At 66.4% G+C, this 57,671-nt stretch carries 35 protein-coding genes and 1 pseudogene (1 of these 36 only partly in view); 19 read left to right on the top strand and 17 right to left on the bottom strand.

The features are described 5' to 3' along the window. Positions 1-2,033, top strand: partial view of an ATP-binding protein gene (locus tag BLV47_RS16000; protein WP_092315158.1) — the 3' portion only. It extends 223 nt beyond the left edge of the window; 2,033 of the gene's 2,256 nt are visible here — the last part of the coding sequence; the start codon falls outside the window, past its left edge; its stop codon occupies positions 2,031-2,033. Between the two features lie 208 nt (positions 2,034-2,241). After that, positions 2,242-3,645: an amino acid permease gene (locus BLV47_RS15995; protein ID WP_092315156.1), complete on the top strand. Its 1,404-nt coding sequence runs from the start codon at positions 2,242-2,244 to the stop codon at positions 3,643-3,645. A gap of 769 nt (positions 3,646-4,414) precedes the next feature. Here BLV47_RS15995 and BLV47_RS15990 read toward each other — a convergent pair. From BLV47_RS15990 to BLV47_RS15945, 10 genes are all read right to left on the bottom strand, one after another. Beyond that, positions 4,415-5,041, bottom strand: a complete 627-nt coding sequence (locus tag BLV47_RS15990; protein WP_092315154.1) for a glutathione S-transferase — start codon at positions 5,039-5,041, stop codon at positions 4,415-4,417. Further along, positions 5,038-8,679: an AAA family ATPase gene (locus BLV47_RS15985; RefSeq protein WP_092315152.1), complete on the bottom strand. Its 3,642-nt coding sequence runs from the start codon at positions 8,677-8,679 to the stop codon at positions 5,038-5,040. Before BLV47_RS15985 ends, BLV47_RS15990 begins: the two co-directional genes overlap by 4 nt. Further along, positions 8,676-9,920, bottom strand: coding sequence for an exonuclease SbcCD subunit D C-terminal domain-containing protein (locus BLV47_RS15980; protein ID WP_092315150.1), 1,245 nt, complete (start codon positions 9,918-9,920; stop codon positions 8,676-8,678). Before BLV47_RS15980 ends, BLV47_RS15985 begins: the two co-directional genes overlap by 4 nt. Positions 9,921-10,174: 254 nt before the next feature. Further along, the gene (locus BLV47_RS15975; RefSeq protein WP_092315148.1) at positions 10,175-11,812 is read right to left on the bottom strand and encodes a BatD family protein; all 1,638 of its coding nucleotides are present in this window, start codon (positions 11,810-11,812) and stop codon (positions 10,175-10,177) included. Then, entirely contained in the window at positions 11,809-13,548 is a 1,740-nt protein-coding gene (locus BLV47_RS15970; protein ID WP_092315146.1) for a vWA domain-containing protein, read from the bottom strand. The genes BLV47_RS15975 and BLV47_RS15970 overlap by 4 nt, the downstream gene beginning before the upstream one ends. Further along, positions 13,545-14,621 carry a vWA domain-containing protein gene (locus tag BLV47_RS15965; protein ID WP_092315144.1) on the bottom strand — a complete coding sequence of 359 codons (1,077 nt, stop codon included), beginning with the start codon at positions 14,619-14,621 and terminating at the stop codon, positions 13,545-13,547. Before BLV47_RS15965 ends, BLV47_RS15970 begins: the two co-directional genes overlap by 4 nt. Beyond that, the gene (locus BLV47_RS15960) at positions 14,614-15,108 is read right to left on the bottom strand and encodes a DUF4381 domain-containing protein (RefSeq protein WP_092315142.1); all 495 of its coding nucleotides are present in this window, start codon (positions 15,106-15,108) and stop codon (positions 14,614-14,616) included. The genes BLV47_RS15965 and BLV47_RS15960 overlap by 8 nt, the downstream gene beginning before the upstream one ends. Then, complete coding sequence (locus BLV47_RS15955; RefSeq protein WP_092315140.1) at positions 15,105-16,046, bottom strand: DUF58 domain-containing protein; 942 nt, start codon at positions 16,044-16,046, stop codon at positions 15,105-15,107. Before BLV47_RS15955 ends, BLV47_RS15960 begins: the two co-directional genes overlap by 4 nt. A 5-nt stretch (positions 16,047-16,051) precedes the next feature. Beyond that, a complete protein-coding gene (locus BLV47_RS15950; RefSeq protein WP_060839545.1) occupies positions 16,052-17,011 on the bottom strand; it encodes an AAA family ATPase in 960 nt (319 codons plus the stop codon). A 696-nt stretch (positions 17,012-17,707) separates the two neighbouring features. Then, on the bottom strand, positions 17,708-18,064 hold the full coding sequence (locus BLV47_RS15945; protein ID WP_092315138.1) for a hypothetical protein: 357 nt from the start codon (positions 18,062-18,064) through the stop codon (positions 17,708-17,710). A gap of 554 nt (positions 18,065-18,618) precedes the next feature. Here BLV47_RS15945 and BLV47_RS15940 point away from each other — a divergent pair. Beyond that, positions 18,619-23,478 carry an NAD-glutamate dehydrogenase gene (locus tag BLV47_RS15940; protein ID WP_092315136.1) on the top strand — a complete coding sequence of 1,620 codons (4,860 nt, stop codon included), beginning with the start codon at positions 18,619-18,621 and terminating at the stop codon, positions 23,476-23,478. Between the two features lie 96 nt (positions 23,479-23,574). Here BLV47_RS15940 and BLV47_RS15935 read toward each other — a convergent pair whose 3' ends face one another. From BLV47_RS15935 to BLV47_RS15925, 3 genes are all read right to left on the bottom strand, one after another. Then, a complete protein-coding gene (locus tag BLV47_RS15935; protein WP_244168888.1) occupies positions 23,575-24,297 on the bottom strand; it encodes an META and DUF4377 domain-containing protein in 723 nt (240 codons plus the stop codon). A 406-nt stretch (positions 24,298-24,703) separates the two neighbouring features. Continuing rightward, positions 24,704-26,068 (bottom strand): ArnT family glycosyltransferase, encoded by a 1,365-nt coding sequence (locus BLV47_RS15930; protein ID WP_092315132.1) that lies wholly within the window; start codon positions 26,066-26,068, stop codon positions 24,704-24,706. Between the two features lie 282 nt (positions 26,069-26,350). Next, complete coding sequence (locus BLV47_RS15925; RefSeq protein ID WP_092315131.1) at positions 26,351-26,665, bottom strand: hypothetical protein; 315 nt, start codon at positions 26,663-26,665, stop codon at positions 26,351-26,353. 205 nt (positions 26,666-26,870) lie between these two features. Here BLV47_RS15925 and BLV47_RS15920 point away from each other — a divergent pair, with 205 nt between their 5' ends. The 3 genes from BLV47_RS15920 to BLV47_RS15910 are packed head-to-tail and all read left to right on the top strand — an operon-like array spanning position 26,871 to position 29,096. Next, positions 26,871-27,566 carry an STN domain-containing protein gene (locus BLV47_RS15920; protein WP_244168887.1) on the top strand — a complete coding sequence of 232 codons (696 nt, stop codon included), beginning with the start codon at positions 26,871-26,873 and terminating at the stop codon, positions 27,564-27,566. Then, on the top strand, positions 27,563-28,108 hold the full coding sequence (locus BLV47_RS15915; protein ID WP_092315127.1) for an RNA polymerase sigma factor: 546 nt from the start codon (positions 27,563-27,565) through the stop codon (positions 28,106-28,108). The genes BLV47_RS15920 and BLV47_RS15915 overlap by 4 nt, the downstream gene beginning before the upstream one ends. Before the next feature lie 37 nt (positions 28,109-28,145). After that, positions 28,146-29,096 carry a FecR family protein gene (locus BLV47_RS15910; RefSeq protein WP_092315125.1) on the top strand — a complete coding sequence of 317 codons (951 nt, stop codon included), beginning with the start codon at positions 28,146-28,148 and terminating at the stop codon, positions 29,094-29,096. A gap of 274 nt (positions 29,097-29,370) precedes the next feature. Here BLV47_RS15910 and gspJ read toward each other — a convergent pair whose 3' ends face one another. Continuing rightward, positions 29,371-29,982, bottom strand: a complete 612-nt coding sequence (gene gspJ, locus BLV47_RS15905) for a type II secretion system minor pseudopilin GspJ (protein ID WP_092315123.1) — start codon at positions 29,980-29,982, stop codon at positions 29,371-29,373. Next, on the bottom strand, positions 29,979-30,440 hold the full coding sequence (gene gspH / locus BLV47_RS15900) for a type II secretion system minor pseudopilin GspH (protein WP_092315121.1): 462 nt from the start codon (positions 30,438-30,440) through the stop codon (positions 29,979-29,981). Before gspH ends, gspJ begins: the two co-directional genes overlap by 4 nt. Before the next feature lie 130 nt (positions 30,441-30,570). Between gspH and BLV47_RS15895 the strand changes: the two genes are divergently transcribed. Then, positions 30,571-30,999: a type II secretion system protein N gene (locus BLV47_RS15895; protein ID WP_092317257.1), complete on the top strand. Its 429-nt coding sequence runs from the start codon at positions 30,571-30,573 to the stop codon at positions 30,997-30,999. A 3-nt stretch (positions 31,000-31,002) separates the two neighbouring features. Here the strand turns inward: BLV47_RS15895 and gspI are convergent, their stop codons facing one another. Beyond that, the gene (gene gspI, locus BLV47_RS15890; protein WP_092315119.1) at positions 31,003-31,389 is read right to left on the bottom strand and encodes a type II secretion system minor pseudopilin GspI; all 387 of its coding nucleotides are present in this window, start codon (positions 31,387-31,389) and stop codon (positions 31,003-31,005) included. A gap of 148 nt (positions 31,390-31,537) precedes the next feature. On the opposite strand from gspI, the gene gspG reads away from it, so the two are divergent. The 12 genes and pseudogenes from gspG (at position 31,538) to BLV47_RS15825 (ending at position 56,395) form a co-directional block, all read left to right on the top strand. Continuing rightward, entirely contained in the window at positions 31,538-31,984 is a 447-nt protein-coding gene (gspG, locus tag BLV47_RS15885) for a type II secretion system major pseudopilin GspG (protein WP_047304124.1), read from the top strand. Between the two features lie 8 nt (positions 31,985-31,992). Beyond that, positions 31,993-32,976, top strand: coding sequence for a type II secretion system minor pseudopilin GspK (gene gspK / locus BLV47_RS15880; protein WP_092315117.1), 984 nt, complete (start codon positions 31,993-31,995; stop codon positions 32,974-32,976). Further along, on the top strand, positions 32,973-34,160 hold the full coding sequence (gspL, locus tag BLV47_RS15875; RefSeq protein ID WP_092315115.1) for a type II secretion system protein GspL: 1,188 nt from the start codon (positions 32,973-32,975) through the stop codon (positions 34,158-34,160). Before gspK ends, gspL begins: the two co-directional genes overlap by 4 nt. Further along, on the top strand, positions 34,153-34,713 hold the full coding sequence (gene gspM / locus BLV47_RS15870) for a type II secretion system protein GspM (protein WP_092315113.1): 561 nt from the start codon (positions 34,153-34,155) through the stop codon (positions 34,711-34,713). The genes gspL and gspM overlap by 8 nt, the downstream gene beginning before the upstream one ends. Beyond that, positions 34,710-37,094, top strand: a complete 2,385-nt coding sequence (gspD, locus tag BLV47_RS15865) for a type II secretion system secretin GspD (RefSeq protein ID WP_092315111.1) — start codon at positions 34,710-34,712, stop codon at positions 37,092-37,094. Before gspM ends, gspD begins: the two co-directional genes overlap by 4 nt. Positions 37,095-38,182: 1,088 nt before the next feature. Further along, positions 38,183-39,604, top strand: coding sequence for a type II secretion system ATPase GspE (gene gspE, locus BLV47_RS15855; RefSeq protein ID WP_092315109.1), 1,422 nt, complete (start codon positions 38,183-38,185; stop codon positions 39,602-39,604). Continuing rightward, positions 39,604-40,815 carry a type II secretion system inner membrane protein GspF gene (gene gspF, locus BLV47_RS15850; RefSeq protein ID WP_092315107.1) on the top strand — a complete coding sequence of 404 codons (1,212 nt, stop codon included), beginning with the start codon at positions 39,604-39,606 and terminating at the stop codon, positions 40,813-40,815. Before gspE ends, gspF begins: the two co-directional genes overlap by 1 nt. Positions 40,816-41,358: 543 nt before the next feature. Further along, positions 41,359-42,537: a substrate-binding domain-containing protein gene (locus BLV47_RS15845; RefSeq protein WP_092315105.1), complete on the top strand. Its 1,179-nt coding sequence runs from the start codon at positions 41,359-41,361 to the stop codon at positions 42,535-42,537. 216 nt (positions 42,538-42,753) lie between these two features. Then, a complete protein-coding gene (locus tag BLV47_RS15840) occupies positions 42,754-55,260 on the top strand; it encodes a filamentous haemagglutinin family protein (RefSeq protein ID WP_092315103.1) in 12,507 nt (4,168 codons plus the stop codon). A 58-nt stretch (positions 55,261-55,318) separates the two neighbouring features. Further along, a pseudogene (locus BLV47_RS15835) lies at positions 55,319-55,495 on the top strand (SAM-dependent methyltransferase); the annotation flags it as partial. Positions 55,496-55,610: 115 nt separating this feature from the next. Beyond that, positions 55,611-56,069 (top strand): hypothetical protein, encoded by a 459-nt coding sequence (locus tag BLV47_RS15830; RefSeq protein ID WP_092315101.1) that lies wholly within the window; start codon positions 55,611-55,613, stop codon positions 56,067-56,069. 26 nt (positions 56,070-56,095) lie between these two features. Beyond that, positions 56,096-56,395 (top strand): hypothetical protein, encoded by a 300-nt coding sequence (locus BLV47_RS15825; protein WP_092315099.1) that lies wholly within the window; start codon positions 56,096-56,098, stop codon positions 56,393-56,395. Here BLV47_RS15825 and BLV47_RS15820 read toward each other — a convergent pair whose 3' ends face one another. Beyond that, on the bottom strand, positions 56,396-57,607 hold the full coding sequence (locus BLV47_RS15820; protein WP_092315097.1) for an MFS transporter: 1,212 nt from the start codon (positions 57,605-57,607) through the stop codon (positions 56,396-56,398). Positions 57,608-57,671: the final 64 nt, after the last annotated feature.

Here is a 57,671-nt window from a genome sequence, read left to right as displayed (position 1 = left end):
TGCAGGGGTTGGTGGACTTCTCCGACGTGGCCCGGGTGCATCTGGTCAGCAGTGATTTCGACTTGCAGCAGGGCAATAGCGAGCTGATCGGGCCGTTGCGGGTCGAGCGCTTTCCCTTGAGCTACCAGCCGCCGTCCGGGCCGCTGCGCCAGCTCGGTGAATTGCAGGTCAGCACCGACTTGGGGGCGGTGTACCGGCGCCTGTACGCCACCGGCTTGGCCAGCCTGCTGTGGATGAGCGTGTTTCTCTGCGGGCTGGCGGTGGCCTTGTCCGGGCTGTTCTACCGCCTGGTGACCCGGCACTTGCAAGTGATGGCCGACTTTGCCCGGCGCGTGGCCGCGGGTGATTTGCAGCAGCCCCTGCACCTGGATAAACGCCAGCGTCCGGGCGGCGATGAAATCGACACCGTGGCCCGCGCCCTGGACGACATGCGCCGGGCGATTCTCGACGATGTGCAGCGCCGCGAAGCCGACCGCCTGGCCCTGCAGGACAAGCGCGACGAATTGCAGAAAATGGTCCAGCGCCGCACCGCCAGCCTCAAGCACGCCAAGGATGAGGCCGAAGCGGCGAACCTGGCCAAGTCGCGCTTTCTGGCGACCATGAGCCACGAACTGCGCACCCCGTTGAATGGCATCCTCGGCATGGCCGAGTTGCTGCGTCAGGCGCCGCTGGAGCAACAGGACCGCCAGCGCTTGCAGGCCTTGCATCAGGCCGGCGAGGGCTTGCTCGGCATCCTCAACGAAGTGCTGTCCTTTGCCCGGTTAGAGGAGGGCGAAAGCCGCCCGGAAGTTCGGGACTTTTCCCTGCGCCAACTGCTGGAAGAAGTCACCACCCTGTTGCAGCCCCGGGCCGAGGGCAATCGCACTCGCCTGGAACTGCATATCGACCCGCAACTGGCGTCGCGTCAGCAGGGCGCCGAGCAGTACTTGCGCCAGGTGCTGAGCAACCTGCTGGCCAACGCCATTCGTTTTACCGAGGGCGGCTGGGTGCGGGTCGAGGTGCAGGTACTGAGCAGCAGCGCCGAGGGCCAGCGCTTGCGCTGCTGCGTGCGCGACAACGGCATCGGCATTGCCGCGTCGATGCGCGAGAAGATCTTCGAGCGTTTCGTCCAGGCCAGTGATGAAGTCACCCGACGTTACGGCGGCACCGGCCTGGGCCTGGCCATCTGCAAGCACCTGCTGCAACAGCTGGACGGGCGCATCGGCGTCGACAGCGAGCTGGGGCAGGGCAGCTGCTTCTGGTTCGAGCTGCTGCTGGGCATCGGCCAGGAACCTTTGCCGGTGCCCGCGCTGCCAGCGCCGACCCAGGCCTTGCAGATCCTGGTGGTGGAAGACGTGGCCCTGAACCGTGAAGTGGCCAGCGGCCTGCTGGAGCGTGACGGCCATCAGGTGTGGCTGGCGCAAGACGGCGAGTCGGCCCTGGCCCTGTGCCGGCACCAGGCCTTCGACCTGTTGCTGCTGGACGTGCACCTGCCCGGCATCAGCGGGGTCGAGCTGTGCCGGGAAATTCGCCAGCGCCCCGGGCCCAACCAGCAGGTGCGCATCGTCGCCCTGACCGCCAGTGTCCAACCGGCCGTAGTGCGCGGCTATTTGCAGGCCGGGATGCAAGGCATTCTCGGCAAGCCGTTGCAGTTGGAGAGCCTGCGCCAGGTGCTGGCCGGGCAGGTGCAGCCGCCACCCTTGGCCGACCCGCAAGGCCTGCTCGACCAGGGCGTGCTGGACACCCATCGGCGCCTGTTGGGCGAGCAGAAGCTGCAGGGCCTGCTCCAGGTCCTGGCCAACGCCCTGGACCAGCAGCAACCGCTGCTGGCCGACGCCCTGGCCGCCGAGGACTGCACCGAAGTCCTGCACCTGGCCCATCGCCTGGCGGGCAGTGCCGACTCCATGGGCTTTTGCGCCCTGGCCCGGGCGCTACGGGAAGTGGAAAGCGCGGCGCAACACAGCGAGCGCCCGGCCCTCACGACCCTGACGGCGAGCCTGCAACCGCTCTGGCAGCAGTCCCGGGCCTTGCTGCAACGCCTGCTGGAAGCCTGACGTACAAAAAACTTACGACTTTTTACATCTTCGATCCTGACGGTCAATCCGAACTTACATGGCTTTCCAATAATCGCCCAAGCCGCGCCCGCCGCGGCCTTCGAAGCTTATTGGAGATAATAATAATGAACTGCCTGCAAGCTGCTTCCGTCGTCCGCCACACCCCTTCGCCCCGCGCCCTGCGCCTCATCGACTGCTGAGGTGCGCCATGACAACCACCACTGAACGTAAAGGCATCCACCTGACCCGCTCGTTGAAGAGCCGGCACATTTTCATGTTGTCCCTGGGCGGGGTGATCGGCACTGGGCTGTTCATGGGCTCCGGGGTCACCATCAACCAGGGCGGCCCCTGGGGGGCGATCCTCTCTTACCTGGTGGCCGGGTTCCTGATGTACCTGGTGATGGTCTGCCTCGGCGAGCTGTCGGTGCAGATGCCGGTGTCCGGCTCGTTCCAGGCCCATGCCACGAAATACATCGGCCCGGCCACCGGCTTCATGATCGGCTGGGTCTACTGGATGAGCTGGGCCACCACCGTGGGCCTGGAGTTCACCGCCGCCGGCATGCTGATGCAGCGCTGGTTCCCCGGGGTGCCGATCTGGTACTGGTCGGCGCTGTTCGTGGCCTTGCTGTTCGGTATCAACGCCCTGGCCACTCGGGCCTTTGGCGAGGCCGAATACTGGTTCGCCGGGGTCAAGGTGCTGGCGATCCTGAGCTTTATCGTGGTCGGCGCGCTGGTGATCTTCGGCGTCATCGACCTGCCCAATAGCGCCCCGGCGCCGATGCTCGACAACCTCAAGGGCGACTCGCTGTTCCCCAACGGCCTGCCGGCGGTGTTCGCGGTGATGATGACCGTGGTCTATGCCTTCCAGGGCTGCGAGATCATGGGCGTGGCCGCTGGTGAAACCGACCAGCCGGAAAAAAGCATCCCGCGGGCCGTGCGCAACGTGGTGTTCCGGGTGCTGATCTTCTACGTCCTGGCGGTGATGGTGCTGGCGGCGATCATTCCCTGGCAGCAGGCCGGGCTGGTGGAAAGCCCCTTCGTCCAGGTGTTCGACATGGTGGGCATTCCTTATGCCGCCGACCTGATGAACTTCGTGATCCTCACGGCGATTCTTTCGGTGGGCAACTCTGGGCTCTATGCCTCCACGCGGATCCTCTGGGCCATGTCCAAATCCGGCATGGCGCCCAAGGCCCTGTCGCCCCTGAGCAGACAAGGCGTGCCCCTGCGCGCCCTGGCCATCACCCTGTGCTTTGCCCTGATCTCGCTGATGACCAGCTTCATCGCCGCCGACACCCTGTTCATGGTGCTGATGGCGGTGAGCGGCATGGCTGGCACCGTGACCTGGATCGTCATTGCCCTGGCCCAGTACCGCTTCCGCCGCCAGTTCCTGCGTGAGGGCGGGCAACTGCACCAGCTCAAATACCGCGCCCCGTGGTTCCCCCTGGTGCCGCTGCTGTGCATCGTCCTGTGCAGCTCGCTGTTCGTGTTCCTGGCCCTCGACGAAACCCAGCGCCCGTCCTTGTACTGGGGTTCCGGTTTTATCGTCCTGTGCTATGGCGCCTACTACCTGATGCAGCGCAAACGCCAACTGCAACCTGCCGCCGCCGTGTAGGAGCCGGCTTGCCGGCGAAGAGGCCCGCAAGCCATGCGTCGCCCGGGCCGACGCCTTCGCTGGCAAGCCAGCTCCTACAGGAAGGTGCTGCGCGAGATTGCTTTGTAGGAGCCGGCTTGCCGGCGAAGAGGCCCGCAAGCCATGCGCCGCCCGGGCCGACGCTTTCGCTGGCAAGCCAGCTCCTACGGGAAGGTGTTGCGCGAGATTGCTTTGTAGGAGCCGGCTTGCCGGCGAAGAGGCCCGCAAGACATGCAGCGCCTGGGCCGACGCCTTCGCTGGCAAGCCAGCTCCTACGGGAGGATGTTGCGCGAGATTGCTTTGTAGGAGCCGGCTTGCCGGCGAAGGGGCCCGCAAGCCACGCGTCGCCCGGGCCGACGCTTTCGCTGGCAAGCCAGCTCCTACGGGAAGGTGTTGCGCGAGATTGCTTTGTAGGAGCCGGCTTGCCGGCGAAGGGGCCCGCAAGACATGCGTCGCCCGGGCTGACGCCTTCGCTGGCAAGCCAGCTCCTACGGGAAGGTGTTGCGCGAGATTGCTTTGTAGGAGCCGGCTTGCCGGCGAAGGGGCCCGCAAGACATGCAGCGCCCGGGCCGACGCCTTCGCTGGCAAGCCAGCTCCTACGGGAGGGTGTTGCGCGAGATTGCTTTGTAGGAGCCGGCTTGCCGGCGAAGAGGTCCGCAAGCCATGCCGAACCAAAGTGACTCGCCGTCAGGGCGAAACCTTCAGCCGCCGCGCCCGCAGCAACGGCTATGTCCCCCAAAGAACACTCACCTCAAGCCAACGACTTCGCCATGACCCCCACGAACAACGGCGACTCCAACCACTCCCGCAACCACCTCTGCAAAGCGCCATGGGGCGTCTGCGCAAACCACTCCCGGTCGACATGGGCAAATTGGCGAACAAACGGCAGCAACGCCATGTCCACCAAGCTCGGATGCTCCGCCAGCAGATAGCGCCGCTGCTGCAGCAACCCGTCCAGGTGCGCCAGAAACGCTTCGCCCTGGCCCCGGTAATGCTCCATGGGCGCCTCGGGATAGCGCTCGGCGTACTTGTAGCGATTGAGGTGAACCTTGAACACCTGATCGTTCTCGGCAATCAACGCCGCCATCCGCGCCTGGGCCGTGGGGTCCGTGCTCAGCCGCCAGTCTTCGGGGTCATGCTGGGCCAGGGCCCAGTGCATGATCTCCAGGCTCTCGTCGATCACCCGGTCCTCCAGGGCCAGCACCGGCACCGTGCCCTTGGGCGACAGGGCAAGCATCTCGGCCGGCTTGGCCTTGAGGCTGACTTCGACGATCTGCACCGGCACCCCGGCATAGCGCAGGGCCAGTCGCGCGCGCATGGCGTAAGGGCAGCGGCGGAACGAGTAGAGGGTCGCCTCGGGCATCGCTCGCGTGCTCATTTCACCTCCAGGGTGCTCAGGCCGTTGCCCTGGCGGCTGACCTGGATCTGCACCGGGATCCGTTCGTGCATTTCCTGGACGTGGGAAATCACCGCGACCTTGCGTCCCTGGGCCTGCAGGCCGTCGAGGGCGTCCATGGCCAGTTGCAGGGACTCGGGGTCGAGGCTGCCGAAGCCTTCGTCGATGAACAGCGATTCGATCTTCAGGGTGCTGGAGGCCATGGACGCCAGCCCCAGGGCCAGGGCCAGGGATACGAGGAAGGTTTCACCGCCGGACAGCGAGTGCACCGAGCGCAGTTCATCGCCCATCTCGGTGTCCAGCACCAGCAGGCCGAGCATGCTGCCGCCGCGCTTGAGGCGGTAGCGCCGCACCAGCTGGCGCAACTGGGCGTTGGCGTGGTGCACCAGCAGGTCGAGGTTGTAGGCCTGGGCGATCTTGCGGAAGGTGTCGCCGGTGGCCGAGCCGATCAGGGCATTGAGCCGGGCCCAGCGCTGCCATTGCTGGTAGGCCTCGTGGATCTGCTGGCCCAGGGCCTGATTGGCCTCCTGGCGACGCTGATCCTCGCTTTGCCGGGCGCGCAGTTCCGCCACCTGCTGTTCGCTGGCGAGGGCTTGTTGCTGCAGCTCTTCAAGGGCCTGGGCCAGTGGCTCGGCCTCCAGGTTGCCGTTGTGCTGGGCCTGGTGCTGTTGCAGGCGCTGCTGACGCTCCTGGAGCAGGACCTTGGCTTGTTCGATGGCCTTGTCGTTGGCCTGCAACTGCAGGCGCAGTTGCTGGATCTGCTGCTCGTCCAGTTCCAGCAGCTGTTGCAGGCCGGCGTCATCCAGTTCCGGGTGCTGGGCGCGCCATTGTTCGATGCTGGCGGCCAGTTGCTGCTGTTCGCCGTCCAGGGCTTGCAGACGCTCTTGCCGGGCCTTGAGCTCGGCGCTCAGTTGGATCAGTTGCTGCTGCAGCTCCTGCTGCTCGTGCTGGGCCCTGGCCTGGGCGCTGCGGGCCTGTTCCAGCGCCTGATCGAGCTGCTGCTGCCAGTGTTCGGCGCTGGAGTGGCTGCCCAGCAGGGTGTTCAGGCGTTCCTGGCAGGCTTGTTGCTGCTGGCTCAGGTCGCTGAATTGCGTCTGGGCAGCGCTCAGTTGCTGCTGGCGGGTCAGTTGCCGGTCCTGTTCCTTTTCCAGCAGCTGTTGGCGTTGCTGTTGTTCTTCGGTTTCGTCCTGGCGTTCGCGCAACTGCTCGATGCGTTGCAGCACCTGCTGGTCCAGGTGCATGAAGGTGTTGGCCGGGTCACGGCGCAGGCCTTCGAGCACCTCGGCCGGCAGCCGTTGGCTGAAGTTGTCCAGCTCTTCGTCCAGGCGCTGGCGGTCGGCGCTCAGTTGTTCCTGTTGTTTGTGCAGGTCCTGGGCGGCGTGCTGGTTGGCCTCGACGGCCGCCTGCAGTTGCTGTTGCAGGCGCGCGGCATCCTTTTGCAGGGTCAGCAGGGCGCCCTGGCGGTTTTCGTCCTGGCTGATGCTCTGTTGCAGCTGTTCCAGTTGCTGGCGTAGCCAGGCGTCGCGCTGGGCCGGGTCGCGCTCCAGTAGCGCGGCGCTCAGCGGGTGGGCCTCGATGCTCAGGGCCAGGGCCTGTTGCTGGCTGGTCAGTTGTTCCTGTTGCTGGAGAAACTCTTTCTGCTGGGCGATCAGGCCCTGGACCTGGGCCCGCAGTTCGTTGAGCTGCTCCTTGAGCGCATCCACCGCCTGACGGGCCCCGGCTTCCTCGCTGGCGTCGTGGCGTCCGAGGCTCTGCAACAGGGCCTCGGGCTGGTGATAGGGGTGTTCGACGCTGCCGCACACCGGGCACGGCTGATCGTCCTGCAACTGCCCGCGCAGTTCCTCGACGCTGGCGCTGCGGGCCAGCCGCTGGCGCTCCAGCAGGGCCTGGGTGACGCTCAGGGCCTGCTCGGCCAGGCTCAGCTCGGCCTTGGCTTGCAGGCCGGCCTGGTTCAGTGCCTCGCGCTGGGCGGCCACTGCCTGCTGCTTGTCCTGCAGTGCCTGAGCGCGTTGCGTCAGGTCCTGCTGCTGGGCCCAGAGTCGGGCCAGGTCTTCGACGGCGCGTTGCTGTTTGCGATTGTCCTTGAGCAGTCCATCGAGCAGTTGGATCTGCTCGGCCACGGCCTGGGGTTCGGCGTCGGCTTCGCGGTAGAGCAGTTCCAACTGGGCGCGTTGTTCGCTCAACTGCTGGGCGGCGGCGCTGGCCCGCTGTTCCAGGGCCGGGAGTTCGCTCTGGCCCTGGTTCAGGCGATTGCCGATCAGCATCAGTTGCTGCAGGCGTTCACGGTAGGCGTTCCAGGCTTCGCTCAAGGGGGCGAGGGCGGCGCTGTGCTCGAGTTGAGCGCTGATCCGCTCCAGGCGCTGGCCCACCAGGCGCTGCTGCTCCAGCAACTGCTCGATGTCCTGCTGACCCCGGGCGCAGGCCTGCTCGGCCTGTTCGCGCTGTTCGGTGGCCTGGGCCAGGCTCTGCCCCAGGCGGGTCAGGTTGGCCTGTTCGGCAAAGGCTTCACGCAGCAGCGGCGCGCTGTCGCTGTGCTGGCTCTGGGCCCGGGTCAGGGCCTCGCCGGCGTCGAGCACTCGCTGCTGCAACTGTTGGTGCTGTTGTTGCTGTTCAAGCTGATGCGCGGCCTGCTGCTCGATCTGTTGGCGCAGAGGCTCCAGGGCTTGTTGCAGCTCGATCTGGCGCAGGAACTGGTGACGCTGCGGCGCCAGTTGCTCCAGCCGTTGCAGGCGCAGGCGCTGCGGGGCCAGGGTCTGAGCCTGCTGCTCGGCCTGTTGCAACTGCTCGGCGGCGTCTTGTCGGGCCTGCTGCCACTGTCCCAGTTCCTTGAGCCAGCTGTGCTGGGCTTCCAGCTGTTTGAGCCGGGCCTGCTGGGTCTTGAGCTGTTGCTGGGCGTCGTTGAACTGCTGGTCCAGTTCGGCCCGGGCTTCGGGGTCCAGCGGGGTGATGCCGCTGGCCTGGGCCTTGAGTTCCTTGTGGGCCTCTTCGGCCTCCTTGCTCTTGCTGTAGGCGCGGCGCCCCAACTGGCTGTAGATCGAGGTGTTGGTGAGCTTTTCCAGCAGCTCGCTGCGTTCCTTGTCGTCGGCCTTGAGAAAGGCGCTGAACTCGCTCTGGGCCAGCATCACGGCGCGGGTGAACTGCTCGAAGTTGAGGCCCAGCTTGGCCTCGATCAGCTGTTCATAGTCGCGCTTGCCGCTGGCCAGCAACTGATTGCTGTCCAGGTCGTGCAGGCTCTGCCGGCTGCTTTGCAGTTTGCCGTTGGCCTTGTCGCGGGCGCGGTTGGTTTCCCAGCGGGCGCGATAGCGACGCCCGTCGACACCGACAAAGTCCACCTCGGCGAACCCGCTGCCGGTGCCACGGCGCAGCAGGGTGCGCGGGTCGCCGGTGGAGATATCGCTATCGACCTCGGGAACCTTGTTCTCCTTGGCGATCTTGTTCAGCCGCGGCACTGCGCCGAACAACGCCAGGCACAGGGCGTCCAGCAGGGTGCTCTTGCCGGCGCCGGTGGGCCCGGTGATGGCGAACAGCCCGGCGCTGGCCAGGGGCTCGGCGCTGAAGTCGATCTCGAATGGCCCGGCCAGGGAGGCCAGGTTCTTCAGGCGGATGGCCAGGATCTTCATGGCTGTTCCCCTTCTTGCTGCACGTCCTGCAACAGCAGGGCGAAATCCTTGAGGGTGGCGTCGTCCACCTCGTTGGCGTAGGCATCGCGCCAGGCCCGGCGGAACAGTTCTTCGGGGCTCAGTTGATCCAGGTCGATCAGCTCGGCGCCGGCCTCTTCAGCGTCGCGGCCGCCATTGCCGGCGTATTCGGCGGCAATCCGTACCAGGCGCACGGCCTTGCCTTGCAGGGCGCTTTCCACTTGCTGGCGCAGGTCCGGCTGCGGTTCGTCGAGGCGCACCCGCACTTCCAGCCAGGGCTGGCGCTGTTCTTCGGCCAACAGGTCGATGTCCGGCAGCTCGCCGAGCTGGGTCAGGAGCTCACCCAGGGGCGCCGGGCCCAGGCGTTGCAGGTTGACCGCCCGGGGAATCAGCCGCGGCTCGACGCTGACCAGGGTTTCGCCGTCCAGGCGCACGTCGAGGATCTGGTGCTGGTAGCCGATCTCGGAAAACGACAGCGGGATCGGCGAGCCGCTGTAGCGGATGCGCTGCTCGCCGTTGACCTTCTGCGGTTTATGCAGGTGCCCCAGGGCGACGTAGCTGACGTCCGCGCCGAACAGGCTGGCGGGCAGCGCCTCGGCGTTGCCGATGATCAGGCTGCGCTCGGAATCTTCGGACACCGAGCCGCCGGCCATGTGCGCGTGGCTCACGGCGATCAGGGCCTGGCCCGGCTGGCGCTTGGCATTGGCCGCGGCGATCAGCCATTCATGGACCTGGGCGATGCCCTTGAGGTAGTCGTCGCCCAGTTTTGCGCCGGTGACTTCCGCCGGCCGCAGGAACGGCAGGGCCAGGCACCAGGCGGCGATCTGGCCACTGGCATCGGGCAGCGGCAGCAACAGGCGTTCGACATCCAGCTGGCCGTCATCCAGCCACAGTACCCGGCCCAGGGCGTGGGTGCGCAGGCGCCGCATCAGCGGCGCCGGCAGCTCGATGCGCGAGCCGGAGTCGTGGTTGCCGGCGATCATCACCACGGTCAGGGCCGGCTGTTGTTCGTGAGCGCTGACGATGAAGTCGTAGAGCCGCTCCTGGGCTTTGACCGGCGGGTTGACGGTGTCGAAGATGTCGCCGGCGATCAGCAGTACATCCGGCTGCTCAGCTTTGAGCTGACGCAGCAGCCACTCCAGGAAACAGGCGTGTTCGAAGTCCCGTTCCTGGCCGTGGAGGTTCTGGCCCAGGTGCCAGTCGGAGGTGTGAAACAGATGCAAGGCAAACTCCGCATGAAAAAGGCTGGCCGCACAGAAGATGACCGCGGCGAAAGGGTCGAGAGTTTAAAGGCAAACGCATGTTTATGCCCGACGCTGCGGCAAATGCAGGCGCGATTGGCCCAGCGGCTTGGCTCCAGGAAGGTGGCTGTAGGAGCTGGCTTGCCAGCGAAAGGGCCCGCTCAGGCGCTGCATGACTCACGGGCCTCTTCGCCGGCAAGCCGGCTCCTACTCGGGAGTGGGCTGCGCGGCTGCTGTTATTTGGGGTAGAGCGGCGGCAGGCTGGTGGTGTCCGCCAGCGGGTCCTGGACTCGCTCGTTGATGGGGATGGCGCGGATCGCCCGCCACAGTTCCTCACCTTGCCAATACTGGCCGGTTTCGCTGTAGAGGGCGCCGTTGAGTCCGTCCAGGGCATCGGACAGCGGGATGAAGCGCGCGGCCATGTCGGCCAGGGTTTCCGGTTGCTGGCGCGCCCAGGCATCCAGGGCCTGGCGGGTGGCTTGCGGGTCGTTGGCCTGGCAGGCGCGCTTGAGGTCGTCCAGCAGCGAGCGCGGGCTTGGGCCGGTCTGGGTGGCGCGCAGCACCGCCGGCTGCGAGCGGGCCCGCCACCACAGGCCGAAGCCCAGGAGGGTGGTGCAGGCCAGCAGCAGGGTGCTCAGTTGCCAGGGCCAGAGCGGCCCCTCGTCGCTGTCGGCCTGGGGCGTGCCGGTCGGGGTATCCACCACCAGGCTCGGGTTGTTCGCTACCTGCAGGCTGCGGGCCGGCAGGCGGGTGAGTTCCAGGCGCTCTTGCTGGGTGTTCCACCAGGTCACTTCCAGGCCCGGTAGATTGACTTCGCCGGTGCGGGTCGGCACCAGCGCCTGGCGCTCTTCGCGAATGCCCAGCAGGCCCTGCTCGACGTGCTGGTTGCTCAGCTGCGGCTGGTCGGGGTAACTGCGCAGGCCGTTGACCTCGGGCTGGGGCAGGGGCGGCAGTTGGGTGCTGGACAGGCCTTCGGCGCGCAGGGTCAGGCTGCGGGTCAGGGAGTCGCCGACCTGCGGATGATCGGGCTCCGGGTTCCAGCTTTCAGTCAGCTCCAGGCGGCGCGCCGGCAGCCAGGGGACATCGTCGGGATAGCCGGCGGGCTTGCCCAGCACCTCCAGGCTCATGGGCTCGGAGCTGACATGGATCAGCTTGCCGGGCTTGGGCGCCTGGGGCGCGGGTTCCTGGTCGTTGCCCGGGTTGGCCAGGGTGGCGCTGAAGGTCAGGGCCGGGATCTGCAACGGACCGCTGCGCTGGGGGTACAGGGCGTAGCGCATCTCGATCACCCCGTGACGCACGCCATTGATGAGTTTTTCGTAGGTGCGCGGCTCGCCCAGTTGCTCGACCCGGGCGTCGTCGAGTTGCAGGGGGCTGAGGTTGCTGTCGTCGAACAGCGGCACCGAATGGTAGATGTGCAGGGTCAGCAGGGCCTGGGCCTGGACGTAGACCTTGGGTTGGTCGAGTTCGGCCTTGATGAACACCGGCTCCAGCCGGGTGTCCTGATCCTGGGCCGCCCCGGCGTTGACTTGCAGGCTCAGGGCCTGGCTGTGCAGATTGCCCAGTTGCAGCGGGGCGATCTCCAGGGTGCCGAGCTGGCGCGGCAGCAGGGTGATGATCCAGCGGGTGCTGGCGTGGTTGTCGCCCAGGCTGTTGAGCTGGTTGACCTGGCGTGTGCCGCGTACTTCGAACTGACTGTCCAGGGGCGTGAGATCGGGCTTGCCGAACTGGGTGACGTCGCTGGACTCCAGGGTCAGCTCGACGGTTTCCCCGGCGTTCACCTGGCTGCGGTCCAGGCTGGCGGACAGCCCGGCAGCCTGGGACGGGGCCGTCCAGAACGCGAGGGCTAGCAGAAGGGCAGCGGTGCAGCGGGTCATCGAGTTTTTCCCTGATCCTGATGTTGTTGCTGTTCGTACCAGAATTTACGCCTCAGCAGTTCGCCCGGATCGTCCGGGATCTTGCGCAGCCATTGTTCCAGCGCCTGCTGGTGTTCGGCGTCCAGGCTGTCCTGGGCCGGGCGCAGCGGGGTGGTGGTGTGCTGGTCGTCCAGTTCGCTGCCGGGCACCTCGCTGTTGCCGTTGCTCGGCGGCACCGGCGTGGCCTCGCCGGTTTCGGCCGCGGTCTGCCCGTTGTTGTCCGGGGGGTCGCTGCCGCTGGTCGGCTGGGTCGCGGCGCCGCTGGGACCGGCGTTGTTGCTGTCGTCACTGTCGGGGTTCTGCGGCTTTTGCGGCGCTGTCGGTGGGGCCACCTGCTGCTGTTGCAACAGGCTTTGCACCAGGGCCTTGTTGGCCAGGGCCGGTTGCAGGTCCGGCTGGCGTTCCAGGGCTTGCTCGTAGGCGTCGATGGCCGCTTCCAGTTCACCGCTGCGGGCCAGGGCATTGCCGCGATTGTAGTGGGCGCGGGCGTCGTTGCCTTCGGCAAAGCGCTCGGCGGCGGCAGTGTAGTTGCCGGATTCGTACAGGGCCACGCCTTGCCATTGCGGGTCCTGGAAGCGCCGCGCGGCCTCGGCCGGACGCTGCTGCTCCAGCAGCCGTTGACCCTGCTGGTCGGGGCGCAACCACAGGTCTTGCCAGTCCAGGGCGTAGCTCGGCTGCGGCGCGGCCAACAGCAGCAGCGGCAGGCAGAACAGCCAGCCCCGGCGCCCGGCGCAGGCGGCCAGCAACAGCAGTGGCAGCAACAGCCAGTAGCCCTGGTCGGCCCAGGTGTCCAGGCGCAGGGTCTGGCCGTCATTGCGCAATCCCTGGGGGCCGCCCAGCAGGCCCAGGCCCTTGAGGTCGCTGTCGTCCAGGCGCGCCTGCCGGTAGCGGCCGCCGACCTCGCCGATGAACTGCTTGAGGTCCGGGCTGTCCAGGCGCGACACCAGGATCGCCCCCAGATCGTCCTTGAGGTAGCTGCCGTCTTCCTGGGTCACCGGGGCGCCGTCGCGGCTGCCCAGGCCCAGCATCAGCAACTGCGGTGCGTCACCGCTAAGGGCCTGGCGGATGCCCTGGCGCTCCTGTTCGCTGAGGGAGGTGGCCATCAGCAGCACCCGGCCCTGGCCCAGGGCGCCCTGGTCCAGCAGCTTGAGGGCCTTGAGCAGGGCCAGGTCGGCGCGTTGGCCGGCCTGGGGCATGATCGACGGTTTCAGCGCGTCCAGCAGATTGCGGCTGGTGGCCAGGTCATCGGACAGCGGCACCAGGGTATGGGCGCTGCCGGCATAGACCACGATCGCGGTCTGGGCGTCGCTGCGCGCTTGCAACAGGTCCAGCAACTTGTGCCGGGCCTGCTCCAGGCGGTTGGGCGGCACGTCGCTTGCGAGCATCTGCGGGGTCAGTTCCAGCAGTACCACCAGCGGGTCGGCGGGTTTCTGGCTGGTCTGTTCCACTCGCTGCCAGCTGGGGCCGAGCAGGGCCAGCACCGCCAGCAGCCAGGCCAGGCCCAGGGCCACCCAGGGCAGCTTGCTTTCGCGGCCGTTGCCGCCACTGAGCAGGGCGGCGTGAAAGGCCGGTGGCAGGATCATCTGCCAGCGTCCGGCGCGCTTCTGCCGGTGCCAGAGCTTCCACAGCAACAGCGCCAGCAGCGGCAGCACCAGCAGCCACTCCGGACGGAACCAATGGGGCCAGAGGCTGATCATCGACGCCTCCGCAAGCGCAGGCGCTTGAGCCGCTGGCGCCAGTCATGGGCAGGGAGCAGGAAGCTCGACTCGCTGAAGAAACGCTGCAGCGGGTTGTGCGACCAGCGCTCGCGCAGCACCAGCAGCACGCTGAGCAGCAGGGCGACGGCCAGGGGCCAGTGGTACAGGGCCTGGGCCGGGCGGGCCTGGGTCGGTTGCTGGGCCACGGGTTCCAGTTGGTCGAGGGTTTCCTTGATGGCCTGCAGCTCCTGGCCGTCATGGGCGCGGAAGTAGCGCCCGCCGGTGACCTCGGCCAACTCCTTGAGCGCCGGTTCGTCCAGGTCCAGGCTCGGGTTGAGCCCCAATACCCCGAGCGTGGCGCTGTCCTGCGGGTCGGCGCCGATGCCGATAGGGTAGATCTTCACCCCTTCTGCGGCGGCCAGCCGGGCGGCGGTAATGGGCGCGATCTCGCCGCCATTGTTGGCGCCGTCGGTGACCAGGATCAGCACTCGGCTCTGCGCCGGACGCTGGCGCAGGCGCTTGAGGGCCAGGCCGATGGCGTCGCCGATGGCGGTGTTCTTGCCGGCGATGCCGATCTTCGCCTCGTCGAGCCAGATCCGCACCGTGCGCCGGTCGAAGGTCAGGGGCGCCTGCAGATAGGCCTTGCTGCCGAACAGGATCAGGCCGACCCGGTCGCCCTCGCGGTGTTCGAGAAAGTCCCCCAGCAGGTGCTTGACCAGGCTCAGGCGGCTGACGTCTTCGTCCTGCCACTGCATGTCGGGAAAGTCCATGGAGCCGGATACGTCCACCGCCACCAGCAGGTCGCGGCCGCTGGCGGCCACCGGCAACGGTTCCCCCAGCCATTGCGGGCGGGCCGCGGCCAGCAGCAACAAGATCCAGAGCAGGATGAAGCGTGCCTGCTGGCGCCAGGCCGGCAGATGGGCCCGGGCCCGGCGTCGGGACAGGCCTTCCAGCTCGCTGAGAAAACTCACTTTCAGCGCCGGTTCGCCGCTGTCGGCCACCGGCAGCACCAGGCGCAGCAGCCAGGGCAGCGGCAACAGGGCGAAGATCCACGGCCAGGCGAACTCAAACATGCTTGCGAATCCAGGTGTCCACCGCCTGGGTCAGGCCGGCGATGGCTTTGTCGTCGAGCTTGCACTCGGGTTTGTAGGCCCCTTCCACCAGCACCATCCAGCGGGTCAGGCCGGCGGCCGGGCAGCGGTTGTCGAGAAACGCCAGCCACTTGCGGCCGTTGAGGGTGTGGCTCTGGCTGTAGGGGTAGTGGTTGCGGCACAGGCGCTTGAGCAGGGCGTTGAGGGCCTGCAGCCAGGCGCCGGCCGGGGCGCCGTCATAGGGCTTGGGCAACAGCGCCAGTTCCGCCAGGGCGGCCAGGCGCACCGGGTCCAGGGGCTGTTCGCTGCGCGGGCGGGTGGTCTTGCGCGGCCACAGGTGACGCCAGCGCCACAGGGCCAGGCCCAGCAGCGGCAGGACCACGGCCAGCCCCCACCAGCCCGGGGCCGGTGGCCACAGGCCGATATCGGGCGGCGGCAGTAGCGGTTGCAGTTGTTCCAGGCTGCTCATCGGCCGGCTCCCGGGCGCTGCGGATTGAGGTACTCGCGCAGCTGCTCGACCATTTCGCTCTGGGTGCTCAGGGGCATCAGTAGCACCCGCAGCTTTTGCGCCAGGCGTTCCCAGCGGGCGATGCGCGCCTCGCTCTGGGCCCGGTAGGCCTGGCGCAGCTCGTAGTTCAGGGTGTCCAGTTCCAGCTGCGCGCCGCGTTCGGCAAAGCGCAGCAGGCCGGCGGCGGGCAGGGCGTGGTCCAGAGGATCGGACAGCGGCATCAGCAGCAGGTCGCAATGGCGCGACAGCAGGCTCAACTGTTGCTCGGCGGCGTCGCTCAGGGCGCGTTCGTCGCAGATCACGATCACCAGGCTCCCCGGCCGCAGCACCTCGCGCCCGCGCAGCAGCGCGGTGCCCAGGGCATCGCGCTGGGGCTGGGCGTCGCTGTGCAGCGACTGGTTGACCCGCACCAGGCGGTTGAGCAGTTGCAACAGGCTCTGCTTGCTGCGCCGGGGCTTGATCTCGTAGTGCTCGTCGTCGCCGTAGACCAGCCCGCCGACCCGGTCGTTATGGCCCAGGGCGGCCCAGCCGATCAGGCTCGCGGCCTGGGCGGCGAGCACCGACTTGAACATCAGCCCGGAGCCGAAGAACAGTTGGCGGCTCTGCTCGACCATGATGAAGATCGGCCGTTCGCGCTCCTCGTGGAACAGCTTGGTGTGCGGTTCCTGGGTGCGCGCGGTGACCCGCCAGTCGATGGTGCGCACGTCGTCGCCGGCCTGGTAGACCCGCACCTGGTCAAAATCCACGCCGCGTCCGCGCAGCTTGGAGTGGTGCAGGCCGATCAGCGGGCTGCGCTGGCTGGGGGTGGAGAACAGCTGCACCTCGCGCACGCGGTGGCGCATCTCGATCAGTTCACCGAGGGTGATGCGAATGCCGGGTTCGGCGCTGGCGTGAGTCATGCAGATCAGGCGACGGCAACGACGTCGAGGATGCGCTGTACCACACGGTCCTGGTCGATGCCCGCCGCTTCAGCCTCGAAGGACAGGATGATGCGGTGGCGCAGCACGTCGAACAGCACGGCCTGGATGTCTTCCGGGCTGACGAAGTCGCGCCCGGCGAGCCAGGCGTGGGCCCGGGCGCAGCGGTCCAGGGCGATGGAACCGCGGGGGCTGGCGCCGTAGGCGATCCACTCGGCCAGTTCCGGGTCGAACTTGGCCGGGGTGCGGGTGGCCATCACCAGTTGCACCAGGTATTCCTCCACCGCGTCGGCCATGTACAGGCCGAGGATTTCCTTGCGCGCGGCGAAGATCGCCTGCTGGCTGACCCGGCGCTCGGGCTTGGTTTCGCCGTTCAAGGCTTCGCCACGGGCCTGCTGGAGGATCCGCCGCTCGACGGCGGCGTCCGGGAAACCGATCTTGACGTGCATCAGGAAGCGGTCGAGCTGGGCTTCGGGCAGCGGGTAGGTGCCTTCCTGCTCGATGGGGTTCTGGGTCGCCATCACCAGGAACAGCGGCGACAGTTCATAAGTGCTGCGCCCGACACTGACCTGACGCTCGGCCATGGCCTCCAGCAGCGCCGACTGGACCTTGGCCGGGGCGCGGTTGATTTCGTCGGCCAGCACCAGGTTGTGGAAGATCGGCCCTTGCTGGAACACGAAGCTGCCGGTTTCCGGGCGATAGATTTCGGTGCCGGTGATGTCCGCGGGCAGCAGGTCGGGGGTGAACTGAATCCGATGGAATTGCGCTTCAATGCCTTCGGCCAACTCTTTGATGGCCTTGGTCTTGGCCAGCCCCGGAGCGCCCTCGACCAGCATGTGGCCGTCGGCGAGCAGGGCGATGAGCAAGCGCTCGATGAGTTTTTCCTGGCCGAGAATCTGCGTTGAAAGAAAGGTTCGCAGCGCCAAAAGCGCTTCACGATGTTCCATCGGTGACTGTTCCTGGAGAGGGTGCACCCCGGGCGTTGAAATAACGTTGGGGCTGGGGGCGATACTTTAATCCATAGCGGGGTGCGGCGACTAACGGGGAACGGCTGATTTAGCGAATTAGTCGAAAAAATCCGTGTTTTATCCAGCCCCACGCGCCACCTCCCCCTGGTAGGAGCCGGCTTGCCGGCGAAGAGGCCGGCAAGGCTTGCGTTGGAGCCGAAGACGCCTTCGCTGGCAAGCCAGCTCCTACGGGCGGGGGCGGTATTGAGGTTGTGGTAGGAGCCGGCTTGCCGGCGAAGGGGGCGGTGAGGTTTGCGGTGGGGCCGAAGACGTTTTCGCTGGCAAGCCAGCTCCTACGGGCGGGTGCGGTATAGAGGTTGTGGTAGGAGCCGGCTTGCCGGCGAAGAGGGCGGCAAGGTTTGCGGGGGAGCCGAAGACGCCTTCGCTGGCAAGCCAGCTCCTACGGGCGGGCGCGGTATTGAGGTTGTGGTAGGAGCCGGCTTGCCGGCGAAGGGGTCGGTGAGGTTTGCGGTGGGGCTGAAGACGCCTTCGCTGGCAAGCCAGCTCCTACGGCCGTGTGCGGTATTGAGGTTGTGGTAGGAGCCGGCTTGCCGGCGAAGAGGCCGGTGAGGTTTGCGGTGGGGCCGTAGACGCTTTCGCTGGCAAGCCAGCTCCTACCGGGAGGGGCGGTGTCGCTCAGGACAACTGGCTGATGTAGGTGCCGGTGCCCTTGAGGATGTTCTGCAGGGTCAGCTCCACTTCGGCCAGGTCCGAGGCGGCGGTGCTGTGGCGGATTTCCAGGTGGTCGGCGCCATTGAGGGCGTCGGCATCGGCGGCGGCGATTTCGATCAGCAGGGTGGTCGGGCTCAGGGTGACCTTCACGCCATCGAGGGTCGAGGGTTCACCGTCGAGGGTGATTTCCAGCTCGTCTTCATCCGGGTAGCGGCTCATCAGGAACATCTCGCCCTGGTTGCTGTGGCAGCAGAGCATGGCCATGTTGTCTTCTTCGTCGTCGCAGGGGTTGGCGATCAGGTGGGCGGTGGTCATCAGCATGGGGGCGTTCCTGGGTCTTGGGCCGGCGGCGGCCGGGCGCTGCAAAAAAGGAAACAATTCTGCCAGTCCGGGGGAATTTCTGCTGGCCTGTCTGTCTGAGAACAGGTCGTGGACGCATCAGGTCCGGCAGGCGCTTTTGGTACGCAAGTACCCTGAAACCGGGGAAAACCCCTGGTTTTTCCCCGTTGCCTGCTAGTGTTGTTCAGGGCATGAGCGTCCGGTTGCGTGCCGTTGACCGAATATGTCGCAGCATCGCAAGCAGTTGTCGCGTTCCACTCGTTAAGCTGCGCAGCGGACAATTTGTTCTCGAGTGCAATAGGTTGCGTCTGATTTTCGATGGTCACCTGTAAAGGCATTGCGCGGAATGTCGGCGCCAGTCGTTTTTGCAGATGCCCATCCCGGGAAGGTGAATGTGACCTGTACGCCTCGTCCAGCTTCATCCACCTGGCATCCTGCGACCTCTGCCCGAGACCAGGAGCAGGATGCACCAACGCCCCGCAAGGGGTTTGCACGCGACGCTACCATCAATAACAAGCCCAAGCGGAGTACCACAGATGGCGTTCTTCACCGCAGCCAGCAAAGCCGACTTCCAGCACCAACTGCAAGCGGCACTGGCGCAGCACATCAGTGAACAGGCACTGCCACAAGTGGCGCTGTTCGCTGAACAATTCTTCGGCATCATTTCCCTGGACGAACTCACCCAGCGTCGCATGTCCGACCTGGCGGGCTGCACCCTTTCCGCATGGCGCCTGCTTGAGCGCTTCGACCACGCGCAACCGCAAGTGCGCGTCTACAACCCCGACTATGAACGTCACGGCTGGCAGTCGACCCACACCGCGGTGGAAGTGCTGCATCACGACCTGCCGTTCCTGGTGGACTCGGTACGCACCGAGCTCAACCGTCGCGGCTACAGCATCCACACCCTGCAGACCACCGTGCTCAGCGTGCGCCGCGGCAGCAAGGGCGAACTGCTGGAAGTCCTGCCCAAGGGCACCCAGGGCGAAGGCGTGCTGCAAGAGTCGCTGATGTACCTGGAGATCGACCGCAGCGCCAATGCCGCCGAGCTCAGCGTGCTGGGCAAGGAACTGGAGCAGGTACTGGGCGAAGTGCGCGTGGCCGTGGCCGACTTCGAGCCGATGAAGGCCAAGGTCCAGGAACTGATCGAAAGCATCGACAACAGCCAGTTCGCCATCGCTGCCGATGAAAAGAGCGAGATCAAGAGCTTCCTGGAATGGCTGGTGGGCAACCACTTCACCTTCCTCGGCTATGAAGAATTCGTGGTCGGCACCGACCAGGACGGCGGGCATATCGACTATGACCCGAGCTCCTTCCTCGGCCTGGCCAAGCTGCTGCGCGCCGGCCTGACCAGCGAAGACCTGCGTATCGAAGACTACGCCGTCAACTACCTGCGCGAACCGACGCCGCTGTCGTTCGCCAAGGCTGCGCACCCCAGCCGCGTGCACCGTCCGGCCTACCCGGATTTCGTTTCGATCCGCCAGATCGATGCCGATGGCAAGGTGATCAAGGAATGCCGCTTCATGGGCCTCTACACCTCCTCGGTGTACGGCGAAAGCGTGCGGGTGATTCCTTACATCCGCCGCAAGGTGGAAGTCATCGAGCAGCGCTCGGGCTTCCAGGCCAAGGCGCACCTGGGCAAGGAACTGGCCCAGGTCCTGGAAGTGCTGCCACGGGACGATCTGTTCCAGACCCCGGTGGACGAGCTGTTCAGCACCGTGATGTCGATCGTGCAGATCCAGGAACGCAACAAGATCCGCGTGTTCCTGCGCAAGGATCCGTATGGCCGCTTCTGCTACTGCCTGGCCTACGTGCCGCGCGACATCTATTCCACCGAAGTGCGGCAGAAGATCCAGCAAGTGCTGATGGATCGCCTGCAAGCCACCGACTGCGAATTCTGGACCTTCTTCTCCGAGTCGGTGCTGGCCCGCGTGCAGCTGATCCTGCGAGTGGACCCGAAACAGCGCATCGACATCGACCCGCTGCTGCTGGAAAAGGAAGTGGTGCAGGCCTGCCGCAGCTGGCAGGACGACTACGCCAGCCTGGTCGTGGAAAGCTTCGGCGAAGCCCACGGCACCAATGTCCTGGCGGACTTCCCGAAAGGCTTCCCGGCCGGCTACCGCGAGCGCTTCGCCGCCCATTCGGCGGTGGTGGACATGCAGCATCTGCTGAGCCTGTCGGAAGCCAATCCACTGGTGATGAGCTTCTACCAGCCCCTGGGCCAGGTGTCCGGCCAGCGCGAGCTGCACTGCAAGCTGTACCACGCCGACACCCCGCTGGCGCTGTCCGACGTGCTGCCGATCCTGGAAAACCTCGGCCTGCGGGTGCTGGGTGAGTTCCCGTATCGCCTGCGCCACAACAACGGTCGCGAGTTCTGGATCCACGACTTCGCCTTCACCGCTGCCGAAGGCCTGGACCTGGATATCCAGCAGCTCAACGACACCCTGCAGGACGCTTTCGTCCATATCGTCCGCGGCGACGCCGAGAACGATGCGTTCAACCGCCTGGTGCTGACCGCCGGCCTGCCATGGCGCGACGTGGCGCTGCTGCGCGCCTATGCCCGCTACCTGAAGCAGATCCGCCTGGGCTTCGACCTGGGTTACATCGCCAGCACCCTGAACAACCACACCGACATCGCCCGCGAGCTGACCCGGTTGTTCAAGACCCGCTTCTACCTGGCGCGCAAGCTCACCAGCGAAGACCTGGAAGACAAGCAGCAGCGTCTGGAGCATGCGATCCTCGCTGCCCTGGACGAGGTTCAGGTGCTCAACGAAGACCGCATCCTGCGGCGCTACCTGGACCTGATCAAGGCCACCCTGCGGACCAACTTCTACCAGACCGACGCCAACGGCCAGAACAAGTCCTACTTCAGCTTCAAGTTCAACCCGCACCTGATCCCCGAGCTGCCCAAGCCGGTGCCCAAGTTCGAGATCTTCGTCTACTCGCCACGGGTCGAAGGCGTGCACCTGCGCTTTGGCAACGTGGCCCGCGGTGGCCTGCGCTGGTCCGACCGCGAGGAAGACTTCCGTACCGAAGTCCTGGGCCTGGTAAAAGCCCAGCAAGTGAAGAACTCGGTGATCGTGCCGGTGGGCGCCAAGGGCGGCTTCCTGCCCCGTCGCCTGCCGCTGGGCGGCAGCCGGGACGAGATCGCGGCCGAGGGCATCGCCTGCTACCGCATCTTCATTTCCGGCCTGCTGGACATCACCGACAACCTGAAAGACGGCGTCCTGGTGCCGCCGGCCAACGTGGTGCGTCACGACCACGATGACCCGTACCTGGTGGTGGCGGCGGACAAGGGCACCGCGACCTTCTCCGACATCGCCAACGGCATCGCCATCGATTACGGCTTCTGGCTGGGCGACGCCTTCGCCTCCGGCGGTTCCGCCGGTTACGACCACAAGAAGATGGGCATCACCGCCAAGGGCGCGTGGGTCGGCGTGCAGCGCCACTTCCGCGAGCGCGGGATCAATGTCCAGGAAGACCCGATCACCGTGGTCGGTATTGGCGACATGGCCGGCGACGTGTTCGGCAACGGCCTGTTGATGTCCGACAAGCTGCAACTGGTGGCGGCGTTCAACCACCTGCACATCTTCATCGACCCGAACCCGGATCCGGCCACCAGCTTCGTCGAGCGCAAGCGCATGTTCGAGCTGCCGCGTTCGGCCTGGAGCGACTACGACACCAGCATAATGTCCGAGGGCGGCGGGATCTTCTCCCGTAGCGCGAAGAGCATTGCCATCTCGCCGCAGATGAAAGAGCGCTTCGACATCCAGGCCGACAAGCTGACCCCGACCGAGCTGCTCAACGCCTTGCTCAAGGCGCCGGTGGACTTGCTGTGGAACGGCGGTATCGGCACCTACGTCAAGGCCAGCACCGAGAGCCACGCCGATGTCGGCGACAAGGCCAACGACGCCCTGCGCGTCAACGGCAACGAGCTGCGCTGCAAGGTGGTGGGCGAGGGCGGCAACCTGGGCATGACCCAATTGGGTCGTGTGGAGTTCGGCCTCAATGGCGGCGGTTCCAACACCGACTTCATCGACAACGCCGGTGGCGTGGACTGCTCCGACCACGAAGTGAACATCAAGATCCTGCTCAACGAAGTGGTGCAGGCCGGCGACATGACCGACAAGCAGCGCAACCAGCTGCTGGCGAGCATGACCGACGAAGTCGGTGGCCTGGTGTTGGGCAACAACTACAAGCAGACCCAGGCCCTGTCCCTGGCCGCGCGCCGTGCCTACGAGCGTGCTGCTGAGTACAAGCGCCTGATGAGCGACCTGGAAGGCCGCGGCAAGCTGGACCGCGCCATCGAGTACCTGCCGACCGAGGAGCAGCTCAACGAGCGCGCCGCGACCGGCAAGGGCCTGACCCGTCCCGAGCTGTCGGTGCTGATTTCCTACAGCAAGATCGACCTCAAGGAAGCCCTGCTCAAGTCTCTGGTGCCGGATGACGACTACCTGACCCGTGACATGGAGACCGCGTTCCCGCCGAGCCTGGTGGCCAAGTTCTCCGAGGCCATGCGTCGTCACCGCCTGAAGCGCGAGATCGTCAGCACCCAGATCGCCAACGACCTGGTCAACCACATGGGCATCACCTTCGTGCAGCGCCTGAAGGAGTCCACCGGCATGAGCCCGGCGAATGTCGCCGGTGCCTACGTGATCGTGCGGGACATCTTCCACCTGCCGCACTGGTTCCGTCAGATCGAGGCCCTGGATCACCAGGTTCCGGCCCAGGTGCAACTGGAGCTGATGGACGAGCTGATGCGTCTTGGTCGTCGGGCTACCCGCTGGTTCCTGCGCAGCCGGCGCAACGAGCAGGATGCCGCGCGGGACGTCGCCCACTTCGGTCCGCACCTCGCGGCCCTGGGCCTGAAGCTCGACGAGCTGCTGGAAGGTCCGACCCGCGAAGGCTGGCAGGCCCGCTACACCGCCTACGTCGAGGCCGGCGTACCGGAGCTGCTGGCGCGCATGGTTGCAGGGACTACCCACCTGTACACCCTGCTGCCGATCATCGAGGCCGCGGATGTCACCGGTCACGATGCCGCCGAAGTGGCCAAGGCCTACTTCGCCGTGGGCAGCGCCCTGGACCTGCCGTGGTACCTGCAGCAGATCAGCGACCTGCCGGTGGCCAACAACTGGCAGGCGGCGGCGCGCGAAGCCTTCCGCGACGACGTGGACTGGCAGCAGCGGGCGATCACCATCAAGGTTCTGCAACTGGCCGACGCGCCAGCGGACATGGAAGCCCGCGTGGCCCTGTGGCTGGAGCAGAACGCGAGCATGGCCGATCGCTGGCGCGCAATGATGGTGGAAATCCGTGCCGCCAGCGGCACTGACTACGCCATGTATGCGGTGGCCAACCGTGAACTGCTGGACCTGGCGATGAGCGGTCAGTCGGTGCTGTAACGGCCTGACCCCGCCCAGAGCAAAAAAGCCCCGTATCGCAAGATACGGGGCTTTTTTATGGTCCGCCGGTAGGTGCCGGCGGGCGGCTGGCGCGTCTTAGTGGGCCGCCGAGGCGTCCTGCTCGACCACCATGTCCAGCACGTAGACCGTGGACGGGGCGTCGGCGGGGGCATTCTTCCATTCGTACTGCTTGACCCGCAGCACGTTGCGCACGCCGTCCTGGTGCTCATAACCCTCGATGGACTGGTACAGCGGATGCCAGCTGTCCTGGGTCGGCAGTTGCAGGCCGGAGGCGTCGTAGCGCCGCTCACGCACTTGCAGGCACTGGAAGTTGGGGATCAGCGGGTGGCTGCACTTGACGGTCTTGGCCGCCACTTCCAGGAAGCGCGTCTGGCCTTGGCTGCCGTAGCGGGTTTCCGGGGTCGGCTGGCCCTGGAACTTGAGCTGCGTGCCGTTCTGGGTGGTCAGCTGCAGGGTCGGCGTCGACTCATCGCCGTCGAAGCGGGTGCGCAGCTCGCCTTTGAACAGGCGGCCGATCTCCCCATCCAGGGCCATCAGGCTTGGCTCGCAGGCCATCAGGGTCGAGGCCAGTGGCTGCACCTTGAGCAGGCCATTTTCATGCTGGAAGCCGCCGAACTGGCGATTGCAGCCGCCGCTGATGTTGAGGTTGTGCCCGGTGAAGGTCAGGCGCAGCTGGCGCTCGATGCCCTTGTCCAGGGTGGCGATGGGCTTGCCCGCCGCGTCGCTGGCCGCAACCAGCTGCCAGTAGTAGGCGGACAGCGCCGGCTGCGCGCTGACGGAGGCGGTGCTGGCGGGCATGGAAGAGGATCCTTCAGGGGTAGTGGAAACCGGGGCGCAGGCCTGGAGCAGGGCGGCACAGACGGATACGAGGAGGATATTTTGCTTCATGGTTCGCTCTTTCAGCCTTGAGGGAATACGGCCTGCCGCGGGGGCAGCAGGCCAAGGCCGGTAACCTGTGGCAGTCAAGCACTCGTGCGTTGCGCGGCGCTGCCACCTGGGCCGCCGACCGCCGGACGAGCTGTGCCGTTACCGATTGCGATGTGACAGCACTGTGCCAGTTCCGTTGCATGCTCGGGGGTACGCGGGAGTGTTACAAAATCTTGCGCGATGCCGATCAGCGGGTTGCCCGCCGCCGGCCGGGCTGGGCGGGCCTGGATGTGGCCGCACCCAGGGTGCGGCGCTGACTCGGGGGAGGACGCCCGCCTTACCAGAACCAGTAAGGCAGGAACTTGGGGTCGGGTTCGTTGGCCAGTTCCAGGTGATAGGTGATGGCGTTGAAGAAGAACCCATCGAGCAGGAGAAACGCCGCCACGCCGAATGCCAGGACGATGACCTCGTAATGCCGGTGTGCGGCGTATTGCCGGGTGATCCAGTAGCGCACGCCGCTGAGCAGGGCAAAGCTTGCGAACACCCCGACGAAGTTCGGCTGCAAGGGCCGCGCGGCAAAGCCGTTGTAGCCCAGCACCAGCAGCGCCAGGAGCGCGCCGATGGTCGGCAGGTTCAGGCACAGGCGCAGCAGGCGCCTGCGGGTGGCGCTGAACAGGCCGTTGGGGTCGATGAAGATGTAGGCCGCCAGCAGGGAAATGGCCGGGGTGATGGACAGCACGTAGCGGGCCTTCTTCGAGTTGGGAATGGTGAAGAACAGGATCAGCACCACGAACCAGGCCCCCAGGTGCAGCAGCAGGCGCGGCGCCGACAGCGGCGGGGCGCCGAGCCACTGGCGAGTGCTCCTGGCCATGACGGTCAGGGCATAGAAGGCCGTGAAGCTGTAGGTGAGCAGCCCGATGCTGAAGTAGAAGTAGTAGCGCGGCGAGTGATCGCTGGCGATCCGGCCCAGGCCCTGCATCTCCAGTACTTCCTGCATGAAGGCGTCGCCGCCCTGGATGTAGGCGGCCCAGGTCAGCAGCGCGACCCCGGCGGCGAACAGCAGGCCGCTGACCAGCGAGAAGATCACCAGGGTCCGCCACTGCCGGCTCAGCAGGTAATAGGTGCCGACCACCAGCGCCGGGCCGATCATGCCGATCGGGCCGCGCAGGGAAAAGCCCAGGATCAGGCCGAGGAACACCAGCGCCAGGCGTCCCCGCTGCTGCTTGAGATCGGCGGAGTAGGCCAGGTAGAAGCAGCCAGCGGTGATCAGCGCGGGGTAGATGTCCAGGGCCAGGGAGTTGACGCTGTCGAGGAAGGCCCAGGTGAACAACGCAAAGAGCACGCCGCAGACGCCCCATTTCTGTTCGTGCAGGGCTCCCAGCTTGTAGATGAACACCAGCATCAACGAGGCGGCGATGCAGAAGGGCAGGCCCATCGACAACACCGACAGCTGGCCGAACGGCAGCGAGGCCAGATAGACCAGCACCGTGTTGACGATGGTGTAGTCGGGATAGGGCTGCAGATCGTCGGCGATGGGGAACAGCGTCATGCCGTGCTGCAGCATGTAGTTGGCAAAGTCGACGAAGCGCGTGGTGTAGTTGAGGACCGCTGGTTTGTACTGCAACCCCATGAATAGCGCGAGGGCGATCAGGAAGATGCTGTGGCAGGGTCGTTGCAGGATCAGTTTCTTATAGCTTTCCATGCTTCCAGTCAGGCAAAAAAAACGCTGATGATACGGTGGCCGGTCGTCGAACGCCACCCACCCGCGGTATTCCGGGCCCTTGTCGGCGCCGGGTTTCAAGGCGCGGCAATCTAGCGCGATCGAGGTTAACGACCGGTATACGTGGCGTGGCCGATCAAGGGCTGGCGGCGCGCTGCGCCATGGCTCGCAGGGCGATCTTCGCCCGCTGCATTTGGGGTTGCCCAGGCACGCCGCCAGGCCCTGCAACGGGGCCGGTGGCGGTCAGCGGCCCGTGGGCGCCACTCAGGGCCGTTGCGGCTTGACCGAGGTGCCGAAGGTGTTGCCCATGCGCACGCTGGTGGCCGCCGGCGTCGACAACCCCAGCTGGTTCGGCGGGCGCTTGTGCGCTGCATCCTGCTGGGCCTGCTGATTGGCCTGGGCGGCCTTGGCGGCGTCCGGGTTGTTGCCCAGCTGGCGGCTCAGGCAGTTGTAGTCGGGGGCCTTGTAGCCGCCGACGCTGACTTCCACACAGCCCTCGCTGGCTTCCTCGGCCTGCAGCGTCCAGGGCAGGGCGCTGAGCAGCAACAGGACAGCGGTGTAGCAGCTTGAACGTTTCATCGTGGCCTCCTGGCTGGCCCGTGGAATCGGGCCTCGATGGCGGCCGAGTGTAGTGCAAAGTCCGGATCCGGACAGTGATGGTTTTTTTGCCGTGGCCGTAACACCAGATTCATAAATTGGCCTCAGGATGACGCTTTTCAGGGATTGGACGCTCGTGCAGCAACGCAGCGCGCAGGTCGGGCGATGGACCTCATTGCACGGGAGCTTGGCGACCTGGGTGCTGGGCCTTGTGCTGCTGGCGCCACTGCCCCTGGCCTGGGTGCAAGCCGCGGTCGAGGGGCCACCCCGGGTGGATTCCCAGGCCGTGCTGGAGCTGGAGATTCCGGCCCAGGAGCTGGCCCAGGCCCTGGAGCGCTTCAGCCGCTTGACCGGGATGGCAGTGCTGGTGGACCAGGACCTGGCCCGGGGCCGGCGTTCGGTGGGGATCAAGGGCCACTACAGCGCACGCGAGGGCTTGAGTCGCCTGTTGGCGGGCACTGGCCTGGTGGCGCGTTATGCCCGCAGCGACGCATTCACCCTGCAGGTGCCGCAGGCCTCGGTGCCTGTGGTGCCCCAGGGCGTCAGCAGCGCTCGCGCGACGCGGCTCAACAGCAGCTACGCCAGCGCCGTGCAGCAAGCGGTGGAGCGCAGCCTGTGTGCATCGCGCCTGACCCGGCCGGGGGCGTTCCGCGCCTTGCTGCAACTGTGGATCGGCGCCGATGGCACGGTGCAGCACAGTCGCCTGGTGAGCTCCACCGGCGATCTGCAACGGGACGAAGCCCTGGTGCAGCGCCTGGCGGCAACCCGGGTCGAACGCCCGGCGCCCAGCTCGCTGCGTCAGCCGCTGACCTTACTCTTGATACCGGACACAACAGGGAAACGCATGGACTGCAAGGAATGGGAAGGAGCTTCCGGGGTATGAAAAATACCGGACACAGTACGATGGTCAGGCTGTTCCTGACGTCCTACGAGGACTTTCGGGTGCGCTTGCGCAGGCGCCTGGGTTCCGAGGATCTGGCCAACGACGTCCTGCATGAAACCTACCTGCGGGTCGACCGCATGGAAGAGCCGCCGAACCTGCAGCAGCCCAATGCCTACCTGTACCGCATGGCCCTGAACATCGCTGCCGATCGGCGCCAGTCCGACGCCCGCCTGCTCACCGGCGAGGAAGTCGAGGAACTGCTGCAGATCGCCGATGACGCCCAGGACCCGTCCCGGGTGGTGGGCGGGCAGAAAGAAATCCAGACCCTGCTCAAGGCTCTCTACGAGCTGCCGGCGCGGCGGCGCAAGATCTTTATCGCCGCGCGCCTGGAGGAGGCGCCGCACCTGGAAATCTCCCAGCGCTTCGGCATTTCCACACGGATGGTGGAGAAGGAACTCAAGGCCGCCCTGGGACATTGCGCCCTGCGCCTTGAAAGAAAAGTCATTCAGCGGTTCGGTCCCGGGGCTGGAAAACCGTCCTAGACAAGAGTCCCTGATCAATCCGTGAGTACCTGCGCGCTTGAATATTTTTAGCCTCTCCCCATCCCAGGCCTCGGCGGATCCGCAACTGCTGAGCGAAGCCCGGGACTGGCTGGTCCTGCTGACGTCGGGCCGGGCCACCGCCGCCGACGCCCGAGCCTTGCGCCAGTGGTGTGCGCAGAGCCCGCAGCACGCCGCCGCCTTCGAGCAGACCAAGGCCCTGTGGCACTGCCTGCAACCGGCGGCGGTGCAGTTGGAGCTGCAGTCGCGGCCGCGCCATTTCGGGCGGCGGGCCTTTCTCGGCGGTGCGCTGGCCGCTTCGGCGGCGCTGTTCATGGTCCGGTTCACGGTACCGGGCGGTTTTGCCGGGTTGACCGCAGACTTTTCCACTGCGGTCGGCGAACAGCGCCGGGTCGATCTGGCCGAGGGCCTGAGCCTGGAACTCAATACCCAGACCCGCATCAGCCGCCGGGATCCGGCCCCGGGGGAACAGGCCTTCGAACTGCTGGAGGGCGAGGTGGAAGTCTTCAGCCAGCGCCAGCAGCCGCTCCAGGTCCAGGCCGGTGAGGGCAGGCTCAGTGCTCGTCAGGCGCGCTTCAACCTGCGCAACACCGACCATCAAGTCTGCGTGACCTGCATCGAAGGCAGCCTGCAGGTGGCCGTGGCCGGGCGCAGCATTCGCCTGGACAGCGGTCGGCAACTGACCTACGACGCCACGACGGTGGGCGAGCCGACCGCCGTGGACCCGCGGAACGTGATCGCCTGGCGCGAACAGGTGCTGGTGTTCGACAACGCCCGCCTCGACACGGTGATCAGCGAGATCAACCGCTACCGCCCCGGAATGCTGGTGCTGCTCAACGCCGAACTGGGCCGGCGCAAGGTCCAGGCGCGTTTCACCCTCAACCAGCTGGCGGGCGTGGCCCTGCTGATCCGCGACGCCTACGGCGCCAAATGCACCGAACTGCCCGGCGGCGTGGTGCTGCTCAGCTGACCCGGCCGGCCTGGCCGCTGCGCGGCTCGCTGTAGGAGCTGGCTTGCCAGCGAAGGGCCCAGCACGTTCATCCTCAATCCATGCGATCTCTAGAGTCTGGCCGCTGCGCGGTTCGCCGGCGAGCCGGCTCCTACGGCGCGAAGAGTTCGCTGTAGGAGCTGGCTTGCCAGCGAAGGGGCCAGCACGTTCACCCTCAATCCATGCGATCTCTAGGGTCTGGCCGCTGCGCGGTTCGCCGGCGAGCCGGCTCCTACGGAGCGCGGAGAGGGGCTGGTTATTCCAGTGGCCCCAGTACCTGGCGGTAATGTTCTTCACCCTGGGGCGTTTGCCGGGTCAGGCGGATCTCCAGGCCCTCGGGGTTGTCCCGGCGATTGCCGCTGAGCTGGCGCCAGCCCTTGCCGCGCTCCCAGACCCGCACCTGCAGGTCACTGACCCGCCGCAACACCGCCACCCCGTCCCGGGGCGCGGGCAGGGGGTAGCGGTCCCGGGCCTCGGCCACGGCGCGGTACAGGGTGTCGCCCTTGAGCCACCAGCGCACCCGTTGCAGGCCGTCGCCGGGGTTGGCGGCGCTGCGGATCACCTCCAGGCGAAAACCCTTGCTGTCGGAGCTGCGCACGCTCAGCGGCGCCGGGCTGTCGGGCTCGGCCTCTTCGCTGTCGGCGCGGATCGGTTCGCGCAGTTGCACGGCCGCCCGCAGGGCGACGTCGCGCTCTAGCTGGTTGAGGCTGCGCAGCAGTTCCTCGGTCTGTTCGGTACTGGCCTTGAGGTGGGTATCGGCCCGGGTGACGCTGTCCAGGCCGCGCCAGGCAATCAGGCTGACGATGGCCATGAGCATCACCGCCACCAGCACTTCGATCAGGGTAAAGCCGTTCTGCCCAGGCTTCATGGTTGCTCCACCACTCGCAACTGACCGGCGGCGCTGCGCTCCACACCGAGGCTGTGGCGGCCGTCGGAGAGCACCAGCCGCAGCGGCGGGGTGATCCACTCGGCGTTGAGGATCAGCCGCTGCCCGGGTTCGATGCGCACTTGCAGTCCCGGGGTTTCCCAGGCGCGGGGGCGCAGCAGGGCATCGCCACGCAGGTCGTCGACGCCGTTCCCGGACGGCGCCCGGCGGCTGAAGGCAAAGCCCTTGGCGGTGGCTTGCCAGGTGATCGGCCGGCCGTCGGCGCGGGCCTCGGCCTGGGCCACCTGCAGCAGCTGCGCCAGGCGTTCGGCGTCCTTGCGCAACAGTTGCAGCGGGTCGGGCTTGAGGCTCAGGCCCACCGCCGCGCTGGCGATGCCGATGATCACCAGGACCACCATCAGTTCGATCAGGGTGAAGCCCCGTTGCTTGCCCGACGGCATCGGATTGCACTCCTTGGCGACAGGATCAGCCGGCCTGGGGCCGATGATCGCTGGGTGAAATAAAACCGTGAGAATTGACCTGTAGGCTGCGCAAACGGACAAACAGGAGGTCCCGCCAATGCTTGCCACCATGCTGCGTGCCGCAGATTTCTCAGCCCCTCGACTGGTGCAGTACACCGCGCTGCTGGCGGCCCTGGCCGGGGTGGTCACCTGGTCGTCGCTGCTGCTGACCCCGGCCGAATCCCAGACCCCGGCCGTGGCGCCCCAGGTGCTCGCGGCCCGTTCCGACAGCCCAGCCCTGCAGTGGTTTGCCAACCAGCCCAGCACCGTGGAGATCAAGGTGTCCGGGGTCATGGCCGGGGCCCGTGGCGCGGTGGCGATCCTGCGCCTGAACGACGGGCCACCGCGCAGCTTCCTGGCCGGCGAACAACTGACCCCGGGCGTGCGCCTGGCGGCAGTGGAGGCCGATGGCGTGCTGATCGAGCGCGGCGCCGAGCAGTCGCGGATCAAGGTCAGCAAGCTGGCGGACTCGCCGCCGTTGCCGCGGCTGACCCGCTGAGGCTCACGGCCGCGGCTCCTGGGGGCGGCCGAGGAGGGTTTCCAGGCGGGCCAGGGGCGGCGCGTCGCGGCCGCGTTCGCGCACCTGGACACTGACCTTCAGCAGCCCGGGCAGCGCCGCGGCGCCAATCGACTGTTCGCAGCGCAGCGCCAGGCGCCCCTGGTCGCAATCGACACTCTTCAACCCGCTGGGTAAACGACCTTCCAGGCGCAGCTCGGCAAGTCGGCTCTGGGCCGCCAGCAGGGCCAGGGACTTGTCCCGCAGCAGGCCGTTGCTCTGGGTCATCAGCCCGGCCACGCGCACCGCCGCGGCCATCGCCACGGCAATGATGGCCAGGGCCACCAGCACTTCGATCAGGGTGAATCCAGCTTGTTTGCGCAGGGCTTGCATGGGCCGCTCGACACCGGGAAACAGCCTCGCAGCCTAGCCTGCAGGCTTGACCGAATGGCGACCGAAACTCCCGAGGTTTTTCAATACCACTGACATATCTTCTTGCAACACTGCGCGACGAATCGAACTCAAGCCAAGGAATGTCGAGATGGATATCGCGCCTGTAACGTCAACCGCCGCACCCCGGGGCCAGCGTGGCTTCACCCTGATCGAGATCATGGTGGTGGTGGTCATCCTCGGGATTCTCGCGGTCATGGTGGTGCCCAAGGTGCTGGACCGTCCGGACCAGGCACGGGCCACCGCGGCCAAGCAGGACATCGCCGGACTGATGCAGGCGCTGAAGCTGTATCGCCTCGACCACGGCAGCTACCCGAGCATGAACCAGGGCCTCAAGGTACTGGTGGAACGTCCGGCCAACGCCAAGGACAGCAACTGGCGCTCCTACCTGGAACGCCTGCCCAACGATCCCTGGGGGCGCCCTTATCACTACCTCAACCCGGGGGCCAACGGCGAAGTGGACGTGTTCTCCCTGGGCGCCGACGGCCAGCCCGACGGCGAAGGCGTGAATGCCGATATCGGCTCCTGGCAGCTCTAAGGCCTGCCATGAACAGTCATTCGCCCGGTGCGGCGAAGCAGCGCGGCATGGCCATCATCAGCGCCTTGCTGATCGCCGCGGTGGTGGCGGTGCTCGCCGCCGGCATGCTGGCGCGGCAGACCGTCCTGACCCGCGCGGTGGAAGCCGAGCAGGCGCGGATCGTCGGCGCCCAGGTCCTTCAGGGCGGCCTCGAATACAGCCGGCAGTTGCTTTGGCAAGCCCGTCAGCGCGAGGTCCTGACCCGGCTCGACCAGCCCTGGGCGCGGCCCCTCGGCGATCCGGCGCCGGGCGCATCCGGCGGCGGTTTCCAGGGCCGCCTGCAGGACCTGCAAGGCAAGTTCAACCTGCGCAACCTGGTGTTCAACCAGCAGGTGGACCCGGAGCAGGTGCAGGCCTTCTACCAGCTGTGCCAGCTGCTCGGCGTCGACGCGGCCCTGAGCCGGCGCATCAGCCAGCGGGTGATCGCCTCCTATCCGCAGCGCCTGTCCAGTCCGGCCACCGCCGCGGGCACTCCTGGTGCCTTCAACAGCGGTCGCCTGACCTCGCCCGGGGCGGCGCAGCAGATCTTGCCGCCGCGCCAGCCGATGCTGCGCAGCCTGGACGACCTGCTGGGCGTTCAGGGCGTCGACGAGGCGTTGCTGGCGCGCCTTGAGCCCTACGTCAGCGTCTTGCCGGGTAACACTTGGGTCAATGGCAACACCGCCAGCGCCGAAGTACTGGCGGCGGCGGTGCCGGGGCTGTCGTTGTCCCAGGCCCGGGCCCTGGTGGCTGAGCGCGACGCCGGGCACTGGTTCATCAACCGTGGCGACTTCGTCAATCGCCTGCACCTGCCCTTTGCCGTGCAGGAACGGATCAAGGTCGGCATCACCAGCGAGTGGTTCCTGCTCCAGGGGCAGGTCCGTCGCGACCAGCGGCAGATCACCCTGCACGCCTTGCTGCACCGCCCCGAGGACCGCATGCCCCAGGTGATCTGGTCGCGGGTGGGCGCATGAGCCGCTTGCGCATCGCCTTGCCGCCCCTGGCCGAGCTGTTGCAGGCGCCCCGGCCGCTGGCCGTGCCCCTGGAATACGCCCGGCTGGACCGCGCCGGGCGGGTGACCGAGCTAGGCCGCAGGCCCCTTGAGGCATTGGGCCAGGACGCCCGAGGGCTGGCACTGGAGTGCTTTCTGCACCCGCAGGACAGTCTGCTGGCCTGCATCGAGTTGCCGCCGTTGCCGGCGGCGCGGATCAAGGCCGCGGTGGACTGCGCGGCCCAGGCGCTGATCTTGGGGTGCGGCGAGTCGATGCATGTCGCCCACGGCCCGCGGGATGCCCAGGGGCAGGTGACCTTGAGCTGGCTGCCCAAGAGCGGTTTGCAGGCCCTGGGCGAGTTGCTGCAACAGGCCGGGCTCAAGCTGTCGGGCCTGTACCCGGCGCCCTACGCCCTGGCGGCGCCGGCGCCGGGGCAGCACAACCTGTGCCTGCTGGACGGTCAGTTGCTGCTGCGCCACGGCGCCGCCCAGGCCAGCGTGCAGCCTCTGGTACAGGACACCCTGGAGCAGTTGCGCGCCTCCGGCGCCGAGCTGTGCTGGATCGGTGACGATGCCCCCGAGGGAGCGCTGCAGCGCTTGCCGGTCGAACAGCGCTGGAGCGGTGCGGCGCCGGCCTGGGGCCTGCAGGCGGGGGCGACGGCGGCGCGCGGCGCGGTCCAGGGCTGGGGCCGAGCCCTGGGTTGCTGCGCCCTGGCGGTGGCCGTGTGGGTCCTGGGCCTGAACCTGTATGCCGCCCGTGAGGCCGAGCAGGGCCAGCGCCTCAAGAGCCAGATGAGCCAGCGGGTCCGGCAGGTATTTCCGCAGTTGCCGGTGGTGCTCAATCCGCTGCAACAGGCCCGCCAGCAACTGGCGGTGCAGCAGAGCGGGGCGGCGGACCCGAGCCAGGGCTTCGGCAACCTGCTGCTGCAGGCCGGCAGCGCCATGCCGTTCATGGTGGGCAGCGTGCAGAGCCTGAGCTTTGCCGACCAGCGCCTGCGGCTGGAACTGCTGCCCGATACCCCGAAGCGCGCCGACAGCGGCTGGCAGGGGGCCTTGACCCAGGCCGGCTACAGCGTCCAGACCGAGGGCAATGGCTGGACCCTGGGCCCGGCCACGGGCGAGCCGAGCAATGTCACCGACAACACCCCGGGAGCCGAAGATGAATAAGGCCCGGCTGGCCCAGTATCAGGCGCGCTGGTCACGCCTCTGGACCCAGGCCCGGGGCCATTGGAAGGCGCTGGCGCTGCGGGAGAAACGGCTGCTGAGCGCCACCGCCCTGGGCGTGCTGGGGCTGTTGCTGTGGTGGCTGTTGATTCAGCCGCCGCTGAAGAAGATCGACTACTGGCAAGCCGAGACGCCGAAGCTGCGCTCCCAGGCCGAGGCCCTGGAAGTGTTGCTGCACCAGGCCGCGGGCACCAACCGCCGGGGCGCCGACCTTGAGCAGGCCCTGCGCCAGACCCTGGACCAGGCCGGGCTCAAGGACCGTTACCAGTTGCAGCACACCGATCAAGCCGGCCCCGAGAGCTGGCAGTTGACCTTTGAGCAGGCCCCGGCGGATGCCGTGGTCGGCTGGCTGCTGGGGACGCCCCGACAGCTTTCACTGCAGGTGGTGCAAGCCCGGCTGCAACGCGCCGCCGCGGACACCGCCCAAGACTCGGCAGGCACACTGTCCGGGACCGTTCGCATGGATCAGGCGCAGGGCGCTAAGGAAGCTTCATGAAGGGGTCAGGCTCCAACTACGTGCGCCAGTGTCGCAAGGTCGCACCGTTTCTGCTGCTGGCGCTGGGGGCCTGCAGCAACACCACCTCCACCACGCCGCCACCCTTGCTGGTGGACAGTGAACTGGGCCAGCCCCTGGCCGACACCCGGCGCAGCGGTGACGCCCTGGCCGATCGCGAACGCTTGCAGGCGCAACAGGCCCAGCGGCCGAAAGTCCTGCACCCGGTGACCGGCAGCCGCCGCGGCCAGGGCACGCCGCGCAGCGCCGGGGTGCCGCGCAACCCCCTGGGGGACCAGCCGGTGCAACTGAACTTCGTCGAGGCCGATATCCAGGCGGTGGTGCGCGCCTTGTCCCGTTCCACCGGCCAGCAGTTCCTGGTGGACCCGCGGGTCAAGGGCAACCTGACCCTGGTCAGCGAGGGCCAGGTGCCGGCCCATCAGGCCTACGACATGCTGCTGGCGGCCCTGCGCATGCAGGGCTTTGCCGTGGTGGACGTGGGCGGGGTGGCCCAGGTGGTGCCCGAGGCCGATGCCAAGCTGCTGGGCGGGCCGATCTACAGCGGCGACAAACCGGCGGGCAACGGCATGCTGACCCGCACCTTTCGCCTGCAATACGAAAATGCGGTGAACCTGATCCCGGTGCTGCGGCCTATCGTTTCGCCGAACAACCCGATCAATGCCTACCCGGGCAACAACAGCATCGTGGTCACCGACTATGCCGAGAACCTGCAGCGAGTCGCACAGATCATCGACGGCATCGACACCCCCAGCGCCATCGACACCGATGTGGTGGCGGTGCAGAACGGCATAGCCGTGGACATTGCCACCATGGTGGCCGAACTGCTGGAAACCCAGGGCGCCGACCCCACCCAGAAGATCAGCGTGATCGGCGACCCGCGCTCCAACTCCATCATCATCCGCGCCGGCAGCCCGGAGCGCACCGAGCTGGCGCGCAACCTGATCTACAAGCTGGACAACGCCCAGAGCAACCCGAGCAACCTGCACGTGGTCTACCTGCGCAACGCCCAGGCCGGCAAGCTGGCCCAGGCCTTGCGCGGCCTGCTCACCGGCGAGAGCGACAGCGCCGGCAACGATGGTGCCCGAGCCATGCTCAGCGGCATGGGCGGCAGCACCCAGGGCGGCCAGGGCAGCGCCCAGAACAGCAGCGGCACCCCCACCGGCAGCGGCACCCTCAACAGCAGCGGCAGTGGCAGCGCCTATGGCCAGGGCGCCAGCGCCAGCAGCCTGAGCGGCAATGCTCAGCAGAACGACCAGAACACCGCCTTCAGCGCCGGCGGCGTGACCATCCAGGCCGACGTCACCACCAACACCTTGCTGATTTCCGCGCCGGACCCGCTGTACCGCAACCTGCGGGAAGTCATCGACCAGCTCGACCAGCGCCGGGCCCAGGTGGTGATCGAAAGCCTGATCGTCGAAGTCGGCGAAGACGACGCCAGCGAGTTCGGCGTGCAGTGGCAGGCCGGCAACCTCGGCGGGCGTGGCGGCTTTGGCGGGGTCAACCTTGGCGGCAGCGGGCTGCAGGGCACTCCGGGCAGCAAGACCAGCATCGACGTCCTGCCCAAGGGCCTGAACATCGGCGTGGTCAACGGCAGCGTGGACATCCCGGGGATCGGCAAGGTGCTGGACCTCAAGGTCCTGGCCCGGGCCCTGAAGAGCAAGGGCGGGACCAACGTACTGTCGACGCCGAACCTTTTGACCCTGGACAACGAGGCGGCGAGCATCTTCGTCGGCCAGACCATTCCCTTCGTCACCGGCAGCTACGTCACCGGTGGCGGTGGCACCAGCAACAACCCATTCCAGACCGTGCAGCGTGAAGAGGTGGGCTTGAAGCTCAATGTGCGGCCGCAGATTTCCGAAGGCGGCACGGTCAAGCTGGACATCTACCAGGAAGTCAGCAGCGTCGATCCCCGGGCCTCGGTGGACGCCGGGACCGTGACCAACAAGCGGGCGATCGACACCAGCATCCTCCTGGATGACGGGCAGATCATGGTCCTGGGCGGTTTGCTGCAGGACGGCTACAGCCAGAGCAACGACGCGGTGCCTTGGCTGTCGAGCATCCCGGGGATCGGGGCGTTGTTCCGCAACGAGAAGCGCAGCATCACCAAGACCAACCTGATGGTGTTTTTGCGGCCCTACATCATTCGCGACAGCGGCGCGGGGCGCAGCATCACGCTCAATCGCTATGACTTCATGCGCCGTGCCCAGGGGCAGTTGCAGCCCGAACGCAGCTGGGCGATGCCGGATATGCAAGCGCCGCAGTTGCCGGCGGCCAGCAAGGCGATTCCCGGGGTGGCGCCGGTGTCGTTGCAGACACCCGGACAGGGGCCGCGGGCGACGATCAGGGCGGTGCCGGTGCAATGAAGGTGTTCATTCATAGGCATGGAGCCTATGTCCGTTGTTGTGGTCATGGCCACTTTCGCGGGGGCTTTGACGGCCAATGGAGGGGGCACATATCCGTTGCGGTGGTTTGCGGTTTTGTCTTTGCGGCGAGGTTGACGGGGTCCATATCCGGTGCTGCGGTAACGGCCGCTGGTGGTTTCGTTTTAATGGCGTGGGGGTGGTGTACATATCTGTTGCTGCGGGTGTGGCCGTTTGTGGTTCCGCTTTTACAGCGGGGGATGGGGGACATATTGGGTACATATCCATTCCTGCGGGTGTGGCCACTTATGGTTTCGCCCTTACGGCGAGTCCCTTTTTACAAACGCCTAAAAAGGAACCAAAAACGCTTGCCCCTCCATGGGCCCCTCGCTGGGGCTCGGGGTTCCCTCACTTCGGCATTGCTCCGGGGGCCCGCCGCCAACCGGCCATCCATGGCCGGGTGGCGGCTAGCTCGGCATCCATGCCGAGCTGCCCCCTACGCAACGCCTACGCTCGGCCGGCTGGGAAGGGGCCTGAAGATCAAGATCAAAAGCCAAGCGCGTTTACGCGCTGTCCGTAGGAGCCGGCTTGCCGGCGAAGAGGCCCGAAAGACATGCGCCGCCCCGGCGGACGCCTTCGCTGGCAAGCCAGCTCCTACGGAAGGGGGACGAGGCCGCAAGGCCAAAGTTGGCTCCGGCTCTTGCTCCGGCTCTTGATCTTGATCTTGATCTTGATCTTGATTTTGATCTTCAGGGCCCCGTTAACCACGATGGCCGAACGCAGGCATTGATCCGTGGGTAACCCGGCAAGGATGCCGGGTTAGCCGCCACCCGGCCAGGGATGGCCGGTGGCGGCGGCCCACGGATCAATGCCGGAGTTCGGGCATGCCTCGCTATGCGAGGCACCGAGTGGAGGGGCAGAGCGTTTTGCTCACTTTTGCGCTCTTCAAAAGTGAGTCGCTGTAAGAGCGAAACCGCCAGTGGCCGCACCCGCAGGAATGGATATGTACCCAAAACCCTCGCTGTAAGAGCGAAACCGTCAGCAGCCCCACCCGCAGCAACGGACATGCACCCCACCAGGAGGTACAAGCAATGACCACCCAGCTCCCCTACGCCTGGGCCAAATCCCAACGCATCCTCCTGCGTCACAGCGAGGAGGGCGCGGTATTGCTGGTCTGCCCCTCGACCCCCGGCTGGTCCATCGGCGAAGCCCGCCGCCAGTTCGGCCCCGCCCGGCTGGAACGGATCCGCGAAGAGGAACTCGACGGGCTCCTGGCCAGTGCCTATGCCGATACCGGCAGCGCCGCGGCGGTGGTCGGGGCGGCGGAGAATGAGGTGGACCTGGATCGCCTGATGCAGGACATGCCGGAAATCACCGATCTGCTGGACACCCAGGACGGCGCCCCGGTGATCCGCATGATCAACGCCTTGCTCACCCAGGCCGCGCGGGACGAGGCCAGCGATATCCATATCGAACCCTTCGAGACGCACTCGGTGGTGCGCTACCGGGTCGACGGCACCCTGCGTGACGTGGTGTCGCCGCGCAAGGCGCTGCACGGGGCGCTGGTATCGCGGATCAAGATCATGGCCCAGCTGGATATCGCCGAGAAACGCCTGCCCCAGGACGGGCGTATCGCCTTGCGCGTGGCCGGGAGGCCCATCGATATCCGCGTGTCCACGGTGCCCACCGGCCACGGCGAGCGGGTGGTGATGCGCCTCTTGGACAAGCAGGCCGGGCGCCTGCAGCTGGAAACCCTGGGCATGGACCCGGACCTGCTGGCGCGCCTGGATACCCTGATCCACCAGCCCCACGGCATCGTCCTGGTCACCGGGCCCACCGGCAGCGGCAAGACCACCAGCCTGTACGCGGCGCTGGCCCGGCTGGACGCCAGCACCAGCAATATCCTCACCGTCGAGGACCCGGTGGAATACGACCTGCCGGGCATCAGCCAGATCCAGGTCAACGCCAAGATCGACATGACCTTCGCCCTGGCCCTGCGGGCGATCCTGCGCCAGGACCCGGACGTGATCATGATCGGTGAGATCCGTGACCTGGAAACCGCGCAGATCGCGGTCCAGGCTTCGCTCACCGGGCACCTGGTGCTGGCCACCCTGCACACCAATGACGCGGTGTCGGCGGTCAACCGGCTGGTGGACATGGGGGTGGAGCCGTTCCTGTTGGCGTCGTCGATGCTCGGGGTGCTGGCCCAGCGCCTGGTGCGCCGCCTGTGCAACCAGTGCAAGGAACCCGACCCGGCCACCCCCGGCACCTGGCGCCCGGTGGGTTGCCCGGCCTGCAATCACATCGGCTACAGCGGGCGCACCGGCATTCATGAACTGTTCTGCATTGATGACGACGTGCGTAGCCTGATCCACCAGGGCGCGGATGAGCAGGCCCTGCGCGCCGCCGCGCGCCGCGCCGGGATGCTCAGCATGCGCGAGGATGGTGAGCGCTGGGTGCGCAGCGGCGCCACCGCACCGGAAGAAATCCTGCGTGTGACACGGGACGCCTGATGAATCGCTATCGCTATGAAGCCGCCGACGCCCTCGGCAAGATCGAATCCGGGCACCTGGAAGCCGACAGCCAGGGCGCGGCCTTTGCCAGCCTGCGCAGCCGTGGCCTGACCGCCTTGCAGGTGCAGCTGGACAGCAACCCTGGCACCGGCACGGCAGGGGGGCTGTTCAGCCCCAGGCTCAGCGACAACGACCTGGCCTGGGCCACCCGCCAGCTGGCCAGCCTGCTGGGGGCCAGCCTGCCGCTGGAGGCGGCGCTCAGCGCCACGGTGGAGCAGGCCGAGCGCAAGCACATCGCCCAGGCCCTGAGCGCGGTGCGCGCGGATGTGCGCAGTGGCATGCGCCTGGCCGAGGCCCTGGCGGCGCGGCCGCGGGACTTTCCGGAAATCTACCGGGCGTTGATCGCCGCCGGCGAGGAGTCCGGGGATCTGGCCCAGGTCATGGAGCGGCTGGCGGATTACATAGAGGAGCGCAACGGCCTGCGCGGCAAGATCCTCACCGCCTTTATCTACCCCGGGGTGGTGGGCCTAGTGTCCATCGGCATCGTGATCTTTCTGCTCAGTTATGTGGTGCCCCAGGTGGTCAGCGCCTTTTCCCAGGCGCGCCAGGACCTGCCGGGGCTGACCCTGGCGATGCTCAACGCCAGCGACTTCATTCGTGCCTGGGGCATCCAGTGCTTCGGCGCCATGGCGGCGGGGTTCTGGGGCTGGCGGCTGTACCTGCGCAACCCCCGGGCACGCCTGAGCTGGCACAGCCGGATCCTGCGCCTGCCGCTGTTCGGGCGTTTTGTCCTGGGGCTGAACACCGCCCGTTTCGCCTCGACCCTGGCGATTCTCAGCGGCGCCGGAGTGCCGCTGCTACGGGCCCTGGATGCGGCGCGCCAGACTCTGTCCAACGACCGCCTGAGCCAGAGCGTCAGCGAGGCCACGGCCAAGGTCCGCGAGGGCGCCAACCTGGCGGCCGCGCTGCGGGTGGAAAAAGTCTTCCCGCCGGTGCTGATCCACCTGATCGCCAGTGGCGAAAAGACCGGTGCCTTGCCGCCGATGCTGGAGCGGGCGGCGCAGACCCTGTCGCGGGATATCGAGCGCCGGGCCATGGGCATGACCGCGCTGCTGGAGCCGCTGATGATCGTGGTCATGGGCGGCGTGGTGCTGGTGATCGTGATGGCGGTGATGTTGCCGATCATCGAGATCAACCAACTGGTCACTTGAACCGCACAATCCGATTCGACCTGACCCCGTCCGGCCCGGTCCGTAGGAGCTGGCTTGCCAGCGAAGGCGTCGGCACCGGCGATGCAGGTCTCGCGGGCCCCTTCGCCGGCAAGCCGGCTCCTACGAGGGGTGTAGCGAAGGTGTGGTCCGAAGCGCAGGGCGGGGCAGCCAGAAAATTTAACGCTGCCTACCTCACTCCCGACCTGGCAATCGGCCAAGCTCGGGTTCCTTGTTCTGTCATGTTCCGGCGCTGTCTGCACCACCTTCGGCGCTTGCAGAGCGATGCCGGCGCCAACTTGGGCAACCTCGCTGTCACCTTGCCGGGAAAGGCCTGAAAACCCTTGGTAAACACCCGAGAATCTTTTGCAAAAACAGTCGGTTTCTCCCGAGGTTTTTTCCTTTATCTGTCACCGGAAGCTGCGAACTTCTCTCCCCATGGCCTCACCCATCAAGCCCTCTGGATCAAGGCTTCTGGCCCGAGCGCCATGGCGTCATGCAAGAGCTATTCACCCAACGTACGAACACGACGAAAGGAGATTCTTCATGTTTAAGCGCAATGTTCTCGCGGCATCCCTGACCCTGGCAGCCCTGTGCTCGGCACAGGCTGCTCTGGCTGATATCAACGGCGGTGGCGCTACCCTGCCACAACCGCTGTACCAGACTTCCGGCGTACTGACCGCCGGTTTCGCTCCCTACATCGGCGTAGGCAGCGGCAACGGCAAGGCTGCCTTCCTGAACAACGACTACACCAAGTTCGTGGCCGGTACTACCGGCAAGAACGTGCACTGGGCCGGTAGCGACTCCAAGCTCAGCGCCACCGAGCTGAGCAACTACGCCACTGCTCGCAACGCTACCTGGGGCCCGCTGATCCAGGTGCCTTCGGTGGCCACTTCGGTCGCCATTCCGTTCAACAAGGCCGGCACCGCTGCTGTTGACCTGAGCGTCAACGACCTGTGCGGCGTGTTCTCGGGCCGTCTGACCGACTGGAGCCAGATCGCAGGTTCGGGCCGTACCGGTGCCATCACCGTGGTTTACCGCAATGAAAGCAGCGGCACCACCGAGCTGTTCACCCGCTTCCTGAACGCCAAGTGCGCCGAGACTGGCAAGTTCGCCGTGACCACCAACTTCGCTTCCAGCTACTCGCTCGGCCTGCCTGCCGCTGCCGTGGCCGCTGTGACCAGCCAAGGCGTCATGGACGCGCTGAACGCTGGCGATGGCCGCATCACCTACATGAGCCCGGACTACGCCGCACCGACCCTGGCCGGCCTGGATGACGCCACCAAGGTGGCCAAGGTTGCCGGTGTTTCGCCAGCTCCTGCCAACGTGTCCTCGGCTATCGCCGCTGTTGCCGTGCCTGATGCGGCTGTACGTGCCAACCAGAACCTGTGGGTTCCAGTCTTCACTTCCCAGGCCAACATCGACGCCAACCCTGGTGATAAGAGCCTGCGCCTGTACCCAACCAGCGGTTACCCGATCCTCGGTTTCACCAACCTGATCTTCAGCCAGTGCTACGCCGATGCCACCCAGACTTCGCAAGTACGGGCTTTCTTCAGCCGTCACTACGGTGCTCTGGTGAACAACGACAGCGCCATCAACAGCAACCGCTTCGTACCGCTGCCAGCAGCCTGGAAAACCGCAATTCGTGACTCGTTCGTCACTGCCTCCAGCGGCCTGAGCATCGGTAACACCAGCGTCTGCAACGCCATCGGCCGTCCGCTGTAACCCTCGCGTCCGATACCTGCAACACCCGGATCAGCAACGGTTTCGACCGTTGCTGATTTTTGTTTTTGGCCCTGCCTACACCCCCAAGATGAATTTTCCGTGACATCCGTTCGGTCGTGCCTCGCGCCAACGGCCTAACCCCTTGAAGCAGTGACGCGCGCCCTGGGCCGTACAGCGTCGCGCACCCCTGGGCGTCATCACAAAGGATGAGTAGTAATGGTTCGCTGCAAACCCCCGGTTAACACCCCTGGCCTGGACTCTCAGGCGCCGATCCTGCGACTCAAGCCCCTGGCTCACGCCATTGCCTTGCTGATGATGGCCGGCAGCGCCCATGGCGCCACGGCCTTCAGTTCCGGCTGGTTCGCCGACAAGGGCGCATCCCAGGCCGCCACGGCGGCGCGTACCAATGGCCAGGTGCCGGGAATTCCGCCGTTGTCGCAGCAGACCCGGGCCAACCAGCAACTGCAACGCTCCCTGGGCAACCTCAATTCCACGGTGGCCGCCATCGCCGCGCAGCAGGCGGCCCAGGCCGCGGCGCGCCAGGCCGCCTTCGGCAGCGTCAGCAGCATTCCCGACGGCCTCGGCCAGGGCGGGCTCAAGGTCGACAACAGCCTGACCCAGGGCTGGATCAACGCCAAGGGGCCAGTGCAGAGCCAGTCCGGCGGCAAGACCACGGTGAGCATCGAGCAGACCGCCGACAAGGCCATCCTCAACTGGGAAACCTTCAACGTCGGGCGCAACACCACGGTGGATTTCCAGCAGCAGTCCAACTGGGCCTTGCTGAACAAGGTCAACGACCCCAATGGCCGGCCGAGCGAGATCCAGGGCCAGATCAAGGGCGCCGGTACGGTGATGATCATGAACCGCAACGGGGTGATCTTCAGCGGCACCAGCCAGGTCAATGTGCGCAACCTGGTGGCGGCCGCAGCCACCATCAGCGACGAGCAGTTCACTCAGCGCGGGCTCTATGTGGACGCCAACGGCAGCCAGCCGACCTTCATCGATGCGCTGGGCAAGGTCCAGGTGCAGCGCGGCGCGCTGATCCAGACCCATGCACCGGCCAAGTCCACCGATGCCGGCGGCTACGCCTTGCTGCTGGGGGCCGAAGTGGAGAACGCCGGCACCATAGTCACCGCCAGGGGCCAGACCACCCTGGCCGCCGGCGACAGTTTCTATATCCGCCGCGGGGTGGGCACCGACGGCAACCAGCGCTCCACCACCCGCGGCAACGAAGTGGCCACTTCGCTCAAGGCCGGCAGCAGCGCCGGTACGGTCAGCAACAGCGGCCTGATCATGGCCGCAAGCGGCGATATCACCCTGACCGGACATCAGGTGGTGCAGAACGGCGTGGCCCTGGCCAGCACCTCGGTGGACACCCGCGGCACCATCCACCTGCTCAACTCCGCCAGCGACAGCAGTGGCAGCGTGACCCTGGGGCAGGGCAGCACCACCGCGATCCTCTTGGACAGCAGCGGCAGCACCGCCCTGGACAGCCAGCGCAACAACGGCCTGATCAACCTCGACGGCACCCCGACCAACCTGATCACCGGCCAGTTCAACAACCTCAGCAGCGTCGCCGACCGCACCGACCAGTCGCGGGTGGAGATCGTCAGTGGCGGCACCGTGGACTTCCAGAAAGGCTCCATCACCCTGGCCACCGGCGGCCAGGTGGCGGTCAGCGCCGGGCAGCGCAGCCTGGTACGCGACGGCGCGGTGATCGATGTATCCGGCGCCGTCGGGGTCAAGGTGGCGATGGAGTCCAACAACATCAAGATCAATGTCCAGGGCAACGAGCAGCGCGACTCGGCGGGCAACCGCGACAGCGGCAAGCTGATCAACAACGATGTGTGGGTCGACCTGCGCGAGCTGATCTTCGTCCCGGCCGGCACCAACGGCTACGCCACCGACCGCTGGTACACCGCCGGCGGCCTGCTGGAAGTGGGCGGCTACCTGGGCACCCAGGGCCACAATATCGGCGAGTGGATGGCTCAGGGCGGCACCCTGACCTTTACCGGCAAGGACGTGGTGACCCAGTCCGGCGCTCAGTTGAACCTCTCCGGCGGCACCGTCGATGTGCAGGCCGGCTATATCCGCCAGACCTGGCTCAAGGGCGTCGACGGGCGCCTGTACGAGCTCTCCCGGGCGCCGGGGGACCTGCTCTATACCGGCATCTACAAGGGCTATGTGGACAGCAGCCCGCGCTGGGGTCGCACCGACTATTACTACAACCCGCTGATCGCCCAGCAGCAGCGCTACGAGGCCGGTTATACCGTTGGTCGCGACGCCGGCAAGCTGGTGATCGGCACCAGCAACGCGGTGCTCGAAGGGCAGTTGATCAGCGAGGTGTTCAAGGGCGATCGCCAGACCCAGGCGCCCAACCTCAAGCTCGACGGCTACCAGCAGTCGCACAAGGCCGCGGCCCAGCGCGCGCAACTGATCATCGGCAGCTACACGCCGATCTACAACAAGACCAGTGGCACCCTGGGCTATGCGCTGAACCCGGTCACCGATCAGGTGCTGATCGACGCCAACCAGCAGAAGATCGCCGCTGGCCTGGACCTCGCCACGGCCCTGCCGGCCAACCGCCAGGGCCAGCTGGTGCTCGACAGCGACACACTCAACGGCCTCCAGCTGGGGGCGATCAAGGTTGGCGCCAAGCAGCAGATCCAGGTCAATGGTGCGCTGCAGGTGGCCGACGGCGGCGATATCACCCTGTTCGGGCCCCAGGTCAAGCTCAACGCCAACCTCACGGCCCATGGCGGCAGCATCAATGCCGGCAACGTGCTGAGGCAGGTGGATATGGACCGCAACTTTGCGGTCGGCGACGTGATCTTCGCCCCCGGCGGCGTATCTGCCCGGGTCGATGTGGCCAGCGGGGTGCGCCTGGACGCTTCCGGGCGCTGGAGCAACCTGGCGTTGAGCCCCCAGGACAACAGCGGCCTGGCCTTTATCAATGGCGGCAAGGTGTCGTTGCGCAGCAGCGGCGACCTCAATCTGGCCAGCGGCAGCCTGGTGGATGTCAGCTCCGGGGCCAGCATCGGCTACGACGGCAAGGCCAGCGGCGGCAAGGGCGGCGACGCGACGCTCGCCGCCGATGGCCAGCTCGACCTCAAGGGTCAGCTGCGCGGCTACGGGGTCAACGGTGGCGGCACCCTGGCCTTGCAGGCGCACAAGGTGCTGATTGGCGCCAGCAATGCCGCGCCCGAGGCCGGCACCCTGCAACTGGCGGGGGACTTCTTCAATAAGGGCTTTGCGGCCTACGACATCACCGGCAATGAAGGGCTGAAGGTCGCCGACGGTGCCCGGGTCGATGTGACGATGCCGGCCTATCGCGTCGGTGCCCAGGCTGGCAATGCCGTCAGTGGCAGTGCGGCGGACAGCGTGCTGGAAACCTGGCAGCCGGATCTCTATCAGCAGGATGCGGCCAAGGGCGTGCTGACCCAGCGCCGTGGCGCGGGGCTGACCCTTACCGCGGGCAACCAGTACTCCACGGCCGCACAACTGGCCAGCACGGCGCTGACGGTGGGCCAGGGCGCGGTGATCACTGTCGATCCGGGGCAGGCCATCAATCTGCGCAGCGTTGGCCAGCTGACCATGAACGGCACCCTCAATGCCTGGGGTGGCAGCGTCAGCCTGGGTGGGCTGACGGTGGCCTGCTCCGAGGCGGCCAATGCCGCCGGCCACGGGCGTTCGATCTGGGTCGGCGAGCAGGCGCTGATCGATGTTGCGGCCCGTGCGGTAAGCGCGGTGGACAACCGTGGCCGCAGCTATGGCCAGGTACGCAATGGCGGCAAGATCAGCATCGGCGGCGAGATCGACTTGGCCACCGGCATCGCCAAGGCCAGCGATCTGTTCGTGGTGGTGCGCGACGGTGCCCGCCTGGATGCTTCCGGCACCCAGGCAGCCCTGGATATTCCCGGCCAGGGGCGGGTGCAGGTGGCCAGCAATGGCGGCAGTATCAGCTTCGCTTCCAATAATGGCCTGTACCTGGACGGCAGCTTCGTCGCCCGGGCTGGTGGTGCGGGCGCGGCGGGGGGGACCTTGTCCCTGGCCCTGGAAAGCCCGTACTACATCAAGAACGCCGTCAGCAACCAGGTACTCAAGGCCCGGGAACTGATGCTCAGCCAGGTTCACCAGGGCAGCACGCTGCCGGGCAGTGCCGAGGCCGCGGCCGCCAGCCTGGAATACGGCCATGGCCGCCTCGGGGTGGATCAGGTCAAGGCCGGCGGTTTCGACAACCTGGCGCTGTTGAGCAACGGCCTGCTGAGCTTCGATGGCGATATCGCATTGAACATGGGCCAGAGCTTGCGCCTGTACAGCGGTGCGCTGAATCTCAGCGACAGCGCCGCGGCCAATACCCGGGTCAACCTGTCGGCGCCGTACCTGCTGCTGGCGGGGATGCTCGCGCCGCTGGAGGGCAAGGACCAGTACGTGCGCCCGGTATCCACCGGCACGCCGTCGCAACGAGCCACCCAGGCGCAGTTCAATGCCAGCGGCAACCTGATCGATGTGCGCGGCAATGTGGTGTTTGGCAGCAAGGGCAGCTTGCGCCAGGCCGACAACAGCCTGGTGCTGGTCGAGCGCCGAGGGTTCGATGATGTGCAGTTCAGCAGCCAGGGCGATTTGCGCTTCCTTGCTGGGCCCGGCACCGATGTGATCGCCAAGGGCATCAGCACCCAACTGTTGACCCAGGGCGACATGACTCTGCGGGCGGCACAGTTGTACCCCGGCACCGAGGTCGGGGCCCGGGTGATTGCCGGTTACCTGAGTGAGCCTGTCGGCACCACCATGGATTTCAACCCGGTGCGCACCCTGACCATTGGCCGCAACGGCAGCACCGATTCGGCCGTGCCTTATTCGGCCTTCGGTCGCCTGCAATTGGGCGCGGCCACCATCAAACAGGGCGGGGTGCTGCGTGCGCCCCTGGGCTTGATCGAGATCGGCAACCTGGGCGCCAGCCAGGTGGAACTGCTGCCTGGCAGCCTGACCTCGGTGAGTGGCAAGGGCCTGGTACTGCCCTATGGCGGCACGGTCGATGGCCAGGTCTACAAGTACAACGGCAAGACCGTGACCCTCATTGGCCAGGGAGCACGGGTCTACGGCAACGGCGATCTGAGCATCGGGGTGATCCTGGGCGGCAAGTCGGTGAAGGTATTGCCCGAGGCCACCCTGGACCTGTCCGGAGGCGGCGAGCTGCTGGGCGCGGGCTTTATCTCCGGGCGTGGCGGTTCCACCGATGCTCGCTACAACCCGCTGGTGCAGATCGGCGCCAACGGTGGTCTGGTCTTGCCGGGCCTGGTCACCAACCCGATCTACGCCATCGTCCCCGGGGTGCAGCCGGGCTATGCACCGTTGGCGTCAGAGGGCGGTGCGCTAGACCCGCTGATCGGCCAGCAGATCACCATTGGCAGCGGAGTGCCGGGCTTGGCGGCGGGCACCTACACCCTGATGCCGTCCACCTTCGCGTTGATGCCGGGGGCCTTCCGTGTGGAGATCAATGGCCTGGCCGGGCTGGGTAGCGAAGGCACGACCCAGCAGATGCGCAATGGCTCCTGGTCCACCGCCGGGTACCTTTCGGTGGCCCATACCGGGATCAGCAACAGCGTCGCCAGCCAGTTGATCCTGACGTCGGCCGACACCTTGCGCCGCTATTCCCAGTACAACGAAACCGGTTATGCGCAGTTTGCCAAGGCCGATGCCGCCAGGCTTGGGGTACCACGGCCGATGCTTGAGGTGGACGCCAAGACCCTGAAGCTGGCGTTGCGCGAAGGCGCTGGAGCCGATGCGTTCTCCTTCGCCGGCATCGGCCGCTTCGAGGCCGCAGCCGGAGGTTATGGCGGCACAGTCGCAGTGATGAGTTCCGGTGACAGAAACACCGAAGTGGTGGCGGCCGACAAGTCGCCTAGCGACGGGTTCAAGGGAGTGACCCTGAGGGCGGACAGTCTCAATGCCCTGGGCGCTACACGCTTGATCATCGGTGGCTTGAGCTCTCTCACTTACGGCCAGGGAGGTAACTACATCTCATTTTATGAGGGCGATGACTTGACGCGCGGTTCCATCACCTTGCGCTCTGGGGCGAGTCTGGCAGCGCCGGAGGTGTTCCTGGTGACAGGGGGCGGGGCAATCCTTGTGGAGCAGGGGGCCTCGATCAACACCATCGGCAAGGGCAAGGCCAGCTACGACGCCACTGATGGTTTTATCTACAAAGCAGCCAATATGCTCGCGGTATCCAACGGTTTGCTGAATGTGATCAGTACCTCGCTATCGGCCTCGACTACCAATAGTGGCATCAACATAGGCGGGTGCAGCACAACCCTGTGCAGCGGGCAGACCACACTGCACTCCGAGGGCAGCATTGTCGCCGTGACCGCAGGCACCTTCGAGTTGGGTGATCAGGTGCGCTATGGCACCCGCCACTTGAATCTAGGGGTGAAAAATATCAACGTCGGCAGCCCCGAGGCCCTGGCGGCCGCGGCTGCGGCCAATCGCCTGCCTGGCGGCATGACCTTGAACCAGCAACTGCTGGAGCGCCTGCTGCGCGGTGACCGCCAGTTCGGCGCCCCAGCCCTGGAAACCCTGCAACTCTCGGCCAGGGACGGCTTGAACTTCTACGGCAGCGCCAGCCTGGACACCTATGACCCGGTTACTGGCAAGTCGCTGCTGAACAACCTGATGCTCTCCACCCCGGCGATCTACGGCGCCGGCGGTGCCAATGATGTGGCCAGCATCCACACGGCAAACCTGATCTGGCAGGGTGCCGAAACCCCGCCTGGCGCAGTGGTGGCCGGTGGTGCCGGTACCGGCAGCGGACGCCTGTCGATCAATGCCGAGCGCATCGAGTTCGGCTATGGCGCTTTCGCCCAGCCCAGCACCATCAAGAGCTTCGACCGCCTGGCCCTGGGCTTTGCCAACGTCGACCTGAATGCCAGCCAGCGCATCACCGCCAACCACAAGGGCAGCCTCTCGGTGTACCAGAGCCAGGGCGCCTATGACCCGCTCAAGGGCTTCGCCTACAGCGGCGGCAACCTGAATATCCGCAGCCCGCTGCTGACCGGCGAGGCCGGTTCGGTGAACCGCATCAGCGCCGGTGGCGCCATCGATATCAGCGCCACCGCCGGCCCCCGTGGCGAGACCAAGGGCTATGGGGCGGAACTGTCCCTGCAGGGCGATAGCATTCGCCTGGCCAGCGCGGTGGTGCTGCCCAGTGGCAAGGTGACCCTGGAGGCCCGTGGTGATGTGGTACTGACCGATGCCGCGCTGATCGATGTGGCGGGCCGCGCCATGGTCTTCAACGACCTGACCCGCTACGGCAGCGGTGGCGAGGTGCTGTTGCAGAGCCGCGCCGGCAATGTGCTGCAGGCGGCTGGGTCGAGCATCGATCTGTCGGCCAATAACAATCAGGCCGGCAAGCTGCGGGCGGTGGCCGTGGACGGCAACGCCGGGCTGGTGGAGCTGGCGGGCAAGATCCTCGGCGCCAGCAGCGGCTACTACGATGCCGGCGGCACCTGGGTGCCTTACCTGGGCGGCGCGGTGGAGATCCAGGCCCAGCGCCTGGGCGCCAGTGGCACCCTGGACGAACAGTTCGCCGCCCTCAACCAGCGGTTGAACCAGGGCCAGGTGTACGGCGCGCGCAGCTTCCAGCTCAAGCAGGGCGACTTGACCATCGGTAACGGGGTCAAGGCCAGCAGCGTCAACGTCTCCCTGGACAATGGCAGCCTGCGGGTCAACGGTCTGGTGGACGCCAGCGGCGAGCGGGTCGGCAGCATCAACCTGGCAGCCAGGCATGGCCTGACCCTGGACAGCAGCGCCGTGCTCGACGCCCATGGTCGTCAACTGCGGGTGGACAGCTACGGCAAGATCATCGACTCGCCCAACCGCGCCACCGTGGTACTCGGCTCCGGCGAGGGCCGGCTGACGTTGGCCGATGGCGCACGCATCGACCTGCGCCATGGCACCGATGTGGCTGTGGGGAGCGCCGCCGGGCAGAACGACGGCCGTAGCCGCGGCACCCTGGAGTTGAACGCGCCACGGTTGGTTCAGGCGGACGGCAGCAGCAACGATATCGATATCGATGCCCATGGCCGCTTGGATATCCAGGGCGCCCGTTCGATCGCGGTCAACGGCATGATCAGCTACGACGATGCGCCACTGAAAAATGACAGCACCGCCAGTGGCCGGCCGTATCAGCAAATCACCCAGGACTACCTGGACAAAAAACACCAACTGAGCACGGCCTTTATCAACGCCGCGTTGCAGAACAACGACCTGTTGCAGAACAAGCTGGCCGGCTTGAACAACGCCACCTACGCCGATGCCTTGCACCTGCGCCCCGGCGTGGAGATCGTCAGCAAGACCGCCGACGGCGACCTGGTGGTGCAGGGTGACCTGGACCTGTCCGGCTATCGCTATGCCAGCCTCAACCCTCATAGCCAGAAGACTTCGGTATATGGCTCCGGCGAGGTCGGCAGCCTGACCCTGCGTGCCGGTGGCGACCTGAATATCTACGGCAGCATCAACGACGGCTTCGCCCCGCCACCGCCCACCGTGGATGACAAGGGCTGGGTACTGCTGAAGGGCGTGGACTTTACCGGTGGCAACATCATAGTGCCGGGCACCGGGGTGACCCTGGCCGATGGCACCCGTTTCCCCAGCGGCACCACCCTCAACTACGACTTGCCGATCAAGGGCCTGACCCTGGTGGCGGGCACCCGTCTGCCGGTGACCGTGCAACTCGATCAGAGCCTGACCCTGCCGGCGGGCACCGTGCTGGCCGCCGCTGTGCGCGATGCCGCGGGCAACCTGCTGTTCGCCGCTGGAACCCTGCTTGGTGAGGCCCAGACCCTGATCGCCGGTACCCAGCTGGAGGCCGGCAACCTGCTCGGCCAGAACATCCTGGTCAAGCCCCTGACCTGGCCCAAGGGTGTGGAGTTGCCCAAGGTGGTGGGCGGGGTGCTGCTCGACGGCAGCAAGCCGCTGCCCAAGGGCGCGCTGATTCCCACCGGAACGGACGTCAAGCTGCCGGGGGGCGTCGAATCTGTGCAGTTGCGGCCGGAAGTGGCGGGGCGCCAGGGCCAGCTCTGGGCCATTGCGCCGATGCTGGCCGAGGGTTCGCAGTCCTGGTCCCTGCGCCTGGTGGCCGGGGCCGATACCCAGGCCGCCGACAGCCGTATCCTGCAGGCCAACCCGCGCAGCGGCGACCTGCACCTGGCAGACAGTCACTACGGCATGTTCGCCAAGGAAATGCCTTCTAAGAGTGTGCGTATCTGGACCCAACAAGCGGCGGATGATCTGGCAGGGGCCGGTATCGTGGTCAAGGCCGGGGACCCGATCGATGAAAAGCTGCTGATCGATCTGGGACAGACCTCCATCGATCAGTTCTGCTCGGACACCCCGAGCTACTGCGCAGTCAAGGCCAGCTTCGCCTGGACCCAGCAGGCCGTGGACGACCTGGCCGGGGCCGGCATAGTGATCAAGGCCGGCGACCCCATCGATGCGAAGCTGCTGGCCGACCTGGGGCAGCCTTCGGTCGAATCCTTCTGCAAGGACAACCCGAGCTATTGCACGGCCATGGCCGACAAGGAATACGCGCCAAAACCGTCCAGCAGCCGCTTCAGCGTGGTGCGCACCGGCACCGGCGACCTGCAACTGCTGAGCGCCGGCAACCTGAGCATGGATTCGTTGTACGGGGTCTATACCGCCGGTACTTCATCCACCGCCACCTCCGCTGCCGATCCTTACAACCAACCGCGGAACCTGGGCGCTGGCGGTAAGGTGCTCAACGACCCAGGCAGCTACTTCGAGCAGTTCGTCAATGGCAGTGGTACCAGCCTGTACCGCGCCTGGTACCCGGAAGGTGGGGGCAACCTGCGGATCGATGTCGGCGGCAACCTGACCGGCAATATCACCGGCGTGGCGGGCAATAGCCTGGCCTGGCCCAACCCCAAGGACAACGGCCTCGACTCGGCCGAAGTGGGCAACTGGCTGTGGCGCCAGGGCAGTGCCGATGTCGCCACCGGCGGCTCGGCCCAGCCCACGGCCTGGTGGATCAACTTCGGTACCTACACGGCGGCGGGCGCTGCCGACCGGATGGTGGGCTTTACCGGGTTCGGCACCTTGGGTGGTGGCAATCTTGAACTGAATGTCGCGGGCGCTGCCGGGACCGTCGACACTCCCGCGAATGCCAACGATCCGGCCACTGTGGCTCCGCGCAGCCAAGGGCTGGTGCTGGCGGTGGGCAGTACCGGCCGGGTAGCCAGCGATGGCAGCTTGCAGCTGACGGGGGGGGGCGATCTGCGGGTGAATATTGCGGGAGCCTTGAACCCCGCCAGTGAAATGGCGATGGAGCGTCGCAACGGTATGCTGGTGAACCTGCGTGGTAACACCACTTTGCACAGCGGTTCCCAGGGGAGCATCGATCTGCTCTATGGCAGCTTCGCCTTGGATCACAATCCAAGTGAGACTCGCGCCTTCGACTCCTTGCGCTCGACCCTTGGCGTGACCCGGGGGGGGCTGAGCTTGATGCCCGGAGATGCCACCTTCAACCTGCAGAGTCGGGGGGATTTGGTGCTGCAGAATGTCGAAGACCCAGGCCGGGTCAGGCAGTTCAACCCTGCGCTTTTCAGCCGTGGAAGTCAGACAGGCACCGGGCAGAGCTGGTTCACTCTGTGGACCGATCGCACCGCTATCGATCTGCTGTCTCTGGGCGGAAATTTGGCCCCCATCACCAACCCCGCCGGCACCGATCTGGCGGTGGTCTATCCGTCCATCCTCAGGGCAGTGGCAGCCAGTGGCAGTCTTTACTATGGCCAGGCCAGCATGCAGCAGAGCGGTACGATTGCCTTTCGTGAGCCGTTGCTTCTGGCTCCAGGGGCCCATGGCCAGTTGCAGTTCCTTGCCCAGGACTCGATCCATGCCGGCGGCTTCATCGTCAGCCAGTCAGGCGCCGCGGCCAGCTCGATGGCCACTCCATGGCACCCGGCGTTTGTCGGTCGAATCGGCGGTGTGGTGGCGGCCAGCAATCTGTCGATCAATGGCAATTCGGCCTCTTCCAGCTTGCCATTGTTTGCCTTTGGCTCGGGCAGTGTCGCCGGGCCTGTTGGTGGGGCTGCGGACCCGGCACGGTTCTACGCAGTGAGCGGAGACCTGGTGGGGGTCAGCAGCGGTCGGAGCATTGCCTTTAACAGCGCATCGTTGCACCCCGGCCAGACCTGGTATGAAGGCAGTCGTCCGGTATGGATGATGGCCGGGCGCGATATCGTCGGCAGTGGGCGGCTTGTTGTCGACTTTGACCCTAATAGTTCGTCGACTTCGCAGGGCAACCTGTTCGTGCACAACAGCCCCAACGACATCTCCATCGTCAGCGCCGGGCGCGACATTCTCTACAGCAACTTCATGGTTGCCGGCCCCGGCACCCTGGAGCTGACGGCGGGGCGCAATATCCTGATGGAGGACAAGGTCAGCGTCACCAGCCTCGGCGCCGTGGCGCCGGGGGACAGCCGGCCAGGGGCGAGCATCGTGATGCAGGCCGGGGTCGGCCCTAAGGGCCCGGACTACCGGCGCTTTGTCGACGCCTACCTGGACCCGGCCAGCCTAGCCGGAGGCAAGGTCTACAAGCTCTACGATGGGGAACTGCAGGCCTGGCTGGCTGAGCGCTTCGGTTTCACCGGCGACAGCGCCCAGGCCCGGGCCTACTACGCGGCGCTGCCGGCGGAGCAGCAGCGGGTGTTCGCCCGCGAGGTGTATTTCGCCGAGCTCAAGGCCGCCGGCCGTGAGTACAACCAGGACGGCGGCGTGCGCCAGGGCAGCTACGCCCGGGGCCGGGCGGCGATTGCCGCGCTGTTCCCGAGTACCGACGTGGCCGGCAACCCGATTACCTACAAGGGCGATATCACCCTGTTTGGCGGGGCCGGGGTGCACACCAACTTCGGCGGCAATATCCAGATGCTGACCCCGGGCGGCAACCAGACCTTCGGCATCGAAGGCACCGCGCCACCGGCGTCGGCGGGGATCATCACCCAGGGCGCGGGGGACATTCAGCTGTATTCCCTGGGCAGCATCCTGCTGGGCCAGAGCCGGATCATGACCACCTTCGGCGGCTCGATCATGGGCTGGTCGGCGGCGGGTGACATCAACGCCGGCCGGGGTTCCAAGACCACCGTGGTCTACACCCCGCCCAAACGGGTCTACGACAACTGGGGCAACGTCAGCCTGTCGCCTTCGGTGCCCAGCACCGGAGCGGGGATCGCCACCCTCAACCCGATTCCCGAGGTGCCTGCCGGCGATATCGACCTGATCGCGCCTCTGGGCACCATCGACGCCGGCGAGGCGGGGATCCGGGTCTCGGGCAACGTCAACATTGCCGCACTGCGGGTGGTCAACGCGGCGAACATCCAGACCCAGGGCAAGTCCTCCGGGGTGCCGGTGAGCGCCACCGTCAATACCGGTGCCATGACCTCGGCCAGCGCCGCCGGTTCGGCGGCGTCCCAGGCCGCCGAAGATGCCGCGCGCAACCAGCAGGCGGCGGCCAGGCAGGGCCGGGCCTCGATCGTCACCGTGGAAGTGCTGGGCTTTGGCTCCGAGCCGGTGCAGCGCCAGCGCGAAGAAGCCAGCCGCGCCCCGGGCTACGACCCCGACAGTCCGGTGCAGGTCCTGGGCGCCGGCCCCCTGAGCGACCAGGCCCGGGCGCGTTTGACCGATGAGGAGCGTGGGCAACTGACGTTGTAGGAATCTCTCGTGGTAGCAAGTTTGCGGGCGATCATTGATCGCCCTTTTTTTGGATGGGCAGCAGGGCGCCACGGCGGACGAGGTGCAAGCCAAGCTGGGGAAAGTCCTTCAGGGCGCCGACCCGCCCCATTCCGAGGCCGTGGTCCAGCGATGGCTCGAAGAGAGCGGTTTCGCCGAGGGACCACGCTTTTTCAGCAGCCTGTTCTGGGGCGCCTGGATGAGCCACAAGCGCTGAGCGGCCTAGTGAGCCCGCTGGCCGCGGCCGTGTCGTGCCAGTGGCCTGCAAATCGCTGCTGGCGCAATGGCATAATCATCGGCCCTTACCGGCGGTTAGCGGAAATAGAGCAGGCATGGATATCCAGCGTCTTCTGAAAAAACGTCAGCTCAATGTTCAAGAGCAGAACGCCCTCGATGCCTATCGGCTTGAGCGTTGCGCACTGGCCTGGCGCAACGAGGGCGTTCCTGTCGCCCTGATGGAATGCGCTCGGGCACGGGGTGTCGATTGGGCGGCAACCGTGGTGCTGCAACTGGAGGTCGACTTCCCCGGGATGTCCAGCCTGTTTGGCCTGTTGCTGACCCAGGATGAGCGTTTCATTGAATTCGAGATCGATACCGACCCAGCCCATCAGCGGGTCGAGTCGCTGGAGTGCTGGCAGGATGTCAGCGACACCCTGAACCATTCGACCCGCAACCGGGGGACCGGGAAGGGGTTTGCAGCCATTGCCAAGCAGGTCAGGCGCAAAGTGCTAGGGCTGCTCGCACAGGGTTGCTCGGCACCTGGTGCGCCTTCAGGCCGGCAAGCCCCGTAGGGTCATCAATCATGGAGTGTTGCGGTATGCCGGATCAGCTAACTGAACTGCGAGCCGATTTCATCGAGGCGCTGGACGAGGTGTCCAGGCTGATGGCCAGCGCCTATCAGCAGCTCGGTCCAGTGGCGGACGATCATGTACTGGCCCAGGCGGGGCGGGAACACGGGCGGGAGATCGTGCTGGACTACCTCGCGCACAACGAGGCCGGCATCGCCTTCGAGCATCTGCTGTACATGATCGATGAGCCGCCACTGGCAATCTCGGCATCCTGTCGGGCCGCCGTGGCGCGGATCGCCGTGCGCCTGGGCATGCCCCTTGGGCGATGATCAGGTGCCGGCCCTGGCCGTGTTCCTTGCCGGCTCCAGCCTGGCCGCGCCCAGCCAGTAGAACAGCCCGCCGGCGACAATGAACGCCCCCAGCATGTAGAAGATCCACTGCGCCGGCTGGCTCGCCAGGACCATGCCGCAGAGGATCGGGCCCAGGGCGCCGCCGAGGCTGGAGAGGTTCTGTGCGCCGTAGTACAGGCCTCGCAGGTGCTCGGGGGCGATCAGGTCGATGAACATGTATTCGGCAGGAAACACGATGATTTCCCCCAGGGTGAACACCACCATCGACAGCACCCACAGCGGCAGGCTGGTGGACAGGGCGAAGCCGGCGACCCCCAGCAGGAACAGGCCCAGGCCCGCCGCCAGCCACTGCTTCAGGTGGTTGGGGGTAATCCTGCGGCCAATGGCGTACTGCAGGGCAATGACCAGCAACGCATTGGTCGCCACCAGGGTGCTGATGGTGCTGTAGGCGACTTGCGCGGACTCGGTAACCACCAGGTACTGCGACAGATAGGCCGAGAACTGGCCGAAGACCACCGCGCTGAGCAAGCCGCCAAGGGTGAAGCAGATCAGCCGGTAATCCCGCAGCAGTTGGCGACCCAGCGCGAGAAAGGACAGGGGTTGATGGGGGCTGGCGCCAGACTGGAGTTGCCTGTCGCCCTGTGTCAGGTACAGGGCAAAGAATCCCGCTGCCAGGGCGCTCGACGTTACAAAGGGCAGGTTGATGCCTTGCTGGGCCAGCCAGGCGCCGAGCAACGGGCCAACGGCATAACCGATGTTGGTCAGGGTGTACTTGATCGAGAACACTGCACTGCGTTCGGTCACCGCCAGTTGCTGGGCAACACCGGCCTTGACCGCGATATCGAACACCGCATAGGCGAGGTTGATCGACACCAGGCACAGGTAGAGCAGCCACAGGGCGGGGGCGGCAAAGGCGCCGATAAAGCCCAGGGTGAAGACGGCGACGCAGGCCAGGATCAGCCGGTAGCTGGCGATCCGATCCACCAGGTAACCGCCGTAGAGGCTCAACAACGAGCCGACGATCAGGCTGCTGCCGATCACCAGGCCGATGTCGGCGACGCTCAGGGCGTAGCGGGTGGACAGGTAGATCACCAGATAGGGCAGGGTGATGGCTCGCGCCAGGGTCAGGATCAGCGAACCCGACAGCAACAGCTTGATGGTGCCCGGGTAGTTGTTCAGGGTGCGCAGCATCCATGCCTCTTCAAAGGGTGCAGGTTGAGTCGGGGCTTGAGCTTACTGAGGAATTGGCTTCTGT

Origin of the sequence: Pseudomonas saponiphila, from assembly GCF_900105185.1 — a bacterium.
GTDB lineage: Bacteria > Pseudomonadota > Gammaproteobacteria > Pseudomonadales > Pseudomonadaceae > Aquipseudomonas > Aquipseudomonas saponiphila.
The sequence above is the reverse complement of the archived record's forward strand: the minus strand, read 5'-3'. Positions and strand labels throughout refer to the sequence as shown.

Excerpts from the sequence above, each read along its gene's own strand:
- BLV47_RS15995 (WP_092315156.1), top strand. The coding sequence starts at position 2,242 with ATGACAACCACCACTGAACGTAAAGGCATCCACCTGACCCGCTCGTTG.
- BLV47_RS15990 (WP_092315154.1), bottom strand. The coding sequence starts at position 5,041 with ATGAGCACGCGAGCGATGCCCGAGGCGACCCTCTACTCGTTCCGCCGC.
- BLV47_RS15985 (WP_092315152.1), bottom strand. The coding sequence starts at position 8,679 with ATGAAGATCCTGGCCATCCGCCTGAAGAACCTGGCCTCCCTGGCCGGG.
- BLV47_RS15975 (WP_092315148.1), bottom strand. The coding sequence starts at position 11,812 with ATGACCCGCTGCACCGCTGCCCTTCTGCTAGCCCTCGCGTTCTGGACG.
- BLV47_RS15970 (WP_092315146.1), bottom strand. The coding sequence starts at position 13,548 with ATGATCAGCCTCTGGCCCCATTGGTTCCGTCCGGAGTGGCTGCTGGTG.
- BLV47_RS15965 (WP_092315144.1), bottom strand. The coding sequence starts at position 14,621 with ATGTTTGAGTTCGCCTGGCCGTGGATCTTCGCCCTGTTGCCGCTGCCC.
- BLV47_RS15960 (WP_092315142.1), bottom strand. The coding sequence starts at position 15,108 with ATGAGCAGCCTGGAACAACTGCAACCGCTACTGCCGCCGCCCGATATC.
- BLV47_RS15955 (WP_092315140.1), bottom strand. The coding sequence starts at position 16,046 with ATGACTCACGCCAGCGCCGAACCCGGCATTCGCATCACCCTCGGTGAA.
- BLV47_RS15950 (WP_060839545.1), bottom strand. The coding sequence starts at position 17,011 with ATGGAACATCGTGAAGCGCTTTTGGCGCTGCGAACCTTTCTTTCAACG.
- BLV47_RS15945 (WP_092315138.1), bottom strand. The coding sequence starts at position 18,064 with ATGCTGATGACCACCGCCCACCTGATCGCCAACCCCTGCGACGACGAA.
- BLV47_RS15940 (WP_092315136.1), top strand. The coding sequence starts at position 18,619 with ATGGCGTTCTTCACCGCAGCCAGCAAAGCCGACTTCCAGCACCAACTG.
- BLV47_RS15935 (WP_244168888.1), bottom strand. The coding sequence starts at position 24,297 with ATGCCCGCCAGCACCGCCTCCGTCAGCGCGCAGCCGGCGCTGTCCGCC.
- BLV47_RS15930 (WP_092315132.1), bottom strand. The coding sequence starts at position 26,068 with ATGGAAAGCTATAAGAAACTGATCCTGCAACGACCCTGCCACAGCATC.
- BLV47_RS15925 (WP_092315131.1), bottom strand. The coding sequence starts at position 26,665 with ATGAAACGTTCAAGCTGCTACACCGCTGTCCTGTTGCTGCTCAGCGCC.
- BLV47_RS15915 (WP_092315127.1), top strand. The coding sequence starts at position 27,563 with ATGAAAAATACCGGACACAGTACGATGGTCAGGCTGTTCCTGACGTCC.
- gspJ (WP_092315123.1), bottom strand. The coding sequence starts at position 29,982 with ATGAAGCCTGGGCAGAACGGCTTTACCCTGATCGAAGTGCTGGTGGCG.
- gspH (WP_092315121.1), bottom strand. The coding sequence starts at position 30,440 with ATGCCGTCGGGCAAGCAACGGGGCTTCACCCTGATCGAACTGATGGTG.
- BLV47_RS15895 (WP_092317257.1), top strand. The coding sequence starts at position 30,571 with ATGCTGCGTGCCGCAGATTTCTCAGCCCCTCGACTGGTGCAGTACACC.
- gspI (WP_092315119.1), bottom strand. The coding sequence starts at position 31,389 with ATGCAAGCCCTGCGCAAACAAGCTGGATTCACCCTGATCGAAGTGCTG.
- gspG (WP_047304124.1), top strand. The coding sequence starts at position 31,538 with ATGGATATCGCGCCTGTAACGTCAACCGCCGCACCCCGGGGCCAGCGT.
- gspK (WP_092315117.1), top strand. The coding sequence starts at position 31,993 with ATGAACAGTCATTCGCCCGGTGCGGCGAAGCAGCGCGGCATGGCCATC.
- gspL (WP_092315115.1), top strand. The coding sequence starts at position 32,973 with ATGAGCCGCTTGCGCATCGCCTTGCCGCCCCTGGCCGAGCTGTTGCAG.
- gspM (WP_092315113.1), top strand. The coding sequence starts at position 34,153 with ATGAATAAGGCCCGGCTGGCCCAGTATCAGGCGCGCTGGTCACGCCTC.
- gspD (WP_092315111.1), top strand. The coding sequence starts at position 34,710 with ATGAAGGGGTCAGGCTCCAACTACGTGCGCCAGTGTCGCAAGGTCGCA.
- gspE (WP_092315109.1), top strand. The coding sequence starts at position 38,183 with ATGACCACCCAGCTCCCCTACGCCTGGGCCAAATCCCAACGCATCCTC.
- gspF (WP_092315107.1), top strand. The coding sequence starts at position 39,604 with ATGAATCGCTATCGCTATGAAGCCGCCGACGCCCTCGGCAAGATCGAA.
- BLV47_RS15845 (WP_092315105.1), top strand. The coding sequence starts at position 41,359 with ATGTTTAAGCGCAATGTTCTCGCGGCATCCCTGACCCTGGCAGCCCTG.
- BLV47_RS15840 (WP_092315103.1), top strand. The coding sequence starts at position 42,754 with ATGGTTCGCTGCAAACCCCCGGTTAACACCCCTGGCCTGGACTCTCAG.
- BLV47_RS15830 (WP_092315101.1), top strand. The coding sequence starts at position 55,611 with ATGGATATCCAGCGTCTTCTGAAAAAACGTCAGCTCAATGTTCAAGAG.
- BLV47_RS15825 (WP_092315099.1), top strand. The coding sequence starts at position 56,096 with ATGCCGGATCAGCTAACTGAACTGCGAGCCGATTTCATCGAGGCGCTG.
- BLV47_RS15820 (WP_092315097.1), bottom strand. The coding sequence starts at position 57,607 with ATGCTGCGCACCCTGAACAACTACCCGGGCACCATCAAGCTGTTGCTG.